The organism is Schaalia meyeri (assembly GCF_900105015.1).
GTDB classification, from domain to species: domain Bacteria; phylum Actinomycetota; class Actinomycetes; order Actinomycetales; family Actinomycetaceae; genus Pauljensenia; species Pauljensenia meyeri.
Window position 1 is genome coordinate 57,672 of sequence record NZ_FNLK01000008.1, and the last position, 57,671, is coordinate 115,342.

At 65.8% G+C, this 57,671-nt stretch carries 52 protein-coding genes, 1 tRNA gene and 2 pseudogenes (2 of these 55 cut by a window edge); 25 read left to right on the top strand and 30 right to left on the bottom strand.

The genetic code is table 11. From position 1 onward, the window contains the following. On the bottom strand, positions 1 to 70 hold the beginning of the coding sequence (locus BLT68_RS03765; RefSeq protein WP_074632970.1) for a S8 family serine peptidase. It extends 2,300 nt beyond the left edge of the window; only the first 70 of its 2,370 coding nucleotides appear in the window; its start codon is at positions 68 to 70; its stop codon lies beyond the left edge, outside the window. Positions 71 to 534: 464 nt separating this feature from the next. On the opposite strand from BLT68_RS03765, the gene BLT68_RS03770 reads away from it, so the two are divergent. Further along, the gene (locus BLT68_RS03770; protein ID WP_070778162.1) at positions 535 to 804 is read left to right on the top strand and encodes a hypothetical protein; all 270 of its coding nucleotides are present in this window, start codon (positions 535 to 537) and stop codon (positions 802 to 804) included. A gap of 311 nt (positions 805 to 1,115) precedes the next feature. On the opposite strand, the gene BLT68_RS03775 is transcribed toward BLT68_RS03770, so the two are convergent. After that, entirely contained in the window at positions 1,116 to 2,408 is a 1,293-nt protein-coding gene (locus BLT68_RS03775; protein WP_074632896.1) for a DUF5692 family protein, read from the bottom strand. A 172-nt stretch (positions 2,409 to 2,580) separates the two neighbouring features. On the opposite strand from BLT68_RS03775, the gene BLT68_RS03780 reads away from it, so the two are divergent. From BLT68_RS03780 to BLT68_RS03795, 4 genes are all read left to right on the top strand, one after another. Beyond that, entirely contained in the window at positions 2,581 to 3,621 is a 1,041-nt protein-coding gene (locus BLT68_RS03780) for a hypothetical protein (protein ID WP_050695044.1), read from the top strand. After that, positions 3,621 to 4,652: a DUF5692 family protein gene (locus BLT68_RS03785; protein ID WP_074632898.1), complete on the top strand. Its 1,032-nt coding sequence runs from the start codon at positions 3,621 to 3,623 to the stop codon at positions 4,650 to 4,652. Before BLT68_RS03780 ends, BLT68_RS03785 begins: the two co-directional genes overlap by 1 nt. 451 nt (positions 4,653 to 5,103) lie before the next feature. Beyond that, positions 5,104 to 6,048, top strand: coding sequence for a DUF6318 family protein (locus tag BLT68_RS03790; RefSeq protein WP_074632900.1), 945 nt, complete (start codon positions 5,104 to 5,106; stop codon positions 6,046 to 6,048). Further along, positions 5,999 to 6,982 carry a hypothetical protein gene (locus BLT68_RS03795; protein WP_341349665.1) on the top strand — a complete coding sequence of 328 codons (984 nt, stop codon included), beginning with the start codon at positions 5,999 to 6,001 and terminating at the stop codon, positions 6,980 to 6,982. Before BLT68_RS03790 ends, BLT68_RS03795 begins: the two co-directional genes overlap by 50 nt. A 68-nt stretch (positions 6,983 to 7,050) precedes the next feature. Here the strand turns inward: BLT68_RS03795 and lysA are convergent, their stop codons facing one another. The 3 genes from lysA to BLT68_RS03810 form a co-directional block, all read right to left on the bottom strand. After that, on the bottom strand, positions 7,051 to 8,460 hold the full coding sequence (lysA, locus tag BLT68_RS03800) for a diaminopimelate decarboxylase (RefSeq protein WP_074632901.1): 1,410 nt from the start codon (positions 8,458 to 8,460) through the stop codon (positions 7,051 to 7,053). A 3-nt stretch (positions 8,461 to 8,463) separates the two neighbouring features. Then, positions 8,464 to 10,143 (bottom strand): arginine--tRNA ligase, encoded by a 1,680-nt coding sequence (gene argS / locus BLT68_RS03805; protein ID WP_074632903.1) that lies wholly within the window; start codon positions 10,141 to 10,143, stop codon positions 8,464 to 8,466. Positions 10,144 to 10,410: 267 nt separating this feature from the next. Next, complete coding sequence (locus BLT68_RS03810) at positions 10,411 to 10,866, bottom strand: ribose-5-phosphate isomerase (protein WP_074632905.1); 456 nt, start codon at positions 10,864 to 10,866, stop codon at positions 10,411 to 10,413. 99 nt (positions 10,867 to 10,965) lie between these two features. Here BLT68_RS03810 and BLT68_RS03815 point away from each other — a divergent pair. Together BLT68_RS03815 and BLT68_RS03820 are read left to right on the top strand one after the other, a co-directional pair. Next, a tRNA-Arg gene (locus BLT68_RS03815) sits at positions 10,966 to 11,041 on the top strand. A gap of 168 nt (positions 11,042 to 11,209) precedes the next feature. Continuing rightward, positions 11,210 to 12,628 (top strand): sodium:proton antiporter, encoded by a 1,419-nt coding sequence (locus tag BLT68_RS03820; RefSeq protein WP_074632906.1) that lies wholly within the window; start codon positions 11,210 to 11,212, stop codon positions 12,626 to 12,628. Between the two features lie 384 nt (positions 12,629 to 13,012). On the opposite strand, the gene BLT68_RS03825 is transcribed toward BLT68_RS03820, so the two are convergent. The 7 genes and pseudogenes from BLT68_RS03825 to BLT68_RS09520 all read right to left on the bottom strand — a co-directional run bounded on the left by BLT68_RS03825 (position 13,013) and on the right by BLT68_RS09520 (position 17,161). After that, the gene (locus tag BLT68_RS03825; protein ID WP_074632908.1) at positions 13,013 to 13,777 is read right to left on the bottom strand and encodes an XRE family transcriptional regulator; all 765 of its coding nucleotides are present in this window, start codon (positions 13,775 to 13,777) and stop codon (positions 13,013 to 13,015) included. Beyond that, the gene (locus tag BLT68_RS03830; RefSeq protein ID WP_242649302.1) at positions 13,774 to 14,289 is read right to left on the bottom strand and encodes a DcrB/PsbP domain-containing protein; all 516 of its coding nucleotides are present in this window, start codon (positions 14,287 to 14,289) and stop codon (positions 13,774 to 13,776) included. The genes BLT68_RS03825 and BLT68_RS03830 overlap by 4 nt, the downstream gene beginning before the upstream one ends. Next, positions 14,244 to 14,678 (bottom strand): hypothetical protein, encoded by a 435-nt coding sequence (locus tag BLT68_RS03835; RefSeq protein ID WP_074632909.1) that lies wholly within the window; start codon positions 14,676 to 14,678, stop codon positions 14,244 to 14,246. Before BLT68_RS03835 ends, BLT68_RS03830 begins: the two co-directional genes overlap by 46 nt. 4 nt (positions 14,679 to 14,682) lie before the next feature. After that, positions 14,683 to 15,813, bottom strand: a complete 1,131-nt coding sequence (locus BLT68_RS03840; RefSeq protein ID WP_332838223.1) for a hypothetical protein — start codon at positions 15,811 to 15,813, stop codon at positions 14,683 to 14,685. Further along, the gene (locus BLT68_RS03845) at positions 15,810 to 16,112 is read right to left on the bottom strand and encodes a hypothetical protein (RefSeq protein ID WP_070778154.1); all 303 of its coding nucleotides are present in this window, start codon (positions 16,110 to 16,112) and stop codon (positions 15,810 to 15,812) included. Before BLT68_RS03845 ends, BLT68_RS03840 begins: the two co-directional genes overlap by 4 nt. A 94-nt stretch (positions 16,113 to 16,206) precedes the next feature. Next, positions 16,207 to 16,869: pseudogene (locus tag BLT68_RS09290) on the bottom strand (IS30 family transposase). After that, positions 16,766 to 17,161 (bottom strand): helix-turn-helix domain-containing protein, encoded by a 396-nt coding sequence (locus BLT68_RS09520; RefSeq protein ID WP_198482575.1) that lies wholly within the window; start codon positions 17,159 to 17,161, stop codon positions 16,766 to 16,768. Before BLT68_RS09520 ends, BLT68_RS09290 begins: the two are co-directional and overlap by 104 nt. A gap of 608 nt (positions 17,162 to 17,769) precedes the next feature. On the opposite strand from BLT68_RS09520, the gene BLT68_RS03855 reads away from it, so the two are divergent. From BLT68_RS03855 to BLT68_RS03865, 3 genes and pseudogenes are all read left to right on the top strand, one after another. Beyond that, positions 17,770 to 18,201 carry a hypothetical protein gene (locus BLT68_RS03855; RefSeq protein ID WP_050695053.1) on the top strand — a complete coding sequence of 144 codons (432 nt, stop codon included), beginning with the start codon at positions 17,770 to 17,772 and terminating at the stop codon, positions 18,199 to 18,201. A gap of 136 nt (positions 18,202 to 18,337) precedes the next feature. Then, a pseudogene (locus tag BLT68_RS09525) lies at positions 18,338 to 19,553 on the top strand (ATP-binding protein). Between the two features lie 76 nt (positions 19,554 to 19,629). Continuing rightward, positions 19,630 to 19,881, top strand: coding sequence for a hypothetical protein (locus BLT68_RS03865; RefSeq protein WP_232618769.1), 252 nt, complete (start codon positions 19,630 to 19,632; stop codon positions 19,879 to 19,881). A gap of 1,135 nt (positions 19,882 to 21,016) precedes the next feature. Here BLT68_RS03865 and BLT68_RS03870 read toward each other — a convergent pair. The 4 genes from BLT68_RS03870 to BLT68_RS03885 form a co-directional block, all read right to left on the bottom strand. Beyond that, positions 21,017 to 21,847, bottom strand: coding sequence for a glycerophosphodiester phosphodiesterase family protein (locus BLT68_RS03870; RefSeq protein ID WP_074632912.1), 831 nt, complete (start codon positions 21,845 to 21,847; stop codon positions 21,017 to 21,019). Further along, positions 21,844 to 22,902 carry a M23 family metallopeptidase gene (locus BLT68_RS03875; protein WP_408641287.1) on the bottom strand — a complete coding sequence of 353 codons (1,059 nt, stop codon included), beginning with the start codon at positions 22,900 to 22,902 and terminating at the stop codon, positions 21,844 to 21,846. The genes BLT68_RS03870 and BLT68_RS03875 overlap by 4 nt, the downstream gene beginning before the upstream one ends. Before the next feature lie 65 nt (positions 22,903 to 22,967). Next, positions 22,968 to 24,002 (bottom strand): hemolysin family protein, encoded by a 1,035-nt coding sequence (locus tag BLT68_RS03880; RefSeq protein WP_074632914.1) that lies wholly within the window; start codon positions 24,000 to 24,002, stop codon positions 22,968 to 22,970. Beyond that, a complete protein-coding gene (locus tag BLT68_RS03885) occupies positions 23,999 to 25,324 on the bottom strand; it encodes a hemolysin family protein (protein ID WP_074632915.1) in 1,326 nt (441 codons plus the stop codon). The genes BLT68_RS03880 and BLT68_RS03885 overlap by 4 nt, the downstream gene beginning before the upstream one ends. 320 nt (positions 25,325 to 25,644) lie before the next feature. Between BLT68_RS03885 and BLT68_RS03890 the strand changes: the two genes are divergently transcribed. The 3 genes from BLT68_RS03890 (at position 25,645) to BLT68_RS09300 (ending at position 31,926) form a co-directional block, all read left to right on the top strand. Next, a complete protein-coding gene (locus BLT68_RS03890) occupies positions 25,645 to 29,517 on the top strand; it encodes a multifunctional oxoglutarate decarboxylase/oxoglutarate dehydrogenase thiamine pyrophosphate-binding subunit/dihydrolipoyllysine-residue succinyltransferase subunit (RefSeq protein ID WP_074632917.1) in 3,873 nt (1,290 codons plus the stop codon). A gap of 57 nt (positions 29,518 to 29,574) precedes the next feature. Then, a complete protein-coding gene (locus BLT68_RS03895) occupies positions 29,575 to 30,177 on the top strand; it encodes a GDSL-type esterase/lipase family protein (RefSeq protein WP_050695063.1) in 603 nt (200 codons plus the stop codon). 810 nt (positions 30,178 to 30,987) lie between these two features. Next, on the top strand, positions 30,988 to 31,926 hold the full coding sequence (locus BLT68_RS09300; protein ID WP_198482574.1) for an endonuclease domain-containing protein: 939 nt from the start codon (positions 30,988 to 30,990) through the stop codon (positions 31,924 to 31,926). A gap of 957 nt (positions 31,927 to 32,883) precedes the next feature. Here BLT68_RS09300 and BLT68_RS09530 read toward each other — a convergent pair. The 3 genes from BLT68_RS09530 to BLT68_RS03910 all read right to left on the bottom strand — a co-directional run bounded on the left by BLT68_RS09530 (position 32,884) and on the right by BLT68_RS03910 (position 34,127). Then, entirely contained in the window at positions 32,884 to 32,958 is a 75-nt protein-coding gene (locus tag BLT68_RS09530) for a 50S ribosomal protein bL37 (protein ID WP_370465157.1), read from the bottom strand. 240 nt (positions 32,959 to 33,198) lie between these two features. Continuing rightward, the gene (locus BLT68_RS03905) at positions 33,199 to 33,498 is read right to left on the bottom strand and encodes an anti-sigma factor (protein WP_050695064.1); all 300 of its coding nucleotides are present in this window, start codon (positions 33,496 to 33,498) and stop codon (positions 33,199 to 33,201) included. Next, positions 33,495 to 34,127 (bottom strand): sigma-70 family RNA polymerase sigma factor, encoded by a 633-nt coding sequence (locus BLT68_RS03910; RefSeq protein ID WP_050695065.1) that lies wholly within the window; start codon positions 34,125 to 34,127, stop codon positions 33,495 to 33,497. The genes BLT68_RS03905 and BLT68_RS03910 overlap by 4 nt, the downstream gene beginning before the upstream one ends. Before the next feature lie 197 nt (positions 34,128 to 34,324). Here BLT68_RS03910 and BLT68_RS03915 point away from each other — a divergent pair, with 197 nt between their 5' ends. The 6 genes from BLT68_RS03915 (at position 34,325) to BLT68_RS03940 (ending at position 38,754) form a co-directional block, all read left to right on the top strand. Beyond that, complete coding sequence (locus tag BLT68_RS03915) at positions 34,325 to 34,852, top strand: DoxX family membrane protein (protein ID WP_074632918.1); 528 nt, start codon at positions 34,325 to 34,327, stop codon at positions 34,850 to 34,852. 38 nt (positions 34,853 to 34,890) lie between these two features. Further along, positions 34,891 to 36,204, top strand: a complete 1,314-nt coding sequence (gene aroA / locus BLT68_RS03920) for a 3-phosphoshikimate 1-carboxyvinyltransferase (protein ID WP_074632920.1) — start codon at positions 34,891 to 34,893, stop codon at positions 36,202 to 36,204. A gap of 1 nt (position 36,205) precedes the next feature. Beyond that, entirely contained in the window at positions 36,206 to 37,291 is a 1,086-nt protein-coding gene (rsgA, locus tag BLT68_RS03925; RefSeq protein ID WP_074632921.1) for a ribosome small subunit-dependent GTPase A, read from the top strand. Between the two features lie 239 nt (positions 37,292 to 37,530). Beyond that, positions 37,531 to 37,842 (top strand): hypothetical protein, encoded by a 312-nt coding sequence (locus BLT68_RS03930; protein WP_074632923.1) that lies wholly within the window; start codon positions 37,531 to 37,533, stop codon positions 37,840 to 37,842. A 7-nt stretch (positions 37,843 to 37,849) separates the two neighbouring features. Then, positions 37,850 to 38,110 carry a hypothetical protein gene (locus tag BLT68_RS03935; RefSeq protein WP_050695070.1) on the top strand — a complete coding sequence of 87 codons (261 nt, stop codon included), beginning with the start codon at positions 37,850 to 37,852 and terminating at the stop codon, positions 38,108 to 38,110. A gap of 221 nt (positions 38,111 to 38,331) precedes the next feature. Beyond that, a complete protein-coding gene (locus BLT68_RS03940; protein ID WP_131800067.1) occupies positions 38,332 to 38,754 on the top strand; it encodes a hypothetical protein in 423 nt (140 codons plus the stop codon). 213 nt (positions 38,755 to 38,967) lie between these two features. Here BLT68_RS03940 and BLT68_RS03945 read toward each other — a convergent pair whose 3' ends face one another. Further along, positions 38,968 to 39,696, bottom strand: a complete 729-nt coding sequence (locus BLT68_RS03945; RefSeq protein ID WP_074632926.1) for a glutamine amidotransferase-related protein — start codon at positions 39,694 to 39,696, stop codon at positions 38,968 to 38,970. A 100-nt stretch (positions 39,697 to 39,796) separates the two neighbouring features. On the opposite strand from BLT68_RS03945, the gene BLT68_RS03950 reads away from it, so the two are divergent. After that, positions 39,797 to 41,002 carry an exonuclease SbcCD subunit D gene (locus BLT68_RS03950; protein WP_074632927.1) on the top strand — a complete coding sequence of 402 codons (1,206 nt, stop codon included), beginning with the start codon at positions 39,797 to 39,799 and terminating at the stop codon, positions 41,000 to 41,002. Next, positions 40,999 to 44,073, top strand: a complete 3,075-nt coding sequence (locus tag BLT68_RS03955; RefSeq protein ID WP_074632929.1) for an AAA family ATPase — start codon at positions 40,999 to 41,001, stop codon at positions 44,071 to 44,073. Before BLT68_RS03950 ends, BLT68_RS03955 begins: the two co-directional genes overlap by 4 nt. On the opposite strand, the gene BLT68_RS03960 is transcribed toward BLT68_RS03955, so the two are convergent. The 3 genes from BLT68_RS03960 to BLT68_RS03970 are packed head-to-tail and all read right to left on the bottom strand — an operon-like array spanning position 44,070 to position 46,371. Further along, the gene (locus BLT68_RS03960) at positions 44,070 to 44,540 is read right to left on the bottom strand and encodes a DUF6912 family protein (RefSeq protein WP_050695815.1); all 471 of its coding nucleotides are present in this window, start codon (positions 44,538 to 44,540) and stop codon (positions 44,070 to 44,072) included. The genes BLT68_RS03955 and BLT68_RS03960 overlap by 4 nt on opposite strands. 2 nt (positions 44,541 to 44,542) lie before the next feature. Beyond that, a complete protein-coding gene (locus BLT68_RS03965) occupies positions 44,543 to 45,730 on the bottom strand; it encodes a CpaE/TadZ family protein (RefSeq protein ID WP_050695074.1) in 1,188 nt (395 codons plus the stop codon). Then, complete coding sequence (locus BLT68_RS03970) at positions 45,727 to 46,371, bottom strand: SAF domain-containing protein (protein WP_456300194.1); 645 nt, start codon at positions 46,369 to 46,371, stop codon at positions 45,727 to 45,729. Before BLT68_RS03970 ends, BLT68_RS03965 begins: the two co-directional genes overlap by 4 nt. Positions 46,372 to 46,516: 145 nt before the next feature. On the opposite strand from BLT68_RS03970, the gene BLT68_RS03975 reads away from it, so the two are divergent. Further along, positions 46,517 to 46,729: a helix-turn-helix domain-containing protein gene (locus BLT68_RS03975; protein ID WP_050695075.1), complete on the top strand. Its 213-nt coding sequence runs from the start codon at positions 46,517 to 46,519 to the stop codon at positions 46,727 to 46,729. Here BLT68_RS03975 and BLT68_RS03980 read toward each other — a convergent pair. Next, positions 46,723 to 47,289, bottom strand: coding sequence for a hypothetical protein (locus BLT68_RS03980; protein WP_074632934.1), 567 nt, complete (start codon positions 47,287 to 47,289; stop codon positions 46,723 to 46,725). The two genes, BLT68_RS03975 and BLT68_RS03980, sit on opposite strands and share 7 nt — an antisense overlap. 139 nt (positions 47,290 to 47,428) lie before the next feature. Between BLT68_RS03980 and BLT68_RS03985 the strand changes: the two genes are divergently transcribed. Together BLT68_RS03985 and BLT68_RS09405 are read left to right on the top strand one after the other, a co-directional pair. Then, entirely contained in the window at positions 47,429 to 48,166 is a 738-nt protein-coding gene (locus BLT68_RS03985) for a LysM peptidoglycan-binding domain-containing protein (protein ID WP_070778142.1), read from the top strand. Then, positions 48,163 to 48,654: an Rv3235 family protein gene (locus tag BLT68_RS09405; RefSeq protein ID WP_232618767.1), complete on the top strand. Its 492-nt coding sequence runs from the start codon at positions 48,163 to 48,165 to the stop codon at positions 48,652 to 48,654. The genes BLT68_RS03985 and BLT68_RS09405 overlap by 4 nt, the downstream gene beginning before the upstream one ends. 72 nt (positions 48,655 to 48,726) lie before the next feature. On the opposite strand, the gene secA is transcribed toward BLT68_RS09405, so the two are convergent. From secA to mtrA, 6 genes are all read right to left on the bottom strand, one after another. Next, the gene (secA, locus tag BLT68_RS03995) at positions 48,727 to 51,576 is read right to left on the bottom strand and encodes a preprotein translocase subunit SecA (RefSeq protein WP_070778141.1); all 2,850 of its coding nucleotides are present in this window, start codon (positions 51,574 to 51,576) and stop codon (positions 48,727 to 48,729) included. 192 nt (positions 51,577 to 51,768) lie between these two features. Continuing rightward, on the bottom strand, positions 51,769 to 52,416 hold the full coding sequence (hpf, locus tag BLT68_RS04000) for a ribosome hibernation-promoting factor, HPF/YfiA family (protein WP_050695079.1): 648 nt from the start codon (positions 52,414 to 52,416) through the stop codon (positions 51,769 to 51,771). 175 nt (positions 52,417 to 52,591) lie between these two features. Then, positions 52,592 to 53,335, bottom strand: a complete 744-nt coding sequence (locus BLT68_RS04005; RefSeq protein WP_131800068.1) for a ComF family protein — start codon at positions 53,333 to 53,335, stop codon at positions 52,592 to 52,594. A gap of 1 nt (position 53,336) precedes the next feature. Continuing rightward, the gene (locus BLT68_RS04010) at positions 53,337 to 54,986 is read right to left on the bottom strand and encodes an LpqB family beta-propeller domain-containing protein (RefSeq protein WP_074632935.1); all 1,650 of its coding nucleotides are present in this window, start codon (positions 54,984 to 54,986) and stop codon (positions 53,337 to 53,339) included. After that, positions 54,983 to 56,572, bottom strand: a complete 1,590-nt coding sequence (gene mtrB, locus BLT68_RS04015; RefSeq protein ID WP_232618766.1) for an MtrAB system histidine kinase MtrB — start codon at positions 56,570 to 56,572, stop codon at positions 54,983 to 54,985. Before mtrB ends, BLT68_RS04010 begins: the two co-directional genes overlap by 4 nt. 10 nt (positions 56,573 to 56,582) lie before the next feature. After that, a complete protein-coding gene (gene mtrA / locus BLT68_RS04020; protein WP_050695082.1) occupies positions 56,583 to 57,266 on the bottom strand; it encodes an MtrAB system response regulator MtrA in 684 nt (227 codons plus the stop codon). 143 nt (positions 57,267 to 57,409) lie between these two features. On the opposite strand from mtrA, the gene BLT68_RS04025 reads away from it, so the two are divergent. After that, on the top strand, positions 57,410 to 57,671 hold the beginning of the coding sequence (locus tag BLT68_RS04025; RefSeq protein WP_050695083.1) for a DUF7847 domain-containing protein. The gene runs 926 nt beyond the window's last position; the window shows 262 of its 1,188 coding nt (coding positions 1-262); it begins with the start codon at positions 57,410 to 57,412; its stop codon lies beyond the right edge, outside the window.

Consider the following 57,671-nt stretch of genomic DNA (forward strand, 5'->3'; position numbering starts at 1 on the left):
CGGTGATCGTCAAGCCCGCAGCGAGGGCGGTTCCTCCCGCGATGAGGGTTTTCCATGAGCGTTGATGCATCATCATTCCTCGTTTCTGTATTGATGGGGACGCACCCTTCGGATCAATCCGCGGGGTACGCCGTTTACACATCGTGTCAAGGTTTGTCACTAAATTGCCAGAGGGTTTCACATTTTAAGAAACCTTGACCCTTGGGTAGAAAATACTTGACCGAGACATCGGGACACTCAGCCCACGAGCCGAGGGGCTCGCCAGAGAGCCCCACACCCTCTGAGACGAGACGAGCGAGTTGCGAACGCAGGCAGCGCGAGCGCCCAACCTCCCAAAAATAACCGACCAGTTCATTAGACACTAGTTCAAGTATAGAAATACTTGCCGGGTGCAAACCGAGCAAAACCGCAGAAACAGAACCCTTTCGCCCAAATATCAACCCAGCGCTCTGCTTGACAGTTTCACATGACTCTTCGGAGGATGTGTGCTACGGTCGATAGACGCTAATCACACGCGAGTGATGGGAGGCACCGATGCCATCATCCATTTACGTGAGCTTCGACGCACCCGAAGGGGTTCCGGCAACGCCGCGTCGGCTGCACGCCGCCCTGTCGTCCGTGCTGGACCTGCCGCCGGGGGTGAGCCCTAAGCGCGCGGCCCGGTTCCCGACGCTGGCTCACCGCCCACCGCACGGGTCCGGCTCTGCGAAACCCTATTCGCTGGGTGAAGTGTGCCTGTCGGATTCGACGTTCGGCGTCGAGATGCGTTTCCTGTTCGCGCACGTGAACTCAGCCCGGCGGTGACACCGGCCGGGTCGCAGGGCACTCGTGGATAGGAAATGGCTTCGCGGATAGGTTATGCGTTCATGGATAGGTTATGCACTCGTGGATAGGAACCTAAGCTATCCAGATGGCCGTAACCTATCCACGTAGCAACAACCTATCCAGGAAGTGGCCTCGCGCAAACACGCACAATCCGCCAGGGGCCGCGCAACAAACCCACAAGTACGCGCACGACAAACCGACAAATGCGCGCGGCACACCAGGCTCATGCCTGCGACTCCCCAAAACAAAGCGGGCCTCCTCGGGGAAAGCCCCGGGGAGACCCGCCACCCTCACTCGCCGCCGCCCACCGGCACGCGCTTGGAGGGGTGGCGTCGGTCCTCGCCCCGCCACCACGGCATCCACGCGGCGTAACCATCCGCGGGGGGCGTCGGCGCATCCGGCTGGAAGCCGAGATCGGCCGGGGTCTCGGGGATACGGTCAACCAGGAAGTACTTGTCCCTGTCGTCGCAGTGTTCGCGCACAATCGTGCGGAACTCCTTCAGCTCACAGTACAGGACGCCGGTGATCGGGTTCCTCTTCCACGCAACGATCTTGTACACCCAATAGACGAAGAGGGCGACGTTGGCCGCGAGCGCGAGGACCGCGCACGCGATGTTCGCACGCGGATCCATCGTGGCAAAGTTGAAGATGTCCGAGGGCGGAACCAGCACCTCCGGCAGCAGGGTGTTCATCGAGATCCAAAAGACCAGCGTGAAACAGCGGAACCAGATCCACTGGCCCTTCGCCCACGTGAATGCCGGGATCGTGCAGGCCAGCAGCAGCGCCAGCGTGCAATACCAGGTGTAGTCGGCCAGCGAATTGTAGAGGAACGCGTGATTCCACAGGTCGTAGGCGATGACCCACGGCCACACCATGTCCACCCAGATCAGTCCGCGCACCTTCTGCTTGCCCGGTGAGGTCACGATGATTTTGCCGAGCCCCGTGATCGTGATGATGTTGAGCAGGCCAGCCGCCGCCGACAAGAGGTTCCAGACCCCGCCGATCGTGCGGAACCCGGTCTCCGGGTCGATGCCGACGTGCCGGGCAGACAGGTTGGCGGCAACCTCCTGATACCACTGCTGCGAATGGAGCTCGGCAGTGACGCCCCGCGCCTCGGGCAACCCCGCGATCATGTCGATCGTGTGGGAGTCATTGACGGACTTCAGGCACTGCCAGTCGGCACCGCACGCATAATAGGAGTCGGCGTTGAAGTAGATCGTCAAGTCACGGATATTGGCTTCCATGATATTGACAGCCAATCCGATCCACAGGGCAACACCCAGCCAAATCGCGTACTTATGAGCCTTGACGGGATTGCGTTTGGCATAGAGCAGGACAGTTCCAGTCATGGTAGCCGTCAAAATCATGATCGCGTACTTGCCAAACGGAAACCAGCCCACCATGGGCGTCCCGTGGATCCACGCGTAGGGCATCAGCGCGATGCCGCCGACCGTCCAGACGGCAAAGATCGTCCAGTTCCACCGCCGGTTGATCTCGGCGACGATGATCTGAGCGGCCAGGACAGCGAACCAGATGACATAGACCTTTGGGGTTCCAATCTCCCAGAGGAAGAGAGTCTCCACAGCATTCTCCTTCGAAACTGCAACTGAGCTTATGGTTGTCGGCTATCATAGTGCCTTAATCAACCCAATGTACGAGGTCCGCCACGGAATCCGGGTCACGCCCGGGACGCTCTGCCCGACGACCCACATCTGCATCAAGCAGGCCTCGCCTGATCCTCAAGGAGGAGGACTCATGACACGACACTCACGCATGCGCTCGCTATGCCGCATCAGCCTGGCGGGAACGGCCGCACTCCTGGGTGGCATGTACGCGTTCAGCCAGCTCACCGGGAAAGCGACGCCGGAAGAACAGGCCTGGCGCTATCCGGGAGACGATCTCATCGACGCCAACTATGACAACGGCTACTCCTCGACCTACGCCATCACCATTGACGCCCCCGCCTATGCGGTATGGAGGCTCTTTAAACAGATCGGAGCGGAAAAATCCGGGTCGTTCTCCTCGGAGTTCCTGGAAAGGACCTTCGCTCGTCTCCCCTTCTTCAACTCCTACGAGATACAGGAGGAGTTCCAGCAGCCTGATTCCATGAAGCCCGGCGACATTGCTGCTTTCGACTTCCACGGGATGTCCATGGAGTGGGCTGACATCGTGCCCGGCAAGTACCTGGTTCAGTGGGTCGACACGAAGAACCCGCCGAAGGCTCCCGGGTCCTACGCTTTCCGTTTCCCGGGTATGCGGCATTTCGCGGCGGCCTGGTGCTTCTATATGGTGCCGCTGGCCGGAGGCCGCACTCGCCTCATCAACCACTGGCGTATCGGCTACGAGCCGCCCAGCGCGGCAATGACCGCGCTCAATTGGGTCAACATCGAGTTCATCGGCGGGTGTATGACGCACCTGCAGAATCTCTACGTGAAACGCGTCCTGGAGTTTAAGAAGAAGCAGCACCTGACAGGTCGCGTTATGCGCGGCATGCTCGGCGGGCGGTTCTTCGCCAGCCCCACCCCGGCCGGCCGACACGACGGCACGCCCCTTTTTGAGGACACCTTCACCCAGTGGTTCCGTTATGGGCGCTCAGCCCCGGCTGTCGCTGAAATACGCCCGCCCGTCACCGACGATCCATCGTGGCCGCCGACGGGTCCGGGCACCCCGTGGGAAAGCGAGGTTGATTCCTCCTACTTCGAGGGCTGGAGCGAACCGGCATTTTCTTGGGATGAGCAGATACGCCAAAAGATGGAGCGCACCTATCTGCCCGATTGGGGTAAGGAACAACGCTGATGGGTGCGATCACTCCCCCGGAGTATCCGACTCTCTTTTTCTTCGAGGTCGGCCAGTGGTGGGACTACGCGATGCTCGCCTTCGTTATCGCCGCCCTCGCGTTCACCGCCTGGCTGGCCCAACGCAACATGTGGGTCGTCCTGGGCGTATTCGTCCTGATTCCCGTCGCGCTCACCATCTTCTGGTGGCCGACGTCCACGCAGGGGACGGCCTCGGCGGGCTGGTTTCCGATCGTCAAACAGTATTCGGCGCTGGCCGGATCCCTGTGCCTGGTCGCCCTGCAGGTGTTCCCCAGGCTGCGACACAACCGCTGGTACCTGCTGATCCCACCGGTCATCCTGGCGGTGAATATCGCCGAGGCGGTGGTCCGGGATTTTCAGTGCTACGGGATTCACGGGGTTGATCCGTCCCAGGGGATGGTCACCTGGGGAGGACCGTGGAACATCATGAACGGTATTGCGGGTATCCTCAACCTCCTGGCGATCTCGGGATGGATCGGGATCTTCGTGTCGAAAGGGAAGGAACGGGCCCTCGTGTGGGGTGACCTGACCATCGGCTGGATCATCGCCTACGACCTGTGGAACTTCGCCTACGTGTACAACTGCCTGGCGGACCGCGCGTGGTACTCGGGCGTGGCCCTGCTGGCCTCGTGCACGATCCCGGCCCTATTGAAGTTCGGTCGGGGGGCGTGGATCCAATACCGGGCGTACACGCTCACCTTCTGGTCTGCCGTGGTGCTCACCTTCCCGCACTTCATGCAGGACTCGATGTTCGCCCACCGCAGCGCCCACAACCCCACGGCGATGTTCATCATCTCCGCGGCCGCCCTGGTTGCCAACCTGTGGGTGTTCGGCAAGCACGCGCACACGATCGTCGCGAAGAGGCGCAACCCCTTGACGCAGGAGGTCCACAGCGACGAGCCGACCTACGTGTCTTGGGTGCGCGATCTGGCATCCGACGAGGACAAGAAGATAATCGCCGCGCGCCTGGGAACGACACCGGAGAAAGCGGGTTTCATCTCGAACGCATAGGGCGTACGCCGGTCGCATCCGGCGCTTGATGTGATCGCGCCGAGGAGTCATTCGTCGAGGTCGCACGTGCTGCGCCGTCGCGGCGCCATGCCCGAGGCCACGCCTTGCCTCTCGGCCGCACGCGTCCTCCCCTCATTCCTTCCTTCGTGCCTTTCCCAGCTCGCTCCTTCCTGCGTTGAAGTGTCTGGGTTGTGGGTGTGGCGCTCGGGTTCGCGTGTTCTCGCGGCGCGCGCCGGGCGTACACGTCTTCATTTGGCCAGGTCAGGTGTGGGTTTTGGGTGTGGTGTGCACGTTTGTGCGGGGTTTGGGTGGTGGGTGGGAATTGTTGTGTGGTGATTGCGGGGGATTCTTGGTGTTTCGTGTTGGTTCTGCGCCTACCATGGTTCCCAAGGGGCGTGCTCCCAGTGTCGGGGGCGCCCAGGAGTACACCTCAGTGTGGAGGGCACACACCATGGAAATCCCACCATTGTCCCAGCGACCCATCACCGATGAGGAGGAAGAAGCCTTCCTCCAATCCACGCAACCCAGGCGCGGCCTGTTCACCCGCCGGTCCTGGGGCCTGGGCACCACCCACCGTCCGCGCAGCAAAAACACTAAAGAAAACAAAACAGGCACGGGATTTACCACCTTTGATACCACCCACAACACGACGCGCACCGGTGGCGGGCTGGCCTCGTGGCTGCGAGCCGACCCCATTGACTGGGGAATCCGGGCACTCATTATCCTCCTCGCCATCGGCGCCCTTGTCGCAGTCTATATCCAGGGCGAAGCACGGGGCTGGTGGAACCAGGGCACAGCCCCCACGGCGGCGCCCACGCGGTCTGCCATGTCGGGCGGGGCTCCCACCCCCGCGCCGACCGGTTCGGGTGAGGCCGTGATGTCGGGCGGGTACGAGATCGGACCCGACGGCATCCTAGTACGCCCAGCAGAGCACGCCGCATCCACCTACACCCTACCCACACTCCCCCAAACCGCCACAGAAAACACCGAACGAGGAGCAGAAGCAGCCGCCGAACACTACCTCGCTGTTGCCACCTATGCCTGGAATACGGGAGACACTTCCGCTGTCAGAGCGTTATCATCCGAAGATAGCGGATTTGCCGAGGACCTAATCAACAGGATTAATGAAGACTACTCTGATGGGTGGGTATTCGGTCACTCGCTAACAGTAAAGAATATCCTCCTGCTAGAACCTGTCCCCGCTAACGGAGCAGACGTCCCACCGAATACAATCGGCGTCAAGTTTAGTGTCATGGCGATCGATGGCACAAAATGCAAAAAGAAGCACATCACCGTCAGAAACAACGAGTATCACTCGACAATTTCTTTATTCATGACCTGGAATAATGGCCAGTGGATTGAAACACAAGGGAGAGCGGTTAGCGATGAAAACTAGATACACCAGCTCGCACACCATAGTAGCGACAGTAGCATTTGTATTCTGCTCAATGAGCACAGTTACCGCCACCTATGCCGACGATCGCGCGCGTCATCACGATTGGGATCAAGTCGTTGAGGGCGATGGAAGTAATATCAAGGTATCCCAGCAAGAAAAGTGGGGATACCAGTCTGATTCAGCCTCATCATCTTCCTCGTCTGCTGGGAGGACTGTGACTGATGACAGGAGTCGTTTAACGGCGGACTCTGTTGCTTCGTCTGAGGCTGGGGCGTATTTTGATTGGGCGCATTGCGCTGTTGAGCAGCTGCCTCACGGGGACGATCCTTTCACGCAGGGCAGCTGGGTATGCGCCTACCCGCCCCCCGCACCGGGCGAAGACCCCACACCAACACGCATCCCCACCACCCGTGAGATTCTGTTGGCGGCCGCGACCTTAATCCACGCCGACGGCGCAGGCCTACGCAAGCGCCCCGAGGGAGTGTCCTACACCAACAAATACATCCCCACCCTGGTCAACGCCACACACCCCACCCAAACACACACCATCACCCTCCTAGGCCGCACCATCACCATCACCCTCAACGCCGAGGAATACACCTGGAACTGGGGAGACAACACACCCAACACCACCACGACCTCACCAGGAGCACCCTGGCAAAAAGGCATGAACCCCAATACCGACCCCACCCTCATCCACCACCACTACACCCCACCCCAAGGATGGCGATCCTCCCTAGATGGCCCCTACCCCACAGCCAGTCGCACCATCACCCTCACCACCACATGGAGCGGAACAGCAACCAACCCCTTCACCGGACAAACCCAAACCATCAACGGCCTGGTCACCACCACCGAAACAACCGACCCCTTCCCCCTAGACCACCTCATCATCAACAACACCGACACCTGGGAAGAAAAACAAGGACACTAAACAACCAAACACCCACACAACACACAACCCAACAGACACACCCCCACGCCCCACACAAAACCCGACAGCTATGCGAGCCCCGCGTCCAACGCCAACAAGTGATCAACCGTCTGCGGACGCACGAACCAACGGGCCGCACCATCCTCAACAGCCAGCACACCAGGCTTGGTCACCATATTGTAATTGGACGCCATCGAATACCCATAAGCACCCACAGCAGGCACCACCAGGAGATCGCCGCCCGCAATGTCGCCCGGCAGGTCGACGTCGCGGATGATGATGTCCCCGCTCTCGCAATGCTTACCGACCACGCGGCAGCGTGCCAGGGCGCCGGGCTGGGCGGGGCAGTCGCGATTCGCCAGGGTCGCCGTGTAGGCGGCGTCGTAAAGGACGGGCCGGATGTTATCCGACATGCCCCCGTCGATCGCCACGTACCGGCGCACTCCCCCGCCTTCCAGCGAAACGTCTTTGATGGCGCCCACGCGGTAGAGCATCACCATCGACGCCCCCGCGATCGAACGCCCGGGTTCGACGGACACGTGCGGGATCGGCAGGCCGTGGTGTGCGCAGCGCTCGCGAACCGCGTCGGCCAGCACGCGCGCGACCTCCACGGGAGAGGTCGGCACCGGGTCCTGGCCCGTGTAGGAGATGCCCACGCCGCCACCCAGGTCGATCGCGGGAACCCCCAGGGCCAGCTCGTCGCGCAGCCTGGCCGCAAAGTCGATGACGATGCGGGCAGCCTGCGAAAAGGCGCGGGTGCCGAAAATCTGGGAGCCGATGTGGCTGTGCAGGCCCCGAAAATCCAGGTGCGGGGCGCGGGCGATCGCCGCCATGGCCTCGAGCGCCTGGCCGGTGGCCAGGGACAGGCCGAACTTCTGGTCCTCGTGGGCGGTGGCAACGTACTCGTTTCCACCCGCGTGGATGCCGGACTTCAGGCGCACCATGACGGGCGCGGCGACGCCCAGCTCCGCGGCGATCCGCTCGACCTGGCGAACCTCGTCCATCGAATCGATAAAGATCCGGTGAATGCCGGACTCGAGGGCCAGTCGGATCTCCTCGTCGGACTTATTGTTGCCGTGCAACCCGATGCGCTTTGGGTCAACCCCCGCGCGCAGCGCGAGCGTCAGCTCCCCCAGCGACGCGGTATCGACCCCCAGCCCCTCACTGGCCACCAGGCGGGCGACATCGGCGCTCAGGAACGCCTTACCCGCGTAAAAGGCGTCGCCGCCCCTCATGCCGTAGCCGTCCCAGAACTCCTCGGCCATCGCCGACGCCCACACGCGGGCGCGCCCGCGCAGCCCCTCAACGTCCAGCACGAAAGTGGGGGTGCCGAACTCACAGGCGATCCTGGTCAGGTCGACGCCGCCCACACGCAAAACGCCGTCCACGCGCCGGGCGCTCCACGGCCACAGGTCGGGGCGCTCACCGGGGTTCGGACAGGTGAGGGACCCAACGGGCGCACGATCCGCCTTCCTCACTGCTCACATCCTTTCCGGGGCGCTCACGCCGAGCAGACCGAGGCCGGAGCGCAGCACCTGGGTCACCGCGTCGTTGAGCCACAGGCGGGCGACGTGGCCGGGCTGGATCGGATCGAGGCTGCGGGGGGTGACGCGACACTGGCCGTACCAGGCGTGGTAGGTGGCGGCCAAGGACTCCAGGTAGCGGGCGATGCGGTGCGGCTCGCGCAGCTCGGTGGCCTGAGCGACCTGAGCGGGGAACTGGGCGAGCGCGCCCAGCAGGGCCGAGTCGGCCTCGGTATCCAGCTCGGCCGGGTCAAATCCCGCGTCGCGGCTCACGCCGTGAGTGGCGGCGTTGCGCGCGACGTTACAGGTGCGCACGTGCGCGTACTGCACGTAATACACCGGGTTGTCGTTCGAGTGCTGCGAGAGCAGGTCCAGATCGATATCGACCTGCGTGTCCATCGAGACGCGAACGAGGGCGTAGCGGGCCGCGTCCACACCGACCGCATCGACCAGGTCGTCCAGCGTGACGATCGTGCCTGCGCGCTTCGACATGCGCACGGGCTCGCCATCCTTCACCAGGTTCACGAGCTGGCCGATGAGGATCTGCAGGTTCACGCCGGGGGTGTCGCCGAAGGCGGCGCACATGGCCATCATGCGGCCGATGTAGCCGTGGTGGTCCGCGCCCAGCAGGTAAATGGCCGCATCCGCGCCGCGCTCACGCTTATTCAGGTAGTAGGCGACATCGCCCGCGAAGTAGGCGGCCTGGCCATCCGACTTGATGAGCACGCGGTCCTTGTCGTCCCCGTTAGCGGTCGTGCGCAGCCACACTGCGCCGCCCTCGTCAAAGATCTGGCCGCGCTCACGCAGGTGCTTGATCGCCTCGTTCACCGCACCGGATGAGTGCAGCGAATCCTCGTGGAAAAACACATCGAAGTCCGCGCGGAAAGAGTGCAGGCGCTCCTTGATCTCGGCGAACATCAGCTCGACGCCGCGAGCGCGGAACACCTCGATGGCCTCCCCTTCGGGCAGGGTGATCGGGTCGGGTTCGCCCGCGGCGCGCGCGTCGGCACGCACCTGTTCGGCGATGTCGGCGATGTATTGGCCGCCGTAGCCGTCCTCGGGCACCTCGCGGCCCATGGCGCGGGCGTAGAGGGAATGGGAGAAACGGTCGATCTGGGAGCCGTGGTCGTTGAAGTAATACTCGCGGGTCACGGCGGCGCCGGAAGCGGCCATGAGGCGCGACAGCGAATCGCCGACCGCCGCCCAGCGGGCGCCCCCCAGGTGCACGGGGCCGGTCGGGTTGGCCGACACATACTCGAGGTTGATGGAGCGGCCCGCCAGCGTCTGGTTGCGGCCGTAGGCGGCCCCCGCCTGAACGATGGTGCGGGCCAGCTCGCCCGCGGCGCCCGCGCCCAGGCGGATGTTGATAAATCCGGGACCCGCGACCTCAACGGAGTCGATGCCGGCGGCGCCGCTCAGGTCTCCAGCGAGGATCGATGCGAATTCGCGCGGGGCCATTCCGGCCTTCTTGCCCAGTTGCATGGCGACGTTGGTCGCCCAGTCGCCGTGCTCGCGCACGCGGGGGCGCTCCACGGTCACGGGGTCGGGGACCAGGGCGGGATCGATCGAAATGCGCCCGGCGGCGGCAGCGTCCAGCAGCGTCGAGCGGATGAGGCAAGCAAGTTCTTCAGGAGTCACCCCCCAAGCCTACGGGGTTTTCACGCCCCGCCGCGAGCTCTCTTCGCGCGCTCGGATGAATACCTGGCCACACGAGGGGTTGGAGGACAAGGATGGGGCGCCCTGCGCCACGCGGATGCACGGGGGACGACGCGCGGCGCGGCACTCCACGACCCACGCGGACGCACGGGGGCATAGGGGCGGGGCGGCAAAGACGCGCGGTGCTTTGCACGCGAATCGGGGCCGACGGATCACTTCAATCCGCCGGCCCCGATTCACCTCAACGATTCAGGCGCGCACGGAGCGCTCATAGTCTTTCATGAGGTCGATGCGGCGCTGGTGGCGCTGGTCCCCGCTGAAGGGGGTCTCCAGGAACGCGTCAATGAGCGCGAGGGCCTCGGCCTCGGTGTGCTGGCGCGCGCCGACGGCCACGACGTTCGCGTCGTTATGCTCGCGAGCCAGGCGAGCGGTCGCATCCGACCACACCAGCGCGGCACGCACGCCCTCCACGCAGTTGGCGGCCATCTGCTCGCCGTTACCGGAGCCACCGATGACAATGCCGAGGCTGCCCGGCTCATCCACGACCGCCTGCGCTGCCTCGATGCAGAACGGCGGATAGTCATCCAACGCATCGAAAGTGCGTGCGCCATGATCCACGACAACGTGACCGGCCCCGCGCAGGTGTGCGACGACCTTTTCCTTGAGCTCAAAACCGGCATGATCGGTGCCGATATGAACGCGCATAGAATCCTCCTGATGGTTTTTCAGATAAGGGACACCGACCAGTATGGCACACATCACCGTCACGCGCGGGTGTGTGAACCCTGCTAGACTGGCCGGGTTGCCCCGATAGCTCAGCGGATAGAGCGCTTGCCTCCGGTGCAAGAGGTCGCAGGTTCGAGTCCTGTTCGGGGCGCCACGGTCGCCCGCGTTTCCCGCTGCCCCGCCTCCCGCGGGTCCTCGCGAACCGGCCGACGCTCCACGGACCATCGGCGCTGCCTCTCCCGCCTCGCGGGAGATGCCGCGCCCCACGCCTCGCACCCCAATAAAATGGAGTGCGCCCCAATCGTCAAACAAGGACCGGCCGATGACCTACCAGTGGTGGAGCCTGCTCCCCTTCGTCACCATGCTCGCCTGCATTGCCCTCCTGCCCATCATCCCGAAAACCTCGCACTGGTGGGAAAAGGAATCCTCCCGGCTCTTCGTCGCCCTGCTCCTGGGCGTGCCCACGACGATCTGGATGCTCGTTACGGCCGGCACTGGTCCACTGATCTCGACCGGCGTCGAATACGTGCAGTTCATCGCACTGCTCTTCGCCCTCTTCGTCGTCTCCGGAGGCATCCACCTGGAGGGCGACATCAAGGCGACTCCACGCAACAACACGATCTTCCTGGCGGTCGGCGGCCTCCTCGCCTCCTTCATCGGGACCACGGGCGCGGCCATGCTGCTGATCCGCCCGCTGTTGGAAACCAACAAAGAACGCAAGCACCGCGTCCACACCGTGCTGTTCACGATTTTTATCGTCGCCAACTGCGGCGGCATACTGACCCCGCTCGGCGACCCGCCGCTCTTCCTGGGCTACCTGCACGGCGTTCCTTTCTCCTGGACCTTCGCGCTGTGGAAGGAATGGCTGTTCGTCCTGGTGCTGCTGCTCCTGTCCTACTATTCGATCGACCGCGTACGTTACGCCTCGGAAGACACCTCTTCCATCGAGGCCGACGACCGCGACGTCCAGCCCCTGCGCCTGGTCGGCACGGTGAACCTGCTCTTCTTCGCGATCATCATCCTCTCCGTCGCCTTCGCGCCTTCCTGGGACGGCGAGGCGCTCGCTGAGGGGCACGTCGGGTCGTGGACAGAATTGGTGCCGTGGCGCGAACTCATCATGTTCACGGTCGCCGGATTGTCCTACGCGTTCTCCGACAAAAAGGTGCGCTTCGAGGAGAATGCCTTCACGTGGACGCCCATCGCCGAGGTCGCGACCCTGTTTATCGGCATTTTCTCGACCATGGCGCCCGCGCTGCGCTACCTGGAGCAGATCGCCCCGGACCTGCCCCTGACGCGCATGACCTACTTTGTGTTCACGGGTGGATTGTCCTCCGTGCTGGATAACGCCCCCACGTACATGACGTTCTTTGAGCTGGCCAAGGCCTCCGGCGGCGACGGCACGCTCGTCGCGGGGGTGCCCGAATACTACCTGATCCCCATCTCGCTGGGCGCCGTGTTCTGCGGCGCGGCCACGTACATTGGAAACGGCCCGAACTTCATGGTCAAATCCGTCGCAGAATCCGACGGCGTGGCCATGCCGTCGTTTGGCCGCTACGTCGGCTACGCGTTCACGCTGCTGGTGCCGACTCTGGCCGCCATGGCCATGATTTTTATCGGCGAGTCTGCGCTGGTGCGTGGCCTGGGCATCGCCCTGGCCGCCGGGCTGGCCTTCCTGGCCCTCGTGCGCATCCGCCGTGCCGGGATCGACGAGGCCGTGGCGGACTTCAGCGGCGACGACTGACCGCGATCCTGAACGGATACGTCGGGGGCAGAACCGGCCGGTTGTGCCCCCGCCTGTGTTGCATGGCGCCTTGTCGTGTTGCGTGGCGGGGCGTTTTGCTGCGCGGGGGGCCGCGGGTGTCCTGCTGCGCTGCGGCGTGGGCGTGTCTCACCGCCGGTTGAAACCCAGACCGCCCCCGCCCCGCCTCCCGCGGCTGCGCGTGAAACCCACACCGCCCCTGTACGCCCAAAACACCACGATTCAAGCCAATTCCGGCACGCAGGGGCGACCCCGGTTTCACCAAACCCCACGCAGCCCGAAGCAGGGGCGGCCGCGTTTGCCCGAACCCCCGCGACGCCGCGCGCCCTCACGCGGGCGCACGGTCGCCAGCTGCCGGCCTGAGCGCTACGCGCCAAGCACCCCCATCGCCATGGCCCAAATCGCCGCGCGAGGCGGAGCGTCCAGCGTCGGATCCGCTGACAACCGGGAGAGAGCCTGCACGTCGAGGGGTGCATGAATGAGGGCGTGGAGATGATCGGTCACGAAGCACTCATAGTGCGCGCCGGGACGCCATTTTCCACGTCGCTTCTCCTCACGCACGCAGGTGACGACACTCCAGCGCCCCGAGGTGCAGTCACGCGCAAAGTGCGACTCGGCGGGGCCATACGTCACCAGGTCATTGAGGACGTCCTGTGCACCTCGGACATCAAGGGCACGAACCGCTGCTAGGAAGTCTGTAGGCATGTAGGGCGGGCCGTCGTGGATGGTGGGTCCGGCGTGCAGCAGGGAGGCGAAGGCCAGGATATGCGGGACTTCGCAGAAATCAACCTGACTGAAGTGCACGCCGTCCACATCGGAACGCATGATGACGGAGCGCGGAACGGTGGGCCAGACCCTCCAGTCGCGCACGACATCCGGCATGGCGGGGGAGACAACACGGATAGCGGCCCTCGTTCGAGCATCACTCGCGGGCCCCAGGATTCGCTGTGCGTCACCAACGAGGCCATTCGCTCCTACAAGTCCACCGCTGACAAGTCCGCTGGTGAGGGCATCGCTCGAGACGCGCGTCGTCCCCTTGCTGGTAGACAGCATGTCGAGGAGAACATTCGCCTGCTCGACGGTGACGATCAGCTGATCCGCAGAACGCGAATCGGTGGCATCAACACTCACGATGGCTCCTCCACAGTCTGAGCCATCTCCATGAAATCATCGATGACCATCGGGAAGACAATGCTGGGACACGTACACGTCGCGGTCCACAGGAAACGCTGCGGCGAGCGTGACCCAACGTGTGCAGTACGCGTGATCCATGCGAGTTGGCTGAGTGTCAGCGAGACATCGTCGAGGATGTAGACGCCTGTACGCCATCGGGCTCCTTGAGGAGTCATTGGCCACTCGAAATCATCGATGAGATGAAATCCAGGAAATGGTTTCTCCAGCTGCTGGACGCTGTCCGCGTAGACCGCTTCATCGCTGACATCGGTGGTCAGTTCCCCACCGGCGATCACCAGGGTCGGGACCTTTCCCTCGCCTTTCGCCTTTCCGACAGCGATAAGACGCACGCTGGCGTCACCGGCGAGCGCCCCCAGTTCTGCGCGTTCCTCTGGGGTAACGAGCCGCCATCCCGACGCAAGACTCACCACCACGTATCCCCCCGCCTCTGAGCATGATGAAGCGCCCACGCCTCCTGATCAATGTTTCCGCTCTCATCCAACAGCCCGTGCCGCTTGGCATACTGCCAATCGGCATACACGAAATTAGGGAATCTGATCGGTAATAGCCCAATAAGAAAGAAGGCAAGAAAGATCAGAAGTGTCGCAGCAACACCTGTTAGCCAAATTGTAGGCAGCTTAAAATACTTAATAAATCCAGATATTCCAACGAGTAAGAAAATACAAGCGATTGAAGGCGCACCGATAGCAGCAAAGTTCCTACCGATTCTCCCCTTCCCATTCATCCGACGCCACAGGTTCGCGGCTCTTGAGTCTAAAAACATCTCCGCATACCATACCCCAACTCCAAGAATACCCATGCCGAACCCAGCAATAGCTAGTTTAAGATCCTCGTTCATACGATTACCCTTCATTGATTGGATCGACAATAGTATCGTTGGCTAGATCGCCTGCGCCTTCTCCTAGGTAGTGCCCGATCATCCCGCCGACGACGCCACCCACAAGGCCACCCACAACAGCACCAACCGGCGCAAAAGGTCCCGAACAAGCAGCACCAATGGCTGCGCCAGCTTTACCTCCCACAAATGCACCTCCCCAGGCACCACCCGCCGTTAAGGTCCCTTTCACGCTAGCACGCGCGACCTTATGTCCCTCACTCCACTCGGGGTGCTGAACCGTATCGGTTTGATACGTATCGTAGGCGGTGATACCACCATCAACAACAGCACCCGCCACGCCAGCAACCCTCCCGATTTTTCCGGCAACCGGAGCCACAACACGTGTCCCTGTTGGTTCCAGTCCGTGCGCTCCCGGCGACCGAAACTTCCACTTCGACAGATCACCCCTGGCGAAGAATCCCTCCGGAGCCTCGTATAACCCACTGAAGTGCTGCATCGTGAGCGCGACTGTCGACTGCCCGAGAAAATCTAACAGCCCCAATGCATAGGGGACAGCGATGGCCAGTCGATGGTTCTCACTCGGAACAAAGTGTTCCTTCAGCCGGTCAAACACCGGCTTAATCCACTGCTCATACGTGCCAATTTTGAGATCATCGAGCGTCAGCGAGAACACATACTCCGCGCGCTCGTAGTTCAGCCGTTGCTCCCGCGCCCTGACGCTGAGCTCGCCGAATAACTCGCTCAGCGCCGCGTCCTGCTCGTCCGGCAGGATCACCGTGTCCCCCTCGACGATCAGACCACCCGCGGCCGCAGCCTGAGCAATCCCCTGATACTCACCCCGCACCGACCGCATCGACCACGCCAGGTCCGAAACGGCCAGCTTCAACGCCTTCAAATCTGCCGCCATCTCCTCGTATGTTTGCGATGTTGTCAGCAGATCCTCGTTGCACCGATGCACGAGCAAGGCCTCTTGCTGGGAGACAATAGCCGAGGCACGCGCCACGTCACCATCGGCCCGAGTCAACGCGCCGATCGATTCCTCACAGATCGTTTCAAAGGTAAACAGAGCATCGACATCGATGGGGAATTCCATCGAAAATGAGGAACCCTGAGAGACAGCACTTGCGTTTGTCATCGTGAGTCCAGACTGTCGAGGTATTCACGGACCGCCGCAATTTCTGCGGCGGCCTGATCATCGGCCTGAGCAAAGGCACTGGAGGCCGCATCGAGCCCCTGCGCTACAGCGAGCGAACAGAAGGAGCCCATCGCAATTACCTCATTGATTTTCGCGATCCTCTCAGAAAGCCTCCCCTCGTTACTGCCGACCCCAGAAGGAGTATCCAGCACGTACGCTGCAACATTTTCACCCGATGCCTCGAGAATGGAGGATGCTCGCGACACTTCATCGCTATCCCACACGACCTGACCCGACACGCCACGCTCCTTACCGATTGACAGGAACGAAGCTACCCCCCCCCCCCCGAAGGCGGCTGTCAAGGGCAGATTCTAGGGGTGGTTGCAACACATGTTATGCCCTGAGTAGCAGCTCAAGTCGCTGCTTGGGCGTGTCCCAGTTTAGCGTTTTGCGGGGGCGGTCGTTGAGCTGGTCGGCGATGGCGTCCAGGTCCGTTTCGGTCAGGAGTAACAGATCAGTTCCTTTGGGCATGTATTGGCGCAGGAGCCCGTTCGTGTTCTCGTTGGTGCCGCGTTGCCAGGGTGAGTGCGGGTCACAGAAGTACACGTCAAGGCCCAGCTGTCAACCGATCTTGCGATGTTGGGCCAGCTCGCTTCCCTGGTCCCAGGTCAGTGACAGGCGCAAGGAATGGGGCACGTCTGCGAGCTTGTCGATGATGGCATCTTGAACTTCAGTAGCTGTATGTCCATTAGGCAAGTAGAGCAGCAGCGTGTACCGGGTCGAGCGTTCCACGAGTGTGCCGACCGCGGATCGCCCTTTGGCTCCGATGATCAAGTCACCTTCCCAGTGTCCAGGCAGCGCCCGGTCTTCCACACTGGCGGGCCGTTCGCTGATCATCACCATGGGGTCCTTGAATCGTGGTCGTACCTGGCGAGAGTATGCGACCGGACGCCTACGGACGCGCCCTTGGCGCATGAGGGAAGCGATCTCTTTGCGGAGCGTGCCTTTGGCCTGGATGAAGATGGACTGGTAGATCGTCTCCACGCACGGGTTCATGCTCTGACTTGTGCGGGAAACGCATGCGCAAGTATGCGCAAATCTGTTCTGGGCTCCATCTGAGCTGAAGCTTGTCCCAGATGATGCCCCACAAGCGAGGATCGGCGCATTTACGCACTTTAGGGCGTTTGAGACGCTTGCCTGCTCGCATGTGAGCGATGTAGGGGTTGTAGCACGTGGCTGCAATCCCATTACGCTTCAGCTCCCGGCTCACAGTCGAGGGCGAACGTCCTAACTGTCGAGCAATGTCACGAATAGAGAGCCCCTCGACGCGCCATCCAAAGATAAGCATGCGTTCCTTGAGCGACAAGAACCGTTTACTGACCCGATGAGGTTAGCACTTCATATACAGACGGTACCAATGAGCCTGAGGAGCAATGCTTGCTCGCTCACACCGTCCACTTGAGCGAGTTCGACCATTACGCCAGACCTTGCCCGTCCGCTTCGAGACCCCGACAGCATGAGCCGCCTGCGTGAAGTTCAAACCATCAGCAAGAGCCCGGACATACTCCCGATGCCGGCCGGATTCTAGGGGTGGTTGCAACACGTGTTATGCCCTCAGCAGCAGTTCGAGGCGTTGCAACCGCCACCAGAACCTACAGGACCACGACCGCTGCGCGCGTCCGCTCCGCGAGCGCGTCGATGATCAGCCAGTGCGCCCGCTGATGGGTGAGACGCAGGCACCCCCGTGCAAGTAGACGATGACAGCCCCGGGGCCCGCGGCGCGCGGCCCACCTTATGCCGCCCGGGGCCGCGGAGTGCGGGCATACTGAAAAGAGAGGGTAAAGAGGGGTTCACTCGCACCCCATACACTGTTAATCTAAAGGGGAAGGATCAGACAATCGGCGGGCGAAGCGACGGAGCCCCGCCGTCGGCGAACAACTCGAGGAGGAGCACTTTATGACACGTCCGAACACCGCTGATTCGCGTGACACCAACGTCAAGTACATCGCAGCGGTCGCGAAGATCCTGCACGCGAACGCCGAGGCGACCGCGGAGGGGTGGACCGAGGTGGGCCTGCTGGTCAACAAGGCCCCCGACAGCCAGAAGGTCTCCACCTACGCCGTGCTCAAGCGCGGCTCCGAGCATTTCGATGACTGGCTGACCCCGTCGGCGTGGGACGAACTGAGCAAAGTGCTGGCCACCTGGCAGTTCGATCTCACCCAGCAGGGCCACCCCAAATGGACGGCGATGTTCCTGGGCGGCGTGCACGACGGAGGACTGGCGTGGCTGCCCGACTACTCACCCACCTTCGGCAAGTGGCGCATCCGCAGGAAGCACTCGAACCTGCCGGCGATCCAGGAGGGGCTGGAGAAGGCCGCCCGCCTTTGAGGGCCCCTGCCCCAGGGCGCTAGTCGCACTGCCCGCCGCGCCCGACCAGCAGCGCGCGACTTCCACCCTCCCGCCTACCACGGCAAGAGCGCTGATAAACTTATCAAACGCCCGAAGCGTTGATAAACTTATCGCGATGAGGACTCCACTGGACTCTCCCTTCAGCCCTGGATCCGACACCGTCCCCCACGTGTGGGCGGGGCGAGTCGAGCAACTCAGCGACTGGCGTGATGTCGTACGCCCGCGTCGGCGCGCGGGCATCCACGAGCGCGGGCGCACCATCCTCGGCGAAGCCGGGTCGGGCAAGTCCGCACTGGTGCGCAAGATCGCACGCTCAGCTGCGGCCGAAGGCGACTGGACAACACCCCAGCTCAGGACTCCGGTAGCGACCCCGTGAAACGGGTGGCGTCGGCGCTCCTGCGCCTGGCGTCCGACGCGGGCCTGCCGAGCGCCCGCGAGCGCCGCATCACCGACCTGCTCGGCCGGGTCGAATCGATTGCCGCCTCGGGATTCGGGCTCACGGTGCGGACACGCTCAGGACCCGAGCCGTACACGGCGCTTACCGAGCTCCTCGTCGAGATATTGGCCGTGCCGCGATTCGCGCCGACGCGGTGATCGTCATCCACATCGACGAGGTGCAGAACATCACCGACGAAGCGGTCCGCTCGCAACTGCTCATCGCCCTCGGCAACGCGCTGGCCCACGAGGAGGAGATCGTCCTGCCAGGTGGCCCACGCGCCTCGCGCGCCCTCCCGATCGCCGTGTACCTCACCGGCCTTCCTGAATTCGCCGACATGGCGGGGGCCAGGACGGGCGCGCCCTTCGCACGGCGTTTCCGCACGACAATCCTTGAACCGATCAGCGATAACGACCTGCTGGTCGCGCTCCATCCGTTCGTGACCGAGGGGTGGCAGGTGCCCGGCGGCAAGCGCGTCTACATGGAGGCATCGGCGCAGCGGACCATTGTCGAGCTCTCGCGCGGCGAGCCATTCCTCTTCCAGTTGGCGGGTGAACGCGCCTGGTACGCGGGAACCGACGACCTCATCACCGCCGAGCAGGTCGCATCGGGGTGGCGCGGTGCCGTCCACGAGGCCGAGACCCATGTGCATCGCGTCCTGGAGCGCCTGCCCGCCCGGGAGCGGGCATTTCTCGAAGCGATGGCGCAGTTGCCGCCCCCGGAGCGGACCCTGACGAACATCGCACGCGCACTCGACTACCGTCGAGCCTCCGACGCGGGGCCGACCGCCCAGCGCCTCGATCTCATCCGGCGCGTCATCCGCAGGGGCCGCCCCCACTACACGTTCCGCAACAGGGCGGTGGGTGCCTACTTGGAGTCCGACTGGCCGGAGTGACCGCCGGCTGAGGCTCCTCATAGGACAGACCGGCCTGGGCGAGAACGCGGCCAACGCCATCGCCAATATCGGAGGCATGGCATTGTCCTTCCTGGGCGGGACCTGGGTGCCCATCGAATGGCTGCCCGACGCCGTCGCCCGGGCCGCCAGGCTCACGCCCGGGTACTGGGTGAACCAGGCGCTCTCCGGGGTGTACTCCGCCACCTCGACATCCGCGCAAGCGCTCCTCCCCCTGCTGGCCGACTGCGGGATCTGCGCCCTCTTCGCATTGACGATCCTCTCAGTCGCCATGGGCGTGCGCCGCACGCGGGCGCGCTCGGGGCTGTGAGGTGGGGCGGCCGCTCGTTGGAGCAGCCGCAGCGGGTGGCGGGTTGAAAGCTGCTTTTCATGGTGGTCGGGGCCGTTGTGGGTGCCCCGGGGGCGAAGTAGGCCAGTACGTCGTTGGCTCCTCGTTAATTAATGTTCGTCTACGTGTGATGATCACGGTCAGGGGGGGTGGGACGTGGGCGCTGAATGCGGTAATCACGGCTTACATGAAGAGCTTTCCCTTGGTGTTGCCATGGCTCACGGTACGCGTCGATGACGGATTCTAGAGGTGGTTGCAACACGTTTTACGCCCTGAGCAGCAGATTCGAGGCGCTGCTTGGGTGTATCCCAGTTTTGCGTTTTGCGGGGGCGGTCGCCCTGCTGTTCGGCAATGGCGTCCAGGTCTGCTTCAGATAGGAGTGACAGACAAGAACCACCACACACGCCCAATGTCAGGCCGTGCAATCCTCACAACGGGAGGGGTACCCAATCCCACAAAAATACGACCAAGACCAGCCACAACACACTCCTTCACCAAGACTCCGCAGCAGCCACCACGAGAACATAGAAAGAGCAGACCACGGCAGCCCTGCCTATCCCCACGACAGCACGCAACCAATTACGGCCCCCACACGGCCCCCGCTTTGCAGCCCCCGGCTCCGCGTGAAACCCACACCGCCCCTGCTCATCCAAAAACGCCCACAACAGCCGATTCGCGCAAAGCAGGGGTGGTCCCGGTTTCATAAACCCCGATTCATCCGACAGGAGGGCAACCCTGGTTGCGCGAACCCCACGGCGCAGCGCGCCCTCACCTGGGCGCATGATCACCAGCTGCCGGTCTCCGCCGCTCTACGCGGCGAGGAGTTCCATGAGGTTCTCCCACAGCGTCGTGCGTGGCGGCGCGTCCGATGGCCCCACCAACAACGGCGCCGGGAGGGCCAGACACTTCAGTTCCGGCAGCAGCCCCCGCCACTGCCCCGGCATATCCACCAGCAAAAGGAACAAAACCCGTTGCCGGCCCCTTCACGCCGGCGCGCGCCAGCTTATGACCCACGCCCCAGTCGCGGCGTTTGACGCTATCGGTTTGATAGCTGTCGTAGGCAACGCCAACTCCACTCCCACCGGCAACCGCCCGTCATATCGCGCAATGATCCCCCTCAGTCCCGCGGGGAGGCCGCGACGGCACCCGGGGCCGGGGGCTGGGTCCACAGGCCGCGTGCCTCCAGGAAGTCGCGCAAGAACACGGGGCGGTCGGTGATGATGCCGTCGACACCGACCTCGAGGAGGCGCAGCACGTCCGCCACCGTGTTGATGGTCCACACGTGCACGGCGAGGCCGAGCGTGTGGGCGGTCGCCACGAACCGCTCGTCGACCACGCGGATGGGGCCCTGGCGCATAGGCACCTGGGCGGCAATCGCGCCCTGCCGCGGCCCGGGCACGTGCCACCACGCGGGGTTCGTCGCGCTCTTCGCGGCACCCACCAGGCGCACCACGGCCTCGGTGCCCAGCGAGGTCGCCACCGCGCGCGCCGGATCGGAGGCGGCGCGATCGCGCACGGCACGCAGGCGCGATTCGGAGAAAGAGGCGACTAGGACCCGATCGGCGCCGCCGTGGGCGGCGATGACGTCCAGTAGCGGACCCTCGACGCCCGTTTCCTTCGCGTCGATATTGAAATACATGTCGGGAAAGGCCTTAAGGACCTGCGCGAGCAGCGGCATCTGCTCGCCACTGTCGCGGTGGCGCAGCTTGGCCAGCTCACGCCACGTCATCTGGGAGATAGCTCCCGACCCGTCATAGCAGCGGTCCACGGTGTCGTCATGGGAAACCACGACCTGGCCGTCCGCGGTCACGTGCACATCCGTTTCGACGTGGCGGATCCCAGCCCGGTAGACGCGGGTAAAGGCGCTCACCGTGTTTTCGGGAGCCTCCTCACCACCTCCCCTGTGCGCAAAGATGACGGGGCCCCGACGCATCGTTACGGGCATCATGAGCAAGACTCCTGTCCGAGGTAAATCGCTTTGTTCTCCTTCATCCACGCCTCCGGGTCGATGGGGGTATCGGAGGAGTCATGGATTTCAAAGTGCAGGTGGGGGCCCGTCGACCAGCCGTTGTTGCCGACCGCGCCGATGACCTGACCGGCGGTGACCGTGTCGCCGAGCTTCACGGTGATTTTGTTCATGTACTGGTGCAGGTAGGCCGAATGGAAGACGGTTCCGTCCGCTTTCGTGTGCTTGATCTGCACGTATGCGCCGGAGCGGGAGTTCTCCGCCACCTCCTCGACCACGCCCGCGTACACGGAGGTGACCGGCGTATCCATGCGGGCCGCCATGTCGATGCCCTCGTGCGCCAGCAGCTGGCCGGACACGGGCGAAATACGCGTCGTGAAGGGCGAGGTGATCACGAAGGATCCTTCCGGCAACGGCCAGTAGATTGCGTCCGCCACGACCTTGACGCTGCGGTTGCCGTCCGCCCCATTCCCGGCGGCGCAGCCCGTGATCGACACGGGCGCCTTCGCTTTGGCGCGCGAGTTCGCGGTCAGGGTCGCGTCCAGCTGTGTGGCCTGGGGCAGCGCCGAAGATGAGGCCCAGCTGGTGCCCCCCACCGACGCGCCAAAGGCTCGGGCAGGAACCGTCAGGGAAGAATCAGATCCGACGCGCCCCGTCATCGGGACCGCGATGGTCGCTCCGGCCAGCCCGACCACCAGGAGGGCGCGCAGCACGTAGCCGACGGGGTGGACGTGGCCGCGTCGCCGCCCCGCCGACGAGGCCTCCTCCGCCCGGGTGCCGCCCGTGTCGTCGGCGGCGCGGGCGGATTCGGCGGGCGCGGAAGAGGAGGCGCGAGGACCGCCGGCATCGACAGGCTCAGCACTCCCGCTGGTCGAAACCGCGCCGGCGTCGCCCGTGCCCGCGCCGGGAGAGTCGGCAGCCGCCGGAGTGAGCGGCAACGGGGCGGTGGAGCCCTCTTCCTCCGGTTGCGTGTGCGCCTGGGAGCGTGCGGCGCGCAGCTGCGATCGCTTCGGCAGCGGGCACTCGATGTCGCTCACGCGCTCCCCCTCGTTTCTGTCGGTCGTTTGCCTCGCCCTAATGTACCCTGCTTGCCGCGGCCTCGTCATGGGCGCTGGAGCACGTCACGTACTTCGCCGACCAAAAGCTCCAGGATGTCCTCCAGGAACAGGATGCCGACGATGGCCCCCCCGTCGCGGACGAGGGCGCAGTGCACGCCGGTGCGCTGCATGTGGCGCAGCGCATCCTCAACCTGGTCGCCCGACGCGACGGACTCGAGGCGGCGGATGCGCCACGGCGTGATGGGTTCGTCGCGCTCACCCCCGCTGGCGTAAAGGACATCCTTGAGGTGAACGTAGCCGACGATCACCTCGTGCTCGCCCATTACCGGGAAACGCGAATATCCGGTGCGCGCCACCAATTCCTCCACGTCGGCGGGGGTGGCCCCCTCGGGCAGAGCAATCAGGTCGCTCAGGGGCACCATCGCGGATCCCGCCGTCTCTTCAGAAAACTCCAGGGCGCCGCTCAGCAGCCCAAGCTCGTCGGTAATCATGCCCTCGGCCTGTGAGGCCTCGACGATCGAGGCCACCTCCTCAACCGTGTAAGTCGACGAAATCTCCGAACGCGGCTCGTATCCCGTCAGGCGCACGAACCAGTTCGCGAAGCGATCCATGACCTCGATAATCGGGCGCAGCAGGTGCCCCAGGCGCACGAGCACCGGCGCCAGAAAGAGAAGCATACGCACGGGGGCGGCGATCGAAATGTTTTTCGGCACCATCTCGCCAAAGACGACGTGACAGAACAACACGATGATGAGGGCTGCCGAAAACCCCACGACGTGACTGGTCGCCTCGGGCGCACCCAGGCGCTGGAGGGGAGACTCCACGAGGCGAGCGATCGCGGGCTCAGCGATGACACCCAGCGTCGTGGAAGCGACCGTCACGCCCAACTGACAGATCGCCAGCATGAGCGACACGTGGCGCAGCGCGTACAGCGCACGCGCGGCTCCGCGCTTCCCCGCCTCGGCCAGCGGTTCGATCTGCGAGCGGCGCGTCGAAGTGACCGCAAACTCGCCGGCGACAAAAAACGCGTTAACGGCCAACAACACCACGGTGACGGCCAGGCCCCATCCGGCGCTCACAGGGATGCCTCCCGCTCGTCGACAGGCGCGGGCGTAATCGCCACCTGCGCGACCCTCCTGCCCTGCATCTGCGTGACCTCAATGCCGACCCCGTCGACGCTCACGCGCGAGCCGACGGACGGGATCTCGCCCAGCCCGTTCATGACCAGGCCACCGATCGTGTCGTAGGGTCCGTCCCCCGGCAGGACGATGTTCGTGCGGCGTGCGAGCTCGTCGGGTCGCAACGTCCCCGGCACGAGGAACGTCCCGTCGGGGCGAGGACGGATACCCAGGCGCCGCTGGTCGTGTTCGTCAGACACCTCTCCGACGATCTCCTCAACGACATCCTCCAAGGTAACAATGCCGGACACTCCGCCGTACTCGTCAACGACGACGGCCATCTGCAGGCCCTCGTCGCGCAGCTGAACCATGAGCGGGCCGATGGGCGCGGTCTCGGGAACCGAGGGCGCTTGGGTCATGAGGGACGAGGAGACGACCGGTACCTCGCCGCGGCGATCGACGGGCACGGCGACCGCACGACGCAAGGACACCAGGCCCAAGATGTCGTCAGAATCGTCACCGATGACGGGGAAACGCGAATGCCCGGTCTGCCCGGCGAGCTCCAACACGTCCTGCGCGCTGGCCTCCTCGCCCAGGGTGTACAGGCGACCGCGGTCCGTCATCACGTCGGCGGCGCTGAGCGTGGTCATGCGGATAGTGTTCGTGAACAGGTCGGCCGTGGACGTGTCGAAAGTGCCTTCCTCGGCGGAGTGCTCAACCAGGGCGGCCAGCTCCGACGCGGAGCGCGCGGAGGAAAGCTCCTCCTGGGGTTCGATACCCATGCGGGCCAGCACCCAGTTCGCTGTCCCACCCAACACCCAGATGATCGGGCGCGACACCGCGGTGAACGCCACCTGGAAGGGGACGACGCGCACGGCGGTGCTCATCGGGTGGGCCAGCGCGAGATTCTTGGGCACCAGTTCCCCAAAGAGCATCGAAAAAACGTTGATGAACACGGCGGCCGAAAAGGCCGCGATGCCGGTCGCCAGTCCCCACGCCAGCCCGGCGGCCCCCAGCAGGTCTTCCAGCAGGTCGGCCAGCGCGCTCTGCGTCGTGTAGCCCAGCAGGATCGTCGTCAGCGTGATGCCCACCTGGGCGCCAGACAGCTGGGTGGACAGGGAACGGGTCGCGCGCAGGACGCTGGCGGCTCCGCGGTCCCCCTGCTCGGCTCGCTTCTCCAGCACCGCCTGGTCGACGGCCACCAGGGAGAATTCGGCGGACACGAACGCGAAGGTACCGGCCGTGAGGAGAACACCGAGCAGCGCCATGAGGGCGGTCGTCATCGGTTGCCCCCATCGACGAGGCCGGGGCTACCCGGGCGCGGGTGCACGGTAATGTGACGGGAAAGGGCGGCGTCAAAGCCAGCAGTGTCGCAGTCCATGATGGTTACAGTCTAGCGGCCTCGGGCCTCGCCCCCCACGCGCTTTTTCACACACCGGGCCGCTTCGCTCACGACCGTCCCATTGCGGACCACAGGCCCGTGAAGCCCGTGCCACATGTCGGCCAGGTTTCGTGAACGTCGTCACGCGGCGGTAGAATCGGGGCAATCTATCGCGCGGGATACAGCCCCTGTGCGCGCGGCGTGACCCAAACGGAGGAATACGTGCCCACCCACACAGCTTCCCAACCTGACCCGCGGTGGTACATCGCAAAGATGCGGGACCTCTACGACCGCGACCCCCAGCTGCTTGACCCCTCGTGGCGCGCCTATTTCTCCACCGAATCAGCACCCCCACAGCTGCGCGCCGCGCGGCCCCCGATCCCCGGCGCCGCACCCGCGACACCCCGGGCGGCCACCGCCTTAGCCCGCGACGCATCCGTCCCCGCGCACCCCACCACCCCCGGCGGCCGCGACGCGCACCTGACCGCCACGCCCCCGACGCTCGACATCGAAGAGGACGCCGACGCGCCCGCCTACTTTGCGCCCATCATCTCCGTGACGCGCTCCGACCTGCCGCCCGCACCGCCCGTCGCGCTCGCCGAAGCAACCAGCCCCTACACTCGCCAGCAGCACGGGCGCGCCGCCTTCACCCGCTCGCACGACGCGCCCTCCCAGGACGAGATCCGCGTCCTCAAATCCTCCGGCCGCGCCACCGCCAAGCACATGGAAGCCTCCCTGTCCATCCCCACGGCCACGTCGCAACGGCAAATCCCCGCCAAGCTCCTCATCGAAAACCGCGCCCTCATCAACGCGCACCTGGCGCGCACAGTCGGCGGCAAGGTCTCCTTCACGCACCTCATCGGCTACGCCCTGGTCGAAGCCCTGTGCGAGATGCCCGACCTGAACGTGCGCTACACCCTCGAGGCAGGCAAGCCGGCTGCCCAGAACCTGGCGCACATCGGCCTGGGCCTGGCCATCGACGTCGCCGACGCCTCGGGCAACCACTTCCTGAAGGTGCCCGTCATCCACGACGCCGACACCCTGACCTTCTCCGAATTCGTCGACGCCTACCAGGACCTGGTTTCCCGAGCGCGCGCCGCCACCTTGACGACAGCTGACTTCCAGGGGGCCTCCGTCACCCTGACCAACCCCGGCACCCTGGGTACCACCACCTCCGTGCCGCGCCTCATGGCCGGGCAGGGGCTCATCGTTGGCGTCGGCGCCACCGACTACCCGGCCGAGTTCCGCGGGGTCTCCCCCAAGAGGCTCGCTTCCCTGGGTATCGGTAAGACGATGTGTTTGTCCTCCACCTACGACCACCGCATCATTCAGGGCGCCGCGTCGGGAAGGCTGCTCGGCCTCGTGGATGCGAAGCTGTCGGGCCGCGACGGGTTCTACGAGCGCGTCTTCACCTCCCTGCACGTGCCCACCCGCCCCTACTCGTGGGAGGCGGACTACGAGTACGATCAGAGCCGCGACAAGGGCAAGCCCGCGCGCATCGCGGAAATCATCCACGCCTACCGTTCCCGCGGTCACCTCGCAGCCGACACGGACCCCCTGGCCTACCGCGTCCGTCAGCACCCCGACCTGGACATCTCCTCCTACGGCCTGAGCGTGTGGGACCTGGACCGACCCTTCCCCACGGACGGCTTCGGCGGAGTGGACCAGATGCTGCTGCGCGACATCTTGACCAGGCTGCACGACACCTACACGCGCACCGTCGGCATCGAATACATGCACATCCAGGATCCCAGCCAGCGCGCGTGGGTGCAGAAACGCATCGAAGGGCCGTACGAGGCCCCCTCGCCCGCCGCCCAGCGACACATCCTGGACACCCTCATCCGCGCCGAGGCCTTCGAGGAGTTTTTGCAAACGAAGTTCGTGGGGCAAAAGCGTTTCTCCCTGGAAGGCGGCGAATCCCTGATCCCGCTGCTGGACCACATCCTGGCGGACTCGGCGCGCACCGGCATCCACGAGGTGGCCATCGGCATGGCGCACCGCGGGCGACTCAACGTTTTGGCGAACATCGCCGGCAAGTCGTACGCGCAAATCTTCGACGAGTTCGAGGGCAACTACGTGCCCAACTCGGTCCAGGGATCCGGGGACGTCAAGTACCACCTGGGCACGTGGGGCGTGTATTCCCTGGATGACGGCCTGGCCACCAAAGTGTACATGGGCGCCAACCCCTCGCACCTGGAGGCGGCCGACGGCGTGCTTGAGGGAATCGTGCGCGCCAAACAGGAGCACCTGGGCGACCCCGACCTGCCCATCATCCCGATCCTCATCCACGGCGACGCCGCCTTCGTCGGTCAGGGCGTCGTCCAGGAAACCCTCAACCTCTCCCAGCTCGAGGGCTACAAGACGGGCGGCACGATCCACGTCATCGTCAACAACCAGATCGGCTTCACCACGGGACCCGCGCAGGGGCGGTCGACCGGCTACGCGACCGACCTGGCCAAAGGCCTGCAAATACCCATCCTGCACGTGAACGCCGACGACCCCGAGGCCGTCGTCCGCTGCGCGCACCTGGCCTTCGAGTACCGCAACGCCTTCCACAAGGACGTCATCATCGACATGCTGTGCTACCGCAGGCGCGGGCACAACGAGGGCGACGACCCATCGATGACCCAGCCCGTCATGTACTCCCTCATCAACCGCATCCCCTCCACGCGCGCCGTGTACATTCGCGGCCTGGTTGGGCGGGGCCAGCTCACCGAGGACGAGGCCCGCCAATCCATCGCGCGCTACGAGGCCGAACTGGGGCGCATCCTGGAGGAGATCCGGGCGGGCGGGGCGGGCGCGGCCTCCCGGGTGAATCCGGGCAGCCGCACGCACGACCCCGCGTTGACCGCCGGCGTCGGCCAGGCCGGGGAATCCCCCAACGAACAGTGGACCATGCCGGAATCCCAGCTGCCCGGCACCGGCATGATGATCGGCTGGACCTCGGCCGCACCCGAGGAACAGCTGCAGCGCATCGGGCGGGCCCACACCCGCTTCCCGGAGGGCTTCCATCCCCACCCGAAGCTGCGTCAGCTGTGCGAACGCCGCCACGACATGTCGCTGGGGCGTCGGCCTATCGATTGGGGTTTCGCGGAGCTCCTCGCGTTCGGCACGCTCCTCATGGAGGGTACGGGCGTGCGCCTGTCCGGCGAGGACGTGGGGCGCGCAACTTTCGTCCAGCGTCACGCGATCCTGCACGACGCCACCGACGGACGCGAGTTCACTCCCCTGCGTTTCCTGACGCAGTCCCAGGCGCGTTTCGACGTGTGGAACTCCCCCCTCAGTGAATGCGGCGTCCTCGCCTTCGACTACGGTTACTCGCTCGAAAGCCCCGAAACCCTCACCGTCTGGGAGGCACAGTTCGGTGACTTCGCGAACGGGGCTCAAACCGTCATCGACGAGTTCGTGTGCTCCGCCGAACAAAAGTGGGGCCAGCGTTCCTCGCTGGTCATGCTGCTCCCCCACGGCCACGAGGGCCAAGGGCCCGACCATTCGAGCGCGCGCATTGAACGCTACCTGCAGCTGGCCGCCCAGGACAACATGTGGATCGTCCAGCCTTCCACTCCGGCGAACTACTTCCACATGCTGCGCACCCAGGCCTACAAGCGCCCGCGCAAGCCACTCATCGCCTTCACTCCCAAGCAGCTGCTGCGCCTGTCGGCCGCGGCCTCGCCCATCGACGAGTTCACCTCGGGCGCATTCCAGCCGGTCATCGGCGACGTCGCGAATCCAGATCCCGCGTCCGTCACGCGCCTCCTGATGTGCTCGGGACGTCTCTACTACGACCTGGCCCATGAGCGCGACCGCCTCGCCGATTCCTCGACCGCGATCATCCGCTTGGAACAGCTCTATCCCCTGCCCAAAACCGAGATCGCCTCGGTGTTGGGCCAGTACCCGCACGCTTGCCTCGCGTGGGTGCAGGACGAACCGTGCAACCAGGGCGCGTGGCCTCACCTCGCGCTCAACCTATTCCCCTCCCTGGAACGCCCCGTGCGACTGGTCTCGCGACCCGAATCGGCCACGACGGCAGCCGGACGCGCGTCGCTCCACAAGCAACAGGCAGCTACTCTTATTGCCCAGGCATTCGAAGGCTAACCGGCGTCCTTGGCTCCCGGTGATCGCGGGCCAAGAACACACCCAGAAAGGACCACCATGCGCATCTGCTTCATCGGCGACGAGCTCGTCGCGGGCGTCGGCGACCCACGAGGACTGGGATGGGTTGGCCGGGTCAACGCCCACTCGACCTTCGACCTGCCCGCAACATTCCTGACCCTCGCGGTTCCCTCCGAAACAACCAGGCAGATGTCCTCTCGCTGGGAGTCCGAGGTCCTGCCGCGCCTGGCGGAGGGGGAGCCACACGGCCTCGTCATCGGTGTCGGTCCCGGGGACATTCCGGCCGGTGTTTCCACAGCGCGTTCGCGCCTGAACCTGGCGAACATCACCGACCGCGCGACCGCGCTCGGAATCCCCAGCTTCGTAGTCGGTCCCCCTCCCCTGGCGGGAGTCGACGCCGGTTCCCTCAAAGCCCTGTCCTCCTCGTGCTCCGAGGTGTGCGCCCGCCGGGGCATTCCCTTCGTCGACTGCTACACGCCGCTGGTCAGCCACGACCAGTGGTTCGAGGATATGGCGGCCTCCCTGGCGCGCGGCCAGGACGGCCAGACCCTGCCCGGGCAGGCCGGCTACGCGCTGATGGCGTGGATCGTGCAACACCAGGGCTGGTACGAGTGGACGGGAGCAACCCCGGCGGACGCCTAGGACGGCACACACGCTTCGGAACCCACCTGTACATCCACTCGTCAGAACGCGGATCCCAGACACAGATCTTCGCAATAATCGGGATCTCTCGCACACGCATCTGCTTCGTCGCGTTCTTTCCCGCCCCACCCGCGAAGCACCTCAACGCGCCCGCCCGCGCGCATGCACGCACGGACGCCCGTACGGACGGGTGGACGGGTGGACGGGTGGACGGGTGGACGGGTGGACGGGCCATGATACGCCGGAGATTCATCCTCGCAGGCGATTTGTAGCGACCTGCAACCGTCCCCAACCCCGCAGACTCCCACAAGGTGCACGCCCCGCGCATAGAGGTGTTCGGCTTGAGCAACCGCATCGGCCCTGTCGGCGATTCCTGGATAGGTTGCGCCGTTCTGGATAGGTTGCGCCGTTCTGGATAGGTTGCGCCGTTCTGGATAGGTTATTTTCCTATCCAGGAAGCACCGTTCCTATCCAGAACAGCGTTTCCTATCCAGGAGACGCACCGGATGGGAGCTCCGTCCCGTCACAACCACTCATCTCCTCTGCGACCACAGTTACACAACCAGTACCCGCAAGATGATGCCAGGCACGTTCACCCTTCACCATCGACATGCGAATACAGAACATATCTTCGGAGTCTTCTCCACAGGGAACGGCCACGATTTCCGATATCCACAGGGGTTCAGTTCTAGCTATTGGCCGGGCACACGCCGATATCAAGCTAGAGGTATGAACCGCACTCCTATCGTCATCACAGAGACACTATCGACGCCACAGCACCGAGAAGCCGCTCCGGTTATGGTGCGAATCATGCGCGGCATCTTTGCGGCGCTCCCACTCACCTCTGCGGAATCATCTCCCTGGGACATCTGGGATGCAGTGAACCGGGCCCGAATGCATGCGGTCAACGTGTCACATCAACAGCCAGTCCTCTATGTTGGCCCCAGTTGCCTACGACTCAACGGCATCCATGGATGGGTCACGAACCCGCGCATTACCATCTACCGGCCCAGCCGACGGTGCACGTCGCATCTTCCCTCCTGTACTGTCGGCACAACGACGGTTCCCGGAACAGTCGTCTCATGTTCAAGCATTCCTCCGATTACGAGCGATCGTGAACGTATCAACGGGTTGGAGACAGAACACCCATTCGATGCACTCATCCGCTGCGCACTCCAGGAGGACCCGCTCGAAGCCTTCACCCTGGGCTGCATGGCGCTACACAAGTGGAGCCATTTCTCCATGTTCGACCAACCTGTTTGTCGCGAGCAAGCGGAACAGATCCGGTCCCAGCTATTGGAGCGGCTCACCCACGCGACCACTCGACGGGGTTTACAGCGTGCACGCGCAATCCTTCGCACCATCGACCCCGGCTGCGAGAACCCAGCCGAGGCAGCGTTACTCTGGCTCGTCCGATCTCTATGCCCATTCCCGGTGCACACACAGGTGCGTATCGATGTACGTGGACGACACTATTTCGCAGACATCGTCATTAGAGATCTTCGAATCATCATCGAGTTCGATGGAATCGGAAAAATGGGCGAAACACGCAGCGGCCTCATGCAGGCAAAACGCGACTGGATCAGACGCGATCAGGACCTCAGGGACGCGGGGTGGAACGTCATCCGAGTCAGTTGGCCGGACTACGCCGATTGGGATAGCTTGCGTTTGAGACTGATCCGCACCATCGGGCACACAGGTGCATCTCCAGAGTTTCGCATCCTGTGGAGTCCGCCAGCAGCGCGATGAGAAGCTCCACAGCTGACCGATGATGCCGGGCCAGGCCCCACGGAGTCCACCAGCAGAACGACGAGGAGAACCGCAGCTGGCCAGCGATACCGGGCCAGGCCCCACGGAGTCCACCAGCAGGGCGATAATGCCGAGCCAGGCCCCATGGACTCCGCCAGCAGCGCGATGAGAAGCTCCAGGTCGCCGCTTCCACGGCAGGAGCACCGCAACGGTGTGACTTCTGGATAGGAAACGTTCTCCGGGATAGGTTATGACGTTCTGGATAGGTTATTTTCCTATCCAGGAAGCACCGTTCCTATCCAGAACAGCGTTTCCTATCCAGAAACACCGCCCTGAGGCGAGGCGGCAGCAGGGTAGGCCCCGGCGTAACCACAACACGCCACACAGTCTGCGACGCAGCGATTCGACAGCCCGCGGCCTAACGCCGATAGAACAACCAGAACCCACGACAAGCCTCACGAGGCCCGGAAGCCGGGCATCGCCATGCGTGGGGGGCAGCCGACGGAGGAGCAGATATATTCGGGTGCGGAAGCCGGGCGTTGCCACGCGTGGGAGCCACGCCCACCACACAGCGGGTTTACTTACCCTCAGCGAGGCGGGCAATCACCTATACACAGGTACCCGGAGCCAGGCCTGCCACACGGCGGCTTTGCTGACACCCTGCGTACCCGTACTGCTGGCGAACATATCCAGCATCGGTTCCTCCTGCACGGGCAGCTTGACCATGGACGCGCGCACCTGCGCGCTAAGATGCGCCGAGGGGCCACCGATGTCCCCCACACGGGCAGCTTGACCATCGCCCCTGTTGCCATCAGGGGCTATCCACGCAGGCAGATCATCAGGAAGTGAGCGCGCTCGGGGCCCGCGCCGATCCCTGCGGGCCGCGCGGCGGTTCTGCATGGCGGGCAGACAAAACGCGCCCGAACCAACCGGTCCGGGCGCGCGACGTGTAACGGCTCAGGCGTTGGGACGCTTGCCGTGGTTCGCGCCGTTCTTACGACGATCGCGACGCTTACGACCCCGCTTCGACATGTCATTCTCCTTGGGTTTGTTGTCCAGACTGAAGCATTTTTGCACATCTTGATGCAAACCACCATGGCACCCTCGGGCCCGGCGACGAAGGTCACCGAAAAAATCGGGCGCCGCGAGTCTGGCCGATGGGGCAGATAGCGGCCACGACGAAAACGGCACCCACACGGAAAGATGTCCCCGCGATGGAAAACGCCTGCGGCGCGCTAGAAATGCCGCCCATGCCTGGGGAGGGACGCTACGTTAACGCCACGTGACGGACACGCTGGTGAGGGAGGCGACGATGCGGGCGCGCAGGTGAGGGGGCGCTTCCTCAGCCTCGATACAGTCGCGCAGGAGGACGCGCAGGTGGCGTTCGGCGTCCAGCGCGTCGGCGCAGTGCGGGCATGCGGCGATGTGTTCGCGCATGAGTGCGCGGACGCGGGCGTCGGGTCCGGGGACGGCGCCTTGGTCGATGAGGTCGCTGCGTTGGTCGCACTCTTCGCAGTCGATGAGCGCGAACAGCGCGTCGAGGACCTGTTGGCAGGTGATGTTCGCGCTCACTTGGCCCCTCCGATTCCGTATTCCGCGGCGACGTCGGCCAACGATACGCGCAGGTTCTTGCGCGCCCGGTTGAGGCGGCTCATGACGGTCCCCATGGGAACTCCTAGTTCTTCGGCAATTTCCTTGTAGCTCATTCCCTCAACGTCAGCCATGAGGACGACCATCCGATGCTCCTCGCTGAGCGAATTGAGAGCGTCGCGCAGCTGCGTGGAGGGCAGTGCTTCCAGGGCTTCGACTTCGGCTGATTTGAGGCCGGATTCCGCGTGGGAGGCTGCTGCGGCCAGCTGCCAGTCTTCGACGGTGTCGGTGGAGGCTCGCTTGGGGGAGCGCTGGGCTTTGCGGTAACCGGTGATATAGGTGTTGGTGAGGATCCGGTACAGCCATGCCTTGATGTTGGTGCCTGGCTTGTACTGGTGGAACTTCTGGTAGGCCTTCAGGTAGGTTTCCTGGACCAGGTCTTCCGCGTCGGCCCGGTTGCGTGTCATGCCCAGGGCCGCTCCGAAGAGCTGGTTCATGAGGGGCATGGCTTCGTCCATGAAGCGCGCCTGGAGCTGCGCGTCTTCCTCGGTTGACGAGGCCGGGGCGGGGCTGGTGTCCGCTGGCGTCGGTAAGGGGGTCGTCGTGTCCATCGCCTCCCAGCGTAGCCGCGCGCGCGGGCGTCGGGTGTAGCGGGGGCGGACGAGTGATCATACTGAGGGGAACGCCTCACGAGCCGCTTTATTCCACAACCCCTCAGAGTGTGCGTTGCAACACTTTTTGCCTGTTGTTTGGGGGCAGCATGGCCATTCGGCTTCCGGATGGGACCGACGTGTCGAACAATAGGGGTATGAATCTGCTGCGTGTCCTCGCCCGTCCCCTGCTCGCCGCCCCGTTCATCGCCGACGGGATGGATGCCCTGGCGCGTCCCCGTTTGCATATCGAGCGCGCTTCGGACGTTCGCCCGTTGATCGATCGGGCGACCGACGCCGTCGGCCTGGATCCTCTGACGGACGACCAGCTGGCCGTCGCGACCCGCGTGACGGGCGCGGTGACTCTGGCTGCTGGCCTGCGTTTCGCCCTTGGCCGTCACCCGCGACGCAGCGCGCTGACCCTGGCCGTCATCGGGGCGCCGATGGCTCTCGTGGGCGCTCCCATCTGGGGCGACACCGATCACCTGACGAGGGAGCAGATCAAGCGCCGCCGCTGCCACACGCTGAACAAGCTGGGGCTGGTGGGCGGCGTCCTGATCGCGTCGACCGACCGCGTGGGTCGGCCTTCGGCGTCCGTTGCGCGGGCGCTGCGCCGCGACCGACGCCGGGCGATCGCCGCCGCCGAGGCCGCGGTAGAGGCGCGCCTGAGCGGCAACGCTTCGTGAGTCTCTCCCCCTGGCGGACACCCCTCGCGAGCTCGCCCGTGGACGCCACGGTTGCGGTGCCGGGTTCAAAGTCACTGACTGCCCGGGCGCTGTATCTGGCCGCCGTCGCCGATTCTCCTTCCACCATCACGGGGGCGCTGGATGCTCGCGACACGCGCCTGTTCGCCGACGCGCTGGAGGTGATGGGTGCGCGCATCGAAGGCGCGGGCCAGGGGGCGCTGCGGGTGACCCCGATGCCGCTGCCGCCTCGCGGCGGGCGAATCGACTGCGGCTTGGCTGGCACCGTCATGCGCTTCCTGCCTCCCCTGGCGGCCCTGGCCACCGAGGAAACGCTCTTCGATGGGGACCCGCAGGCCTATGCGCGCCCGCTGGGCCCGCTCTTGGATGCGCTTGCGCGCATGGGTGCCTCGGTGACCTATCACGGACAGCCGGGGCACTTGCCGTTCACGATTCGCGGGCCACTGCGCACGCCGCTCGGCGCCCAGGCGTGGGTGGATGCCTCCTCTTCGTCGCAGTTCCTATCGGCGCTGCTGCTCGTCTCGCCCCTCACCAAGGCCCCGCTCTTTGTGTCCGCCCCGGGCCGCGTCCCGTCGATGCCGCACGTGGAGATGACGCTGGCGTGCCTGGCCAATGCGGGCGTCGATCTGGAGGTCGTGGACGAGGGAAATGCGGACCTGGCGACCTGGCACATCTTCCCATCGCGCCCGCGCGGCGGGGACATATCGGTGGAGCCGGACTTGACGAATGCGGGCGCGTTCCTGGCGGCCGCCATGGTGACGGGCGGGCGAGTGACGATCCCGGCGTGGCCGGGGAGGACAACGCAGGCGGGCGACGCCTGGCGGGCGCTGCTGGGCCACATGGGCGCGCGCCTGACCCTCGACGAGCACGGTCTGACCCTGGCGGGCCCGGGCGCGTGGAATTACCCGGGCATTAACGCGACGATGGCACAGGTCGGCGAGCTCACCCCGACGCTTGCGGCGGTGTGCGCTTACGCGTCCACGCCCTCCCGCCTGACCAGGATCGCTCACCTGCGCGGCCACGAGACCGACCGGCTGGCGGCGCTGGCGGCCGAGATTAACCGGGCCGGCGGGCAGGCGGTGGAGGAAACGGACGGCCTGGTCATCACGCCCGGCCCCCTGCGGGCGGCCACGATCCGCTCCTACGCGGATCACCGGATGGCGGCCTTCGGCGCGATCCTGGGCCTGGTGACGCCGGGCATCACCGTGGACGACATCGCGTGCACCGCAAAGACGCTGCCCGGTTTCGAGGCGATGTGGCGCTCCATGGTGAGCGGGCAGGGACCGCGTTCCGCCGGGGGTTCCCCGGCCTCGGTCCCCGAGGGGGGCGAGTAGGATGGCGCGCCGCGACACGGGGACGGACGATCCGCGCGTGCGGGTACGCGCCGGTCGCGGGTCGCGTCCTCGCACGAAGGACCGCCCCGACTGGTCTGCTAAGCCGCTGGGCCGCATCGTCGGCATCGACCGGGGACGCTACCGGGTGGCCCTGGATGGGGACGGCACGCGCGTGGTCGCCGTGCGGGCTCGGGAGCTGGGCCGAGGCGCGGTCATCATGGGCGACCGCGTGCGCCTGACGGGCGACCTGAGCGGGCGCACGGACACGCTGGCGCGCATCGTCGCGGTCGAGGAGCGCGCATCCGTGCTGCGCCGATGCCTGGAGGACGCGCCGGATCAGCGCGGCGAGAAGGCGATCGTGGCGAACGCGGACACCATGTGCATCGTCGTGGCGCTGGCGGATCCTCCTCCTCGCACGGGCATGATCGATCGCTGCCTGGTTGCCGCCTTCGAGGCGGGGCTCTCCCCCGTCCTGGTGCTGACGAAGACGGACCTGGCCAGCCCGGACGAGTTCATCGAGGCCTACGAGGATTTCGACGTGCGAGTCGTGCTCACGAGCGCCGCGGGCCAGGGATCACACCGGGGCGTTGCGGAGCTGAGCGAGGCACTGTCCGGGCACTGGTCGGTGTTGGTCGGGCATTCGGGGGTGGGCAAGTCGACCCTCATCAACCTGCTGGTGCCAGGCGCGCACCGGGCGACGGGCCGCGTGAACGAGGTGACGGGGCGTGGGCGGCACACCTCCACCTCCTCGCAGGCCTTCGAGCTTGAGGGTGGGGGCTGGATCGTGGACACCCCGGGCGTGCGTTCCTTCGGGCTGGGTCACGTGAGCGTCGCCGACGTGCTGGGGGTCTTCCCCGAGGTGGCAGAGGCCGCTTCCTGGTGCCTACCCCTGTGTTCACACTCCCCCGGGGAGCCCTCGTGCGCGCTTGACGCCTACGCAGCCGGAGCCTCGCCCTTTCCCATCGACCGGGCCGCAGCTGGTGACGCTGAGAGGGTGCACCGCGAGCGCGCCTCCAAGGTGGCGTCCGCGCGCAGGCTCCTGGAGGCGGTGGCGACGGCCGAGGCGGCCAGCAAGACGACCTGGTAGACCCATTATCACCTTCGGGAAATAATTACAAACCAAAACAATATAATATGATCTACTACACTAATAAATCTGCTTGACAAGCCGTTACGCCAGGCGACAATGAAAGCAAAGTGTAGCGACGGTCGCTATAACCACCCAACACGAGGAAGTGGTCGCGATGAAGACAACCACATAGGGCCTTCGCGACCACTGTCCGCGCGGCGCTTCTGTCAGCAGGCGCGGCTGTCCCCACACGGGCCGTGCCGGGGAATTCACTCTCAACAATAAGTGACACAGCCGTCGCGTCGGTCGGCGAAAACGAATCTGCTGAGGGCATTCAGTCAGTCGATAAGATCCTCGCAATACTCGCACTCGGCTACGCCGTCGCGTACAACGACGGCGTCTCGCGCGCAAAATCCGGTGAAGTTGCATGGAGCATGTGGAACGGATCCTTCGGTTACGCACTCGAGGCAGCGGCCGCTGCCTCGCCGACCCTCGGGGTCGGATACCTCGGGTGGAGTCAGGGCTTCAAGGGCGAATGCCGCCAGCACAACTACTGCTACTACAGGTGAGCTTTGGATGAAAACCCCATCACACATCTCGCCGCTAAGAGAGCCCGCGAACCATGCGAATATCGGTCGCGTTGCATCGAAACTGCTCCTGGCAACGGCGTGTGCCCTCTTGGTCGGCACCGTCTTCTATTCGATGATCACAGGCAAATCACCGATGAACTGGTGCTTCTACGGCGGATTCGCCCTCATGTTTGTCCACCGCGTTCCCACGACGATCGCGAAAAAGCTGTGCCAGCGCGAGGCGCGGCAACACGCGCGGAAGACCTAGTAATCCGCCCAGCATCACACCTACCGCTCCTGCGACCCGCATATCCACGGCGCCAAGGACCCCATTGGAACCAGCGGATCCGTTGGGTTTTTCCGGGGATTCACGCATGAGTGCTGGGGAGAGTACCGCTGCGCACACCGTCAATGACCGCCAACTCGATGGAGGAAAAGGAAAGGAAGATGCAACAGTTTCAATCCGCCCCAGTCGGTACTCGCGAGACAATGCCGACAAGCACAGACAGAGCGCTGCGCGGGGTGTTCGCCTCCGCGTTTGTTGCGATGCTCATCGCATCGATCGGGTTTGCCATCGCCAGGTCCGGGATGCCTTCACCCGATCTCACGACCGCCATGTGCGCCGCACTCCTCGCCTGCCAGATGCCGGGCTGGTCGCGCTCTTGCGCACGAACGACTTCGCGCCTGTTCCCTCGCATCCTCGAATGGGCGGGGATCGTCTTCGCGACCATCTCGATAGTGGCGGCAACGGTGAGCGCGATCGCCGGCGACGGAGGCAGCTACGAACGATTCACGACGCCATCGCGAATCGCGAATGGCGCCCTGCTCGGTGCGCTCTGTTGCTTCGTCACGCTGTACATACTCAGGTACCGGGCCCGGCGTGTCCATCAGTACGCGGAGCTAGGCGAGTAGCAACGCTGCTCTGGTCCGTCGCCATCACAAGCAGCGCACAAAGCTGCGCGGCACTAAGTGCGAGGGGTCCGCCTCCACGCTGACAAGCTGGATGCGGACCTCTCGCCCCCTTGACGTCCGGTACCTCGCCGTTCCCCTTCGACCACGGTGCGTTCGACAATACCGGGGGCACGGCGCAGACCCCATCGCCCCCTGGTTCCGGGGTCCTGGGCCTCAGCGCTGGAAGAGGCGCACGAAATTGCGCAGGATGAGGCGCGAGGGGTCCGTGTCCACGGTGGCGACCTGGGCGCGGATCGACTCGGCTTTCTCGGCCGGATAGTAGCGGTCGGCATACTGATTGATGCGCACGGTAACCCCGTTCAGATCCATCTCGGGGTGGAACTGGGTCGCCCACGCGCCTTGGCCCACGCGCACCATCTGGATGGGGGTGGCATCCCCGGCCAGGAGTACCTGCATGCCGGGGGCCAGCTCGCGCACCGCCTCGTGGTGTCCCACGTAGGAGTGGAAACGGTCGGGCGTGCCCTCCAGCAGCGGATCGTCCCGGCCCGCGTCGGTCTTTGTCAGCGCGATGCCGCTGATGTCCTCCCCGTGGTGGGTGTCGATGACGCCGCCCAGGTGCAGGGTCAGGGTCCCCAGGCCGTAGCACAGCCCCAGGATCGGGAAGGACTCGGCCAGAGCTCGATCGTAGAAGGATCGCAGCCACGACTCGGCGCGCACCTGCCGCTCCTCCTTCAGGTGGTCGTCGGCGCCCGCGTCCCAGGGGGACCCGCACACGAAGGCACCGGAGTACTGCGACAGATCTAGGTCGGGCAGCTCCCTCTCGATGCGCACCCGGCGAATCTCGCTGGCCGTCAGGCCCGAGAATCGCGGCAGGTCCGCGCTCTCCGCGCTCAAGACGGGACCGTCATCGCGCGAGGTCAGCATCAGGAAGGGCTTGGTCATGCCCCCATGCTATCGGCTGGCAGGGCATGCGCATCGGGTGTCCGCCCTCCAAGCGCGCGTGACGCACGCAGATGCGGGCGCGCTCTGTCACACTGGGACCATGCTGATTCTGCACACCTCCGACTGGCACCTGGGGCGCACGCTGCACGGCGCTGACCTGGGGGACAGCGCTGACGCCTTCATCGACTGGCTGATCGCGCTGGTGCGCCGACGCGGCGTGGATGCCGTGCTGATCTCCGGCGACGTCTTCGACCGTGCGGTGCCGCCCGTTGACGCGCTGGCCAGGATGCGCCGCGCCCTGCGCTCTCTGACCGCGATCACGACGGTGATCCTGACCTCCGGAAACCACGACGGGGCCGCGCGCCTGGGCCTGTTCGCAGACATGCTCACCCCGTCGCTGCACGTGGTCACCGATCCTGAGGCCATCGGGTCGGCCATTGCGGCCGGGGGCGCCCTGGTGTACCCGATTCCCTACCTGGAACCTGACCTGGTGCGCCAGTCGCTCTCCGACTTAGAACCCACCGGGGAGTCGGGGCTGCCGCGCCCCCTGCCCCGCTCACACCAGGCCGTCCTGGGGGCGGCTCTGCGCCGCCTCCACGCAGACTTGTCGGCGCGCCGCCAAGCTGGCGATCAACGCCCAGCGATTGCGATGCCGCACGCGTTCATCACAGGGGCACGCTCCTCGGATTCGGAGCGCGACATCCAGGTCGGGGGCGTGCCCTCCATCTCGGCCGACCTCTTTGACACGCTGGGCGGGGAGACTCCCCTGGGCCACGGCCTGGACTACGTGGCCGCCGGGCACCTGCACCGCCCGCAAAGTGTCTCGGGGGCCACCGTGCCCATCCGCTACTCGGGCTCCCCCATCGCCTACTCCTTCTCAGAGGCCGGGGCCACGAAATCCGTCACCCTCCTGACCACGGACGCCACCTCCATCACCGACATCGAGGCCGTCCCAATCCCCACGCTGCGGGCCATCGCCGTCCTGGAGGGGACCATGGAGGAGCTGCTGAAGGAGCCGGACGAGGCGACCACGGCCTCGTACGTGTCGGTGACGGTGACGGATGCGGCGCGCCCCGAACGCATGGTGCCGCGCATCCGGGAGGTCTATCCCTTCGCCCTGGTCGTCACGCACCGACCCTCCCGGGCGCCCGCCCTGGCCCCGGCGCTGTCTGCGGCCGCCTCACGCGACCCGCGCGAGGTCACGGCGGAGTTTTACAAGGCCGTGGGGGGCAGGCCCCTGGACCCCACGGAGCGCGCGCTGGCCCAGGACGTGTGGGCTGGCCTGCGCGGAAAGGACATGCAGTGAAGATCCGTTGGCTGCGCATCACGGGGATCGGCCCCTTCGCAGGCGTTCACACGCTTGACTTTTCGGCGTTCGATGACTCCGGGCTGTTCCTGCTGGAGGGGCCCACGGGGTCCGGCAAATCCACGCTGATCGACGCGATCACGTTCGCGCTCTACGGGGACGTGGCCCGTACGAAGGACGCATCAAAGGACAGGCTGCGCTCGAACCACATCGGGGACTCCGACCCGTCGGAGGCCGACCTGGTTTTCGAGGTTGCCTCCGGCATCTACCGAGTAACCCGCACCCCCGCCTACACTCCCGTCGGCAAGAAATCCCAGCGCAACTCCCGCTCAACCCTCACGCGCGTCGTCGAGGACCCCGACGCACCCGACGGGTGGCGGACCGTCGACGCGATCGCCTCCGGGCCGCGCGACGTGGGCCTGGAGATCCCCCGGATCGTCGGGCTGGATAAGGACCAGTTTCTGCAGACCATCGTGCTGCCGCAGGGCAAGTTCTCGCAGTTCCTCACCGCCACGTCGGACTCGCGCGAACACATTCTGCGCGACATCTTTGACACGCAGATTTACACGGACTTCACGCGCGCCCTGGCCGATGCCGCGGCGGCGTCGCGGCGCAACATTGACCGGCTGCGCGCCGAGGCCGTCGCGGCCCTGGACCACATGCGCTCCCTGGACGCCGCGCTCGGCGAGGAGGAAGAACCGGAGGGAGGCGTAAAGGTTCAGGCATCGGCGATCCTGGCGGATCAGCTCGACGCGGGTGCCGAGGACGCATGCGACGTGGCCCGGTGGGCGCGCGCCGCCTGCGATCGGGGGCGGGCCCTGCACGAGCGGGCTCAGGCGCGCGCGCGACGCGCCTTTAAGGCCGCGCGGGAGGCGTCCCAGGCCCTGACCGAGGCGCGGGCGCTGGCCGACGATCAGGCCGAGTACGCGCGCACAAATAGGCGGCTGGAGGAGCTGGCGCAGGCGCGAGCGGACATCGACGCGGCCCGCACGCGCGCAGGCGAGGCGCGAAGGGCGCTGGCTATCGCCCCGCACGCGACCGCCGACGAGGCCGCTCGCGAGCGCCTGGAGGCGGTCGGCGACCAGGTTGTGGCGCTGGCCCCGGCGGTGGCGGCCGGGGGCGCGGATCCGCTTGATCCCCGCACCCTCACGCCCGAAGCGGTCGCCGACCTGTGCGAGGAAGCGCAACGCGTTCGGGACCAGGCGACGCGAAGGCGCGGGGCCCTTGAAGCCTCCCTCAACCTGGAGCGTTCGCTGCCCGGATTACGGGAGGAGATCCGTTCCCTCACCGAGCGACGCGACGCGGCCAGCGAGCGGATCGCCACGCTTGAGGACGCGCGCGAGGCGCTGCCCCAGGCGATTCAGCGAGCGAGTGACGCACTGGCGCTCATGCGCGCCGACGCGGGCTGCCTGCCCGAGCAGAGCGCGGCCCTGCGCGCCTTGGACCAGCGCCTGGAGGCGTCGCAGCAGGCCGACCTGCTGCGCTCGGCGCTGCTTGGCGCCTCCGACGCGCTGCGCGAGGCCACGGTGCGCGCGAAGCTCGCGAACGCGGCGGCTGCGGACGGGCACGACCTGTGGATCGCGCAGAGCGCGTCGGCTCTCGCGCAGCAGCTGGAGCAGGAATCTCCCTGTCCCGTGTGCGGCTCCCCCACCCACCCGGCCCCCGCTCCCCCCAGCCAGGGGGACATTACGCGCGAACAGGTTGCCCAGCTGGACCGCGCGCGCGACCAGGCCGTGGCCGCGCTGGGCGACGCCCAGGCGGCGCATCAGGACCTGGTTCGCCGCATCGCCCAGCTCAACGCGGCCGCGGGCGCACCCACGGCCACGCTCGAATCGCAGCGCGACGAGGCCGCCGCGCGCCTGGCCGAACTGGAAGCCCTGAAGCCGCGAATCGCCGACCTCGAAGGCGACATTGCGCAGGTGCGCGCCCAGCTCGACGGGATCACGGGAGAGCTGACGCAGGCGCGCGAAAACGCCGCCTCGCTGACTCAATCGCTGCGGGAACGACGGGCGTCCCTGGAACAGGCGACCGCGCGCGTGGAGAGCGAACGCGCGGGGGCCGAGTCCCTGGACGCCAGGGCCGCTCAACTCGACGAGAGCGCCCAGCGGGCGGCTCACCTCGTGCGCGCGTGCTCAGACTTCGATAGCGCCCACCGCGCCCACGACGACGCACACCGGGCGCTGGCGCGGGCGCTGTCGGCCCAGGGGCTGGACGCGGACTCGTGGCGCGGCCTGCTCCTGCCCGAGGACCAGGTAGATGCGGCGGAGGCGCGCGTCGCCGCGCATGAGAAAGAGACCTTCGCGGTCACAGAGGCACTCGCCTCCCCCCGGCTCGTCCGCGCCGCCACCGCCGCGGCACCCGACGTCGCCGCCCTGACGGAGGCGTCCCAGGGGGCCAGCCGCATCAGCGCGGAGGCGGCCAAGGCCTCGGGTAAACTTGAGCAACACTGCACCCAGCTCGACGCCGCCCACGATGCCCTATCGAACGCGCTGTCGCACCTGGCACGCGCGCGAGCACAGGCGGGCCCCATCCGCCGCCTCGCGGACATCGCATCGGCGTCGGGACCGGAAAACCTGACGGCCACGCCGCTGTCGGCGTGGGTGCTCATCTCACGCCTGGAGGAGGTGCTGGCCGCCGCGAATCCTCGCCTGACGGCCATCTCGTCGGGCCGCTACGAACTGGTGGCCGTTCTGGACGACGGCACCGCCTCGCGCAAGTCCGGGCTGGGCCTGGCGGTCATCGACCACGACACGGACGCCGTTCGCAGCCCCCGAACGCTGTCGGGCGGGGAAACCTTCTACACCTCCCTCGCCCTGGCGCTCGGCCTCGCGGATGTCGTGTCCGCCGAGGCCGGAGGGGTGGAGCTGCGCACGATGTTCATTGACGAGGGCTTCGGCTCGCTCGACTCGCACACGCTCTCTCTGGTCATGAACCAGCTGCAGGCGCTGCGCAGCGCGGGCCGCACGGTCGGCGTGATCTCCCACGTGGAGGAGATGGCCACGCAGATCACCGACCAGATCCAGGTGCGCCCACTCGCCGAGTCAGGATCGACGCTGCGGGTACGCGCCTAGGAGCGGTGCAGCTGCAGCAGCGCGGGCCGCTCGGAGGTATCGAACCACGCCAGGGAGGACTCCCACAGATCGGCGACGGCCCGGTCGGCCGCCTCCTGTGTCTGCGCCGCCAGGACGACTGCGACCGCTTCGGCGGCGTCGGGCAGATCCGCGAGGATCGCGGCCACGTCAGACCACGTGTATTCAAAGGCTGGGGATTTAAAGATGCGGGGAGCGATCTGTTCCCCCGGATTCGGCGTCGTTGCCTCGGACGTGTCCACGGCCAGCACGACGCGCGCGGCGGCCACCCCCTCCGTTTCGCGGGCCATCTCCAGGGAAGCCAGGGCGGCCTCGGTAATGGCGTCGTCCTCCAGAACCTCGACGTCCTCCGCACTCATGGCCGCGTCGGGCACGCACACCACGCCACCTCGCACGGGCGGCAGCGGGACGGACAGGTCGGACAGGATGGCAGGAACGTAGACGCGCATGGTCACAGTGTAGGCATCCACTGCTGCACAATCGCTTCCAACGCATCGGTAGCGGCGCATTGGGTCCCGCTCTCCCCCAGCGCCTTCGCGCGCAGGGCCGCCCGCGCGACGCCAAGGTCATCCGGGACGGCATGGAAGATGCGCCGGGGCATGAAGGCCCCGATGGCGGCTTGCAGGGAGGCCAACGGGTGAGGCCCGATTGCGTCCGAGCTGACCCGATTGACGACGACATCGACGGGGACGTCGCGGCCGTGCTCGTCCCACCAGCGCGCCAGGAGGGACAGCCGGTTGATACCGACGATGTCCCCGCGCGCCACGATAATGAGCCGGTCGGTCCTCTCCAGGACGCCGATGGCCGCGTCATCCCGGCTGGCCCCGCGCGTCGTCTTCTCTAGGGATGAGTCGGCGAGGTCGATGACCGAAAAACGCGCGCTCAGGCGCGCCGCCCCGACTATCGATTCGATACCGGGACGGCTCACCTCGCGCCACCGGTGCGGGGTGACGAGCCCGGTCACGATCCCGAGGGTATCGGATCGGCGCACACTTGCCCCGAGCGTGTCCTCGGGTGTCAGGGGGCCGCGAGAGGCGGTGCGGGCCAGGACGGACAGGCCGGAGGCGTGCACGGGGATCCCCAGCAGGTGCGCGATGGTCGGGTTGCGTGTGTCCGCGTCAATGAGCAGGGTGGATGCCGTCTTTGCGAGCATCGTCGCTATTCCGGCTGCCAGCGTCGTGCGCCCGGGCGCCCCCGACGTTCCCCAGACGGCGAGGACAGTGCCGGGGGTCGCGGGAGGCGGCGGGGGCGGCGGCTTCGACGAGGCCGTGGCCGCGGGAATTCGCCGAGTTCTCGTCGCCGCGATCAGCGAGTTGATGACCTGGTCGGGGCTGCCGGGCGCCGCGACCGAGGCGACGCCGAGAGCGCGCAGCCTCGCGCGATCCGCGTGCGGGGCGAGGGCGATCACCGACATGCCGCATGCGCGCAGGGAATCCACTGCCTCGGCGGTCAGGTCCGGGTCGGAGCCCTCGACGACCGCGAGGTCGGCGATGCCGGCGCGCGCAGCGGCGATTACCTCGGCGAGATCCGCGCAGCGCCGGACGATGGCCAGCGTATCGGCGCGGTCGTGAATCGCCTGGATGAGGGGCGCCTCGTATCGCTGGTCCGCGAGGATGACGACCCCGTGGACGGCGCTCACGGCGCGCCTACGGGTACAGCGGCGAGCCCGTCGGTCGAGGATTGTGCGGCGAGGAGTGTGGGCAACGACTGGGCGTTGGCCAGTATTTCGATGCGTTGCCCCCGCCGCGTCTGGGCAGACGGGGAATCGATCGTGCGCACGAAGGTGAAGCTTCCCTCGATTTCGCGCGCCTGATTGCCCGACTGGGACTGGGAGCGCGCAGGAACCGACCACAGCCGGATACGGGTCCCGTCCGCTACCCCGTCCGGCAGTCCGACGCTCACGGTGACGGCGACCCGGAGCATGTCACCCGGGTCGGTGGATGGCCCCTGCTCGTCGGTGGCCAGATCGGCGCGCATGATCAGCTGCCCGGGAGTCAGCAGGCGCGTTGTGCGGGTTCCCATGGGAAAGTCGGAGGTCGGGGCGTAGACGGAGGTATCGACGCGCACGACGACCTCTTTGACGTTGTCAGCGGTGATCGCATCGCCGGGTGCGATGGTGGTCGTCACCGCGTAGACATGGTTTCCTCCCCGCAGGAGACCGCTGAGGGCACTGAAAGCGATGACGGACGCGACGACCAGGGACACTCCGATGATGAATCGGCGGTCCATCCTGCCGGGCGCGCGCGTCGGAATCGACACTGAAGCTGAGGCGCGTTTCACTCTTCTATGATGCACGCTTGAACAAAAAAGCGGTAGGTTGTCGAACATCCATTGCAACCAACCGATCCAACCGGTCGAATGACATGCGAAAAATTGTCGACTCAAACCAATCAAACGAATCAACGCCAACTGATACCATGCTGCCATGGCAACACGATTCCTCACTCTCGCTGACGTCGCCGAGACCCTGAACCTCACCATGTCAGCCACCCGCGCCCTCGTTTCCTCCGGAGAGTTACCCGCCATTCAGGTGGGCGGAAAGCACGTCTGGCGGATCGAAGAGTCCGTCCTGGAACAGTTCATCCAGGACCAGTACGCCGCGACGCGCGAGCGCCAAAAGGCGGGGCACGCTCAGTAGTCGGGCGACCATCGCTGACCGAGCACGCGGAGTCGACGAAGCCCCGCAAACGCCAGCGATACGCTCACCCCGCGCTGTTCATCCCGGCCGTCGTAGCTGAGGGCCTGTCCACTGAGGGCGACGTCGACGTGGTCCGAAAACACCGCATCGATGATCCCCCTGTGATCGCCAGCGTCGGATTCGATGACGACACCGACGCCGCGGGCACTCAGCTCGCGAAGCACATGCCCGACGCCGACACCCCCGCGAACGAACGCTTCGCGGGCGACGCTGCGCCCCAGGGGCCACGCCCCGACAACGGCCGAGAGCATGATCAGGCTGTCATCGCGACCACCTCGCACCAGCACCCACGTCCGCGTCGAATCGAGGATGACTCCCGTGACGACACGCCCCCCGCGCAACGCAAGGTTGACGACGCCCTCGGCTCCGGCGAGTCGGGCAGAGAGGGTGACGGAGGCGCGTTCCGCATCGGTGAGCTCATTGGCGAGCTCCTCTAGGTCACGGCTACGAGCCTCGTCGAAGCGCGCTTCCAGCTCGGCAATGAATGCTGACATGTCCATGTCCCTACGATGCCACATCCCCTCTAGCAAGCGCCGCACATCACATCAAGAGATAATAAACCAAAATGAATTGACATAAACAAAAATTAAGTGGATAATTATCCGTACCGAATCCGTCCCACTCAATGAAGAGTTTCCCATGACACACGATTCACCCCCACGAAGCGGCCAGGCATACCTGACCGACGCCTTCCTGTGGCTGGTCGGCGCGCCGCTGGCCCTCCTCGACCTGCTCTACCTGATCCACCTCGCTCCTCCCCTCTCTCACACGGCCCCGGAAACGCTGGTCGTGTGGATCCTCGGGATCGTCGCGCTGGTGCTCCTGTCGTGGAGTCTCCTGTGCTCCGCGTGCGCACACCTGGCGCTCCTGCGCTTCGCACCTCCCCTCCTGCGCCGCACAGCACGCGCACTCGTGCACCGCTGCGGCACGCGACTGTCGAGGTCGCTGCTGGCCAAGGCGGGAGCCAGCGCGCTCATCGGATCCGCACTCATGACTGCACCGATCGCCCCGTCCGTGGCCGCGCCTTCGGAGGGAAACACCGCTGGTATCTCACTGACCTGGGCGGATGAACCCGGGGGCTCCCCGTCGGGCAATCAGCAGGAACAGCCCGCCCCAACCCTTCACCCGGAATTGGGCGCCCCCTCCGAGGATTCGACCGGCCCCACACCCCCGGGTGATCCCGCGCTCCCCAGCCAGGTCACGGTCGCTCCGGGCGACTCGCTCTGGTCGATCGCTGCCGCGCTCAGGACGGGCGCCGACGACGCTCAGATCACCAAAACGTGGCGCGCCATCTACGCCGCCAACGCAGACACCATCGCGGATCCCTCACTCATCCATCCCGGACAACGACTCACCATTCCCCAGGACCTGCCATGAGCACCCAAATCGCACCCCGTCCCCGGGCGGCGCAGCAGCCCTCCCGTCGCCCGGTCACCGGGCCGCGTTCCCGCCGTCCCGCCCCCTCCTCGCCCTTCCGCTGGAGGCGCGACTCGCCTTTCCCGGGCGTTGCCCGCGATGGCGCGCCCCGCGTCCACAATTCCTTCACGGCCCGAAATGACCTGCCCGATCCCGGGCCGTGGGCGGCCACCCTCGCGGGCGCCATCGTCGAGGTCGTCACGGGCGTCCGGCAGGCGCAGCAACTGCGCCGGTGGCTCCTCCCCGACCTTTACGCCGCCCTGACCGCCGTGCGGCTGTCCCCGTGCGCGCGCGGCACCACCCCCGTCCACGTGCGCACCTGCCCCATCGACGAGAGAAAAACGGAAGCGGCCGTCATCGTCTCCACGGCCTCACGCACCTACGCCCTGGCTCTGCGCCTCGAGGAGTACCGCGGGCGTTGGATGACCACCGCCCTTGAACTCGCCTAGGATGCGGCCTTGGGCGCGTGGAATCCAAAAGGGTGAGGGGTTCGCGCGAACCCCTCACCCGCATGCCTCCGCTCAGCGGCGGCGGCGCTTCTTGGCGGCAGCCCGGCGCTCCGCGCGGTTGCCCTGAGACTGAGACGGCGACGCGGCTGACTCGCTACTGCCCTCCGCGGACGTGTACCGCACGCGGGTCGGAGCCTTCTCGCGCCCCACGGTGCCCATGACCAAACGGGCGTGAGCCACGGCCTCACGCGCGGCCTCGGAGGCCGCAGACTCGGCGGCGGCCACGGCCTCGACGCTGGGCTCGTCCCCGTCAGTCTCCGAGGAAGAGGGGGCGATGGTCGCGTGTGCGATCGAACCGCCAGCTTCTTCCTCCGCGGATGCGAGGGCGCGCTCGAACTGCTTGGCGAAACTGAACACCTGCTGGACGGACTCCTCGCGGATGCGCTCGACCATCGCCTGGAACATCTGCGCGCCCTCGTCCTTGTATTCGACGAGAGGATCACGCTGACCCATCGCGCGCAGGCCGATGCCTTCCTTCAGGTAGTCCATCTCGTACAGGTGCTCGCGCCACAGCCGATCCACCACGGAGATCACGACGCGACGTTCGAGCGTGCGCATGGGCTCCTCGCCCAGCTGCGCCTGCGCCAGCGGATTCGCCTCCAGGCGCTCCTCGGTGTCGGCGTACACCGCCTGGATGTCGCCAACCAGCTCGGTCACCAGGTCATCGCGGACCAGGGAGGAGGCGCCACCGTGCTCCTCCTCGACCTCGCTGATCGACACCGACGGCGGGTAGTAGGCGCGAAGGTTCTCCCACAGGGCCTTCAGATCCCACTCGTCGACCGCCTTACCCGCGATCGCCTCATCGACCAGGCCGGTCACCAGCGATTCCATGAAGGAGCGCATCTGGGGGGCCATGTCCTCACCCTCCAGAACCTTGCGGCGCTCGCCGTAGATCGTCTCGCGCTGACCCGTCATCACGTCGTCGTACTTCAGGACGTTCTTACGGATCTCAAAGTTACGGGCCTCGACCTGGTGCTGCGCCGACGCAATCGAGCGCGACACCATGCGATTCTCCAGCGGCAGATCCTCCGGATACGCGCCCGAAGCCATGATGCGCTGGGCCATACCCGAATTGAACAGGCGCATCAGGTCGTCTTCCATGGACAGGTAGAAGCGGGACTCGCCCGGGTCACCTTGACGTCCGCTACGACCACGCAGCTGGTTGTCGATGCGCCTCGACTCGTGGCGCTCGGAGCCCAGCACGTACAAGCCGCCCAGCTCGCGCACCTCCTCGCGCTCGGCCTCGACGGCCTCCTCCGCGGCCTCCAGCGCCTTGGGCCACGCCTCGCGATACTCCTCGGGATTCTCCTTGGGATCCAACCCCTCGGCCTGAAGGTTCGCCTGCGCCAGGAACTCCGAGTTACCACCCAGCATGATGTCGGTACCACGACCAGCCATGTTGGTCGCAACCGTGACCGCGCCCTTGCGACCGGCCATCGCGACCACGGCCGCCTCGCGGGCGTGCTGCTTGGCGTTGAGTACCTGGTGCGGGATGTGCTTCTTCTTGAGCATCTGGGACAAAAGCTCAGACTTTTCGACAGACGCCGTGCCGATCAGGACGGGCTGGCCCGCCTCGTGGCGCTCGACCACGTCCTCGATGATCGCGTTGAGCTTGCCCTCCTCCGTCGGGTAAACCAGGTCGGGCTGATCCTTGCGAATCATCGGCTTGTTCGTGGGGATCGGGATAACGTCGATCTTGTAGGTCGAGGCAAACTCGGCGGCCTCGGTCTCGGCCGTGCCCGTCATGCCCGAACGCGACCCCTCCGGATAGAGGCGGAAGTAGTTCTGCAGGGTGATCGTCGCGAGCGTCTGGTTCTCGGCCTTGATCTCGACGCCTTCCTTGGCCTCAATCGCCTGGTGCATGCCATCGTTATAGCGGCGACCGGGCAGCACGCGGCCCGTGTGCTCATCGACGATGAGAATCTCCCCCGCGTCGACGATGTAGTCGCGATCCTTGAAGAACAGTTCCTTCGCGCGGATCGCGTTGTTGAGGAAGCCGATCAGCGGGGTATTCGCGGCCTCGTAGAGGTTCTCCACGCCCAGCTGATCCTCAACCTTGTCGATGCCCGGCTCCAAGATGCCGACAGTCTTCTTCTTCTCGTCAACCTCGTAGTCCTCGTCCCGCTTGAGCAGGCGCGAAATGCGGGCAAACTCCGTGTACCAGCGGTTCAGGTCCCCGTCCGCCGGGCCGGAAATAATGAGGGGGGTACGGGCCTCGTCAATGAGAATGGAGTCGACCTCATCAACGATAACGAAGGCGTGACCGCGCTGAACCATGTCCTCGGGCACCTGCGCCATGTTGTCGCGCAGATAGTCGAAACCGAACTCGTTGTTCGTGCCGTAGGTGATGTCGCACGCGTACATCTCGCGGCGCTGCGCCGGCGTCTGCCCGACCAGGACGCAGCCGCAGCTCACGCCCAGGAAACTGTAGACGCGGCTCATCAGATCCGACTGGTACTTTGCCAGGTAGTCGTTGACCGTCACGACGTGCACGCCCTTGCCGGTCAGCGCCCGCAGGTAGGAGGGCATCGTGGCGACCAGCGTCTTTCCTTCGCCGGTCTTCATTTCCGCGATCCTGCCCTGGTGCAGGGCGATCCCGCCCATGACCTGAACGTGGAACGGGCGCATGCGCAGGATACGCCACGCGGCCTCGCGAACCGTGGCGAACGCCTCCACCAGGATGTCGTCGAGGGTCTCCCCCTCCTCCAGGCGGTCCTTGAACTCCTGGGTCTTGGCCTGCAGCTCCTCGTCCGTTAAAGCCTCGAAGTCCTCCTGCATGGCATCCACCTGCGACGCGAGCCGATCCAGCTTGCGCAGCATCCGGCCTTCGCCCGCGCGAAGAATCTTGTCAATAATCGACACGAAAAGCTCCTGACGTCATCAGCCCGCCCCCCTTGTAGGGCGAACAGTCAAATCCATCCATCAGTTTACGAACTAACCGCCCAAAGTGGAAACGCCCGCGCGAACATGGACGCATTTAACGCTCAGAGCGCACACGCGTGGCGGTGCCCCAAGCAAATGCAAAGCTTGGGGCACCGCCACATCGATGAACCGTCAGATCGTCGTGTTCAAACGAAGCACACCATACGTCCACCCGTGACGGTGGTAGACGACGCACGGCTGGTTCGTCTCCTTATCGACGAAGAGGAAGAAGGGGTGACCGACCATCATCATCTGGTCCAGGGCCTCGTCCACACTCATCGGCGGCGCCTCGTGCACCTTCTGGCGAACGATGATCGGGGTATCGCCCCACTGTTCCTCGCGCGCCTCGCCAACCTTGAGGTCCTCCGCGCTGCGCAACGGCTTCGGAGCTGCGGGTTCGGGCGCGACCTCCTCTTCAACGATCGGCGCCGCTTCGAGGATATCGGTTTCGGCCAGGTTACGCGGGTAGCGACGGCGGTGGTTCTTCACGCGGTCACGCAGGCGACGCAGGCGCTCGTACAGCTTGCCGGCGGCGATGTCGACCGCCGCGTAACGGTCCGCGGACTTCGCCTCGGCACGAATGACCGGTCCCTTGCCGTAGACGGTCAGCTCAATGCGCTCGGCGGTGTCGGCCTGGCGGGGGTTACGTTCGTGAGTCAGCTCGACATCCACGCGCTGGGCCCGCGGATAGAACTGAGTAATCTTCGAAACCTTCTCCTCCACGTATGCCCGGAAATTCGGGTGAATCTCAGCATTACGTGCAACGACGATGATGTCCATGTGTTTCCTCCATGGTGTGCGGCGGGCGCCCTCGCCCGCGGGTGGGAATTGTTCGGTGCTCACTGCCCGAACCGTGCTCTGAGCTATCACCTCCCGCACGCGGCGCGAGCAGCGTACGCACCGCTCACGCTATCGAAAGACCGTACCGATACTATACCCCATACCGTGATCTGCGTCATGAGGTAAGCCCGGGGCGGCACAGGGCCGCAACACCGTCGAGCCCACCCAAGACTCGCTCCATTTCGCGGATCGTCGCACCCGTTGTCACCACGTCGTCCACCGCGATGACCCGCACATTGCCGCGCGGTGTCACGAGGGCACGCATGGCCCCCATGCGACCGACCATCCGCTGCGGCCCCGCCTTACCCGACTGCGAGGTCGCCCCCACGCGCAGGCGCACGGCATCGACCACCCGCACGCGCACTCCCTCCCGGCCGTGCGACGCCAACCCGCGTGCCACCGCCCGGGCGAGCGGCATCGCCACCTGCCTGCCGCGCATGCGCCGCTTCCACGACGACGGAGCGGGCACCACCCACACCTGCGACTCCGACGCGCTAAACGCTGAGGACCGCCCCGCCCGCGCCTCTTCGCCGGAGGAAGGCTCCAGGCCCAACACCGCACACAGGGACGCGCCCAGGCGAACCCCTGCCCGGTCCAGAAAGTCCGTCACGTCGGCGCGAGGGGAGTGCTTGGCGCTCAAAACGATTCTCCGCAGGGGATCGGAGTAGTCCCCCAGGACCACCCCGGGCACGACGCCGCGCCTCCCCTCCAGCGACATCGGCAGCGGCTCGCGGTCAGCGAGCGACCGGCACGACGGACACAGGGCCTGATCCCACGCGCGGCAACCCGCGCACTGCACCGGCAGCAACGCGCCGAGAAAACCCTGTGCGAGATCGCTACAAGCGCGCAGGACGACCACCTCACCCCGCGTATCGGGCCGAAGTGAACCCCTCCGGGGCGTTCTGCCACAACGCCCCCGAGCGAACCAACACCTGTTGATTGCCCTCCTCGTCCGTCCCCGTGATGACGACTGACGAGAACGAGGCGCCCGCGCTCATTGACGTCACGCGGATCGGCAGCGACACGGCGGCGGGAAGGCCGCCCAGGGGCATTGTCACCAGTTGATCGTCCCCGCCGCCGGCATCGCGGGCTACGAAGACCAGGCCCGTCGATGTCGTCCAGGATGCGTCGATGACCGACCCGCGTTCGAGGGTAATCTTCTCGAGGGAACGCACCACCTGCGGGCGCCCGTCCGCGCCCCGCTCGACGACGCCGACCCACGCGCCGGGTTCGTTCCCGCGGATGACCAGGGCGCGCGTCCCGTCGGGCGAGATGCGCACCGCGCGAATCTCCCCCGCGCTCTTTGACTCGATGTCCACGGTAAACGCGCCGTCTGATCCGCCCCCGACACTCACCGACGACGAGGAAAGGGCAGGCCCCCACACCCACCCGTAGCGGTCCACCGAGGGGCCCAGGGGCGCGTTCCCCGGCAGGAAAGCAACCGACGTTTCGGCGCGCTGCGCGTAAACGCCGTCGGCGCCGCTCCACGCGACCAGCGAGGAATCCACCGGGGACACCGTCGGATTCGACGCATCCGACACTCCGCCCAGGTTCGTCACGCCCGAGGCCGACACGATCCCCACTCCGTCCGGTCCCGCGCCCACCAGCGTGTCCAGGGAATACGCGGGCACGGACGGAATCCCGCGGGACTCCAGGACTTCCCCGGAGAGGGTAACGCTCACCTGCGACACGTCCCCCGCCTGGGTGAGCGTGCGGGTCAGCTCCCACAAAAGACTGGCCCGCGCCCCCTCGGTCGTGGGCATGACGGCGTTTAGCTCGACGCGCGCCACCCCGTCGTTGACCTCCACGCCGTGGGAGGGAACCGTCGTCCCGGCGGGAATCGCGTTCGCCGCCACGGAAGCCAGGGACTGGCTGGGTCCCGCCACCAGGCCCGCCAGCAGGTGCGAGGCCAGGCGCCGCGAGGGGTACCAGCGCGGATCCGCTACCAGGTCCGTCCCCTCTGCCGTTGGGAAATAAAGATTAACGAGCGAATACAGGGCCGTGAAGGCAGCCCGGCTCATGAGGACGAGGTTGTCGGGGGCGTTGATCCGCCACTGGCCGTTCTCGCGCACGAGGCTGAAGGTACGCGACACGGTCGAGGCATCGGCACGCGTGAGAAAGCCCGACGCATCGATGCTGGCCACGCCCAGGACGGACACAGTCACCTCGACCCCGGAGTCGCTCTCGGAACCCGCGGTGACCGACGGTGCGGTGTCCGTGTCGTAGACGAGGATTTCGGTCTCCGGCTGCCACGCGCGCGCCGAGGCCGAGCTGAGGAACAGCCGCGCCGTCGCATAGTCGTCCTGCGGGCCTGCCGCGCACGCCAGCAGGAAGTCGCTGACCAGGGTCTCGGCGTCGGACCCATCTGCGGGGCCCTCCGCAGAGAACTGGACACCGCTGCCGTCGCGCGCGGACACGTCGAAGGGGGCGGGCGCCGAGGAGGTGGGCAGCGACGCGCAACCCGCGAGCGCCAGGACAAGGGCGGCGATAAGGACAATGGGTTTTCTCATCCGTCCTCCCACAGGGGAAGTGGCCAGCTGGCGACCTGCGCCCCGGCCTGCTTGGGTAGGGTCATGACGAAGGAGGCTCCCCGTCCAGGTTCGCCCCGGGCCTGGAGCACTCCGCCGTGAATCACGACGTCCTCCTTCGCGATCGCGAGGCCCAGGCCCGTTCCTCCGGTCGTGCGCGCCCTGGCGGTGTCAGCCCGGTAGAACCGATCGAAGACGTGGTCGGCAACCTCCTGGGTCATGCCGACCCCGCGGTCGCGCACGCGGCACGCGACGTCCGTTTCGCTGGCGGCTACCGTGATCGTCACGTCGGTACCGTCGGCATGCTCAATGGCGTTGACGACCAGATTTCGGATGACTCGTTCGATGCGGCGCTCGTCGATCTCGGCGGTAGCGGGCACGGGGGCCACGATCTGAACGCTCACCCCCTGACACTGAGCGAGGTCGGCGCAGCCTGCGACGACGCGCGCGATGACCGGTCTCAGGTCACGTTCCTCCGCATCCAACAGCGCGCTGGCCGCGTCGTACCGGGAGATTTCCAGCAGGTCCGCGAGCATCTGCTCCATGCGCTCGGTCTGGTCGTGCAAGAGCTCGGCGGAGCGCCGGGCGTGGGCAGGCAGGTTCTCGCGGTTGTCCCAGACGATGTCCTCGGCCATGCGGATCGTCGTCAGGGGGGTGCGCAGCTCGTGGGAGACGTCGGAGACGAAGCGCTGCTGCAGCTTGGCGAGCTCGTCGTACCTGGAGATCGTGTCCTGCAGGGACGAGGTCATCGCGTTGAACGCCCTCCCGAGGTCGGCCATCTCGTCGTCGCCTCGCACGTTGACGCGCACGTCAAGGTCTCCCTTCGAGGCCTTCGTCGCGGCCTGGGCGGTGACGCGCACGGGCAGGAGCAGCCGGTGCAGCAGCGCGAACACGCCGATCGGTAGCGCGACGACGAGCGGCAGGGCGGACAGGGTCAGTACCCTCAGGACGACATCGACCTGTGCCTGGTCGGTGGACAGGGAGTAGAGGATGTAGAGCTCGTGGGTGCCGGCGCGCGGCAGCTGCACCTGGGCGCCGACGAGGATCCCCGGTCCCTCCTTGTCCCCACCGCTCGAGCGGATCCCGACCGACTGCCACTGGGCGTCTCCCCCGGACACGGCGGCCCGCATCTGCGGGGTGATGAGGGTGCGCATCTGCTCGTCCTCGATCTGGTTGATACGCAACGAAGCCGTGGCGTCTTCCGACCGAAGCAGGGCGACGTTGGTCGCTCCCGCGCCGGCCGCCGAGGCCTTGAGCGAGGCCAGCGCGCTGCGCGCCGATTCCTGCACCTGCTCGGGGGAGGAGGCCGTGGACGAGGAGAACACGGACTGTGCGGAGGAGAATCGAAGCGACGCGTCGGACAGGATCGCGTCCTTGCGTGTCTCAAACATCGACGTGCGCAGCTGGGATGCGATGATCACCCCGAAGACCAGGAGAATGATCAGCGCCGCAAACGTGATCGCCAGGGCGAGCCTGGCGGACAGGGAGTGACGGATGCGCCGCGCGAGGTGCGAAGAGGAGAGAAGCCTCCACGGCGCCGACAGCGCCACGGTACGCGCCAGGCGCACCACCGCGCGGCTACGCGCCCGCACCGGCACGGTACCCAACCCCGCGGACGGTGACGACCAGCTCGGGCTTTTCCGGGTCGCGCTCGATCTTTGAGCGCAGGCGCTGCACGTGCACGTTCACGAGCCTCGTGTCGGCGGCATGACGGTATCCCCACACCTGTTCGAGCAGCTCTTCTCGTGAAAACACCTTCCATGGCGAACGCGCGAGGGTCACCAGCAGGTCGAATTCCAGGGGTGTCAAGGCGATCGCGAGGCCGTCGCGCTTGACGATGTGGCCGGCCACGTCGATAGACAGATCCTGCAGGCTGAGCCCCTCGTCAACCTGGCCGTCCTCACGCCCCCTCAGGCGCGCACGGACCCGTGCGACCAGCTCCTTTGGCTTAAACGGCTTCGGAACATAGTCGTCGGCACCGGCCTCGAGCCCCGTCACGACGTCGGACGTGTCCGAACGAGCGGTCAACATAACGATCGGAGCGTCCGAGACGCGTCGAATCGCCCGACAAACGTCGAAGCCATCCATTCCGGGAAGCATCACATCCAGGAGCACCAGGTCCGGAGTGTTTTCTTGAAACTGAGCTAACGCCTGGGATCCATCGGCACAAAAGACGACGCGGAAGCCCTCGTTCTGGAGGACGATGCCGATCATTTCGGCCAGGGCGACGTCGTCATCGACGACGAGGATGCGCGAACTCATGTCACGATAGTGTCACGAATTCGTCACGGACGCAGGCGACTCGCGCGGCGATAACTATTTTTCTAACGGGAACGAGGTTTCGCCGGGTCCCCACGTGTGGCAGGATTGACACCGTACCTGCACCCATCGACTTGGAGGCGCCAATGAGTTCCCTGTGGAGTTCTCCCGACCCGTCCAACCCGTATCAGGGCTGGACCCCGCAGTCGGGGGGACCGAACGAACAGGCATCGCAGGGGGCGCCCTACGGCGCACAGCCGGGATACGGCACGCAACCCGGATACGGCACACAGCCGGGATACGGCACGCAACCCGGATACGGCACACAGCCGGGCGCGTCGGGCTACAGCGCCGCCAACCAGTGGGGATGGGGGCAGTCCAAGCCCGGCATCATCCCGCTGCGTCCTC

Excerpts from the sequence above, each read along its gene's own strand:
- BLT68_RS03835 (WP_074632909.1), bottom strand. The coding sequence starts at position 14,678 with ATGAACGAGGATCTTAAACTAGCTATTGCTGGGTTCGGCATGGGTATT.
- BLT68_RS03975 (WP_050695075.1), top strand. The coding sequence starts at position 46,517 with ATGGCAACACGATTCCTCACTCTCGCTGACGTCGCCGAGACCCTGAAC.
- BLT68_RS03770 (WP_070778162.1), top strand. The coding sequence starts at position 535 with ATGCCATCATCCATTTACGTGAGCTTCGACGCACCCGAAGGGGTTCCG.
- BLT68_RS03865 (WP_232618769.1), top strand. The coding sequence starts at position 19,630 with ATGGCATTGTCCTTCCTGGGCGGGACCTGGGTGCCCATCGAATGGCTG.
- BLT68_RS09520 (WP_198482575.1), bottom strand. The coding sequence starts at position 17,161 with ATGCTTATCTTTGGATGGCGCGTCGAGGGGCTCTCTATTCGTGACATT.
- BLT68_RS03935 (WP_050695070.1), top strand. The coding sequence starts at position 37,850 with ATGAAAACCCCATCACACATCTCGCCGCTAAGAGAGCCCGCGAACCAT.
- BLT68_RS03810 (WP_074632905.1), bottom strand. The coding sequence starts at position 10,866 with ATGCGCGTTCATATCGGCACCGATCATGCCGGTTTTGAGCTCAAGGAA.
- BLT68_RS03895 (WP_050695063.1), top strand. The coding sequence starts at position 29,575 with ATGCGCATCTGCTTCATCGGCGACGAGCTCGTCGCGGGCGTCGGCGAC.
- BLT68_RS04010 (WP_074632935.1), bottom strand. The coding sequence starts at position 54,986 with ATGAGAAAACCCATTGTCCTTATCGCCGCCCTTGTCCTGGCGCTCGCG.
- BLT68_RS03985 (WP_070778142.1), top strand. The coding sequence starts at position 47,429 with ATGACACACGATTCACCCCCACGAAGCGGCCAGGCATACCTGACCGAC.
- BLT68_RS03910 (WP_050695065.1), bottom strand. The coding sequence starts at position 34,127 with ATGGACACGACGACCCCCTTACCGACGCCAGCGGACACCAGCCCCGCC.
- hpf (WP_050695079.1), bottom strand. The coding sequence starts at position 52,416 with ATGGACATCATCGTCGTTGCACGTAATGCTGAGATTCACCCGAATTTC.
- BLT68_RS03885 (WP_074632915.1), bottom strand. The coding sequence starts at position 25,324 with ATGACGACCGCCCTCATGGCGCTGCTCGGTGTTCTCCTCACGGCCGGT.
- BLT68_RS03790 (WP_074632900.1), top strand. The coding sequence starts at position 5,104 with ATGGAAATCCCACCATTGTCCCAGCGACCCATCACCGATGAGGAGGAA.
- BLT68_RS09405 (WP_232618767.1), top strand. The coding sequence starts at position 48,163 with ATGAGCACCCAAATCGCACCCCGTCCCCGGGCGGCGCAGCAGCCCTCC.
- BLT68_RS03780 (WP_050695044.1), top strand. The coding sequence starts at position 2,581 with ATGACACGACACTCACGCATGCGCTCGCTATGCCGCATCAGCCTGGCG.
- BLT68_RS03840 (WP_332838223.1), bottom strand. The coding sequence starts at position 15,813 with ATGACAAACGCAAGTGCTGTCTCTCAGGGTTCCTCATTTTCGATGGAA.
- BLT68_RS03980 (WP_074632934.1), bottom strand. The coding sequence starts at position 47,289 with ATGGACATGTCAGCATTCATTGCCGAGCTGGAAGCGCGCTTCGACGAG.
- rsgA (WP_074632921.1), top strand. The coding sequence starts at position 36,206 with ATGGCGCGCCGCGACACGGGGACGGACGATCCGCGCGTGCGGGTACGC.
- BLT68_RS03820 (WP_074632906.1), top strand. The coding sequence starts at position 11,210 with ATGACCTACCAGTGGTGGAGCCTGCTCCCCTTCGTCACCATGCTCGCC.
- BLT68_RS03945 (WP_074632926.1), bottom strand. The coding sequence starts at position 39,696 with ATGACCAAGCCCTTCCTGATGCTGACCTCGCGCGATGACGGTCCCGTC.
- mtrA (WP_050695082.1), bottom strand. The coding sequence starts at position 57,266 with ATGAGTTCGCGCATCCTCGTCGTCGATGACGACGTCGCCCTGGCCGAA.
- BLT68_RS03940 (WP_131800067.1), top strand. The coding sequence starts at position 38,332 with ATGCCGACAAGCACAGACAGAGCGCTGCGCGGGGTGTTCGCCTCCGCG.
- BLT68_RS03795 (WP_341349665.1), top strand. The coding sequence starts at position 5,999 with ATGGCCAGTGGATTGAAACACAAGGGAGAGCGGTTAGCGATGAAAACT.
- BLT68_RS03960 (WP_050695815.1), bottom strand. The coding sequence starts at position 44,540 with ATGCGCGTCTACGTTCCTGCCATCCTGTCCGACCTGTCCGTCCCGCTG.
- BLT68_RS03855 (WP_050695053.1), top strand. The coding sequence starts at position 17,770 with ATGACACGTCCGAACACCGCTGATTCGCGTGACACCAACGTCAAGTAC.
- BLT68_RS09300 (WP_198482574.1), top strand. The coding sequence starts at position 30,988 with ATGCGCGGCATCTTTGCGGCGCTCCCACTCACCTCTGCGGAATCATCT.
- BLT68_RS03870 (WP_074632912.1), bottom strand. The coding sequence starts at position 21,847 with ATGATGCCCGTAACGATGCGTCGGGGCCCCGTCATCTTTGCGCACAGG.
- BLT68_RS03785 (WP_074632898.1), top strand. The coding sequence starts at position 3,621 with ATGGGTGCGATCACTCCCCCGGAGTATCCGACTCTCTTTTTCTTCGAG.
- BLT68_RS03915 (WP_074632918.1), top strand. The coding sequence starts at position 34,325 with ATGAATCTGCTGCGTGTCCTCGCCCGTCCCCTGCTCGCCGCCCCGTTC.
- BLT68_RS03950 (WP_074632927.1), top strand. The coding sequence starts at position 39,797 with ATGCTGATTCTGCACACCTCCGACTGGCACCTGGGGCGCACGCTGCAC.